The 47,403-nt window shown below is 71.9% G+C and carries 42 protein-coding genes; 17 read left to right on the forward strand and 25 right to left on the reverse strand.

Features of this window, described 5'->3' with window-relative positions:
- Positions 1 to 774: DUF6183 family protein (locus ACFXGX_RS27215; protein ID WP_384795871.1), on the reverse strand; the 774-nt coding region annotated here is incomplete at its 3' end.
- 97 nt (positions 775 to 871) lie between these two features.
- Between ACFXGX_RS27215 and ACFXGX_RS27220 the strand changes: the two genes are divergently transcribed.
- The gene (locus ACFXGX_RS27220) at positions 872 to 2,239 is read left to right on the forward strand and encodes an RHS repeat domain-containing protein (RefSeq protein WP_384795873.1); all 1,368 of its coding nucleotides are present in this window, start codon (positions 872 to 874) and stop codon (positions 2,237 to 2,239) included.
- A gap of 52 nt (positions 2,240 to 2,291) precedes the next feature.
- On the opposite strand, the gene ACFXGX_RS27225 is transcribed toward ACFXGX_RS27220, so the two are convergent.
- On the reverse strand, positions 2,292 to 2,717 hold the full coding sequence (locus ACFXGX_RS27225; RefSeq protein ID WP_384795875.1) for a DUF6299 family protein: 426 nt from the start codon (positions 2,715 to 2,717) through the stop codon (positions 2,292 to 2,294).
- Positions 2,718 to 2,968: 251 nt separating this feature from the next.
- Here ACFXGX_RS27225 and ACFXGX_RS27230 point away from each other — a divergent pair, with 251 nt between their 5' ends.
- Entirely contained in the window at positions 2,969 to 3,163 is a 195-nt protein-coding gene (locus ACFXGX_RS27230) for a DUF5999 family protein (protein WP_384795877.1), read from the forward strand.
- A gap of 29 nt (positions 3,164 to 3,192) precedes the next feature.
- Here the strand turns inward: ACFXGX_RS27230 and ACFXGX_RS27235 are convergent, their stop codons facing one another.
- On the reverse strand, positions 3,193 to 3,591 hold the full coding sequence (locus ACFXGX_RS27235) for a RidA family protein (protein WP_384795879.1): 399 nt from the start codon (positions 3,589 to 3,591) through the stop codon (positions 3,193 to 3,195).
- Positions 3,588 to 4,703 (reverse strand): acyl-CoA dehydrogenase family protein, encoded by a 1,116-nt coding sequence (locus tag ACFXGX_RS27240; protein WP_384795881.1) that lies wholly within the window; start codon positions 4,701 to 4,703, stop codon positions 3,588 to 3,590. The genes ACFXGX_RS27235 and ACFXGX_RS27240 overlap by 4 nt, the downstream gene beginning before the upstream one ends.
- Before the next feature lie 139 nt (positions 4,704 to 4,842).
- On the opposite strand from ACFXGX_RS27240, the gene ACFXGX_RS27245 reads away from it, so the two are divergent.
- Both ACFXGX_RS27245 and ACFXGX_RS27250 read left to right on the forward strand, forming a co-directional pair.
- Entirely contained in the window at positions 4,843 to 6,579 is a 1,737-nt protein-coding gene (locus ACFXGX_RS27245; RefSeq protein ID WP_384795883.1) for an AMP-binding protein, read from the forward strand.
- A gap of 15 nt (positions 6,580 to 6,594) precedes the next feature.
- A complete protein-coding gene (locus tag ACFXGX_RS27250) occupies positions 6,595 to 7,449 on the forward strand; it encodes a PaaX family transcriptional regulator C-terminal domain-containing protein (RefSeq protein ID WP_384795885.1) in 855 nt (284 codons plus the stop codon).
- On the opposite strand, the gene ACFXGX_RS27255 is transcribed toward ACFXGX_RS27250, so the two are convergent.
- Positions 7,433 to 9,721 carry a bifunctional salicylyl-CoA 5-hydroxylase/oxidoreductase gene (locus ACFXGX_RS27255; protein WP_384795887.1) on the reverse strand — a complete coding sequence of 763 codons (2,289 nt, stop codon included), beginning with the start codon at positions 9,719 to 9,721 and terminating at the stop codon, positions 7,433 to 7,435. The two genes, ACFXGX_RS27250 and ACFXGX_RS27255, sit on opposite strands and share 17 nt — an antisense overlap.
- Before the next feature lie 7 nt (positions 9,722 to 9,728).
- A complete protein-coding gene (locus ACFXGX_RS27260) occupies positions 9,729 to 10,556 on the reverse strand; it encodes an enoyl-CoA hydratase family protein (RefSeq protein ID WP_384795889.1) in 828 nt (275 codons plus the stop codon).
- 485 nt (positions 10,557 to 11,041) lie between these two features.
- Between ACFXGX_RS27260 and ACFXGX_RS27265 the strand changes: the two genes are divergently transcribed.
- The gene (locus ACFXGX_RS27265) at positions 11,042 to 11,497 is read left to right on the forward strand and encodes an ATP-binding protein (RefSeq protein WP_355762972.1); all 456 of its coding nucleotides are present in this window, start codon (positions 11,042 to 11,044) and stop codon (positions 11,495 to 11,497) included.
- A gap of 46 nt (positions 11,498 to 11,543) precedes the next feature.
- On the opposite strand, the gene argF is transcribed toward ACFXGX_RS27265, so the two are convergent.
- Both argF and ACFXGX_RS27275 read right to left on the reverse strand, forming a co-directional pair.
- Positions 11,544 to 12,551: an ornithine carbamoyltransferase gene (argF, locus tag ACFXGX_RS27270; protein ID WP_384795891.1), complete on the reverse strand. Its 1,008-nt coding sequence runs from the start codon at positions 12,549 to 12,551 to the stop codon at positions 11,544 to 11,546.
- 153 nt (positions 12,552 to 12,704) lie between these two features.
- The gene (locus tag ACFXGX_RS27275; protein ID WP_384795893.1) at positions 12,705 to 13,928 is read right to left on the reverse strand and encodes an arginine deiminase; all 1,224 of its coding nucleotides are present in this window, start codon (positions 13,926 to 13,928) and stop codon (positions 12,705 to 12,707) included.
- A 162-nt stretch (positions 13,929 to 14,090) separates the two neighbouring features.
- On the opposite strand from ACFXGX_RS27275, the gene ACFXGX_RS27280 reads away from it, so the two are divergent.
- Positions 14,091 to 15,170 (forward strand): SPFH domain-containing protein, encoded by a 1,080-nt coding sequence (locus ACFXGX_RS27280; RefSeq protein WP_384795895.1) that lies wholly within the window; start codon positions 14,091 to 14,093, stop codon positions 15,168 to 15,170.
- Positions 15,167 to 16,060 (forward strand): hypothetical protein, encoded by an 894-nt coding sequence (locus ACFXGX_RS27285; RefSeq protein WP_384795897.1) that lies wholly within the window; start codon positions 15,167 to 15,169, stop codon positions 16,058 to 16,060. The genes ACFXGX_RS27280 and ACFXGX_RS27285 overlap by 4 nt, the downstream gene beginning before the upstream one ends.
- A 329-nt stretch (positions 16,061 to 16,389) precedes the next feature.
- On the opposite strand, the gene ACFXGX_RS27290 is transcribed toward ACFXGX_RS27285, so the two are convergent.
- The 3 genes from ACFXGX_RS27290 to ACFXGX_RS27300 form a co-directional block, all read right to left on the reverse strand.
- Positions 16,390 to 18,933, reverse strand: a complete 2,544-nt coding sequence (locus ACFXGX_RS27290; protein WP_384795899.1) for a polynucleotide kinase-phosphatase — start codon at positions 18,931 to 18,933, stop codon at positions 16,390 to 16,392.
- Positions 18,930 to 20,423 (reverse strand): 3' terminal RNA ribose 2'-O-methyltransferase Hen1, encoded by a 1,494-nt coding sequence (locus ACFXGX_RS27295; protein WP_384795947.1) that lies wholly within the window; start codon positions 20,421 to 20,423, stop codon positions 18,930 to 18,932. The genes ACFXGX_RS27290 and ACFXGX_RS27295 overlap by 4 nt, the downstream gene beginning before the upstream one ends.
- Before the next feature lie 541 nt (positions 20,424 to 20,964).
- Positions 20,965 to 21,597: a TetR/AcrR family transcriptional regulator gene (locus tag ACFXGX_RS27300; RefSeq protein ID WP_384795901.1), complete on the reverse strand. Its 633-nt coding sequence runs from the start codon at positions 21,595 to 21,597 to the stop codon at positions 20,965 to 20,967.
- A 193-nt stretch (positions 21,598 to 21,790) separates the two neighbouring features.
- On the opposite strand from ACFXGX_RS27300, the gene ACFXGX_RS27305 reads away from it, so the two are divergent.
- Positions 21,791 to 22,507, forward strand: a complete 717-nt coding sequence (locus ACFXGX_RS27305) for an SDR family oxidoreductase (protein ID WP_384795903.1) — start codon at positions 21,791 to 21,793, stop codon at positions 22,505 to 22,507.
- A 74-nt stretch (positions 22,508 to 22,581) separates the two neighbouring features.
- Positions 22,582 to 23,505: an LLM class F420-dependent oxidoreductase gene (locus ACFXGX_RS27310; RefSeq protein WP_384795905.1), complete on the forward strand. Its 924-nt coding sequence runs from the start codon at positions 22,582 to 22,584 to the stop codon at positions 23,503 to 23,505.
- Positions 23,506 to 23,703: 198 nt separating this feature from the next.
- Here the strand turns inward: ACFXGX_RS27310 and ACFXGX_RS27315 are convergent, their stop codons facing one another.
- From ACFXGX_RS27315 to ACFXGX_RS27330, 4 genes are all read right to left on the reverse strand, one after another.
- Entirely contained in the window at positions 23,704 to 24,183 is a 480-nt protein-coding gene (locus ACFXGX_RS27315; protein WP_384795907.1) for a DUF6099 family protein, read from the reverse strand.
- Positions 24,184 to 24,376: 193 nt separating this feature from the next.
- Positions 24,377 to 24,709, reverse strand: coding sequence for a nucleotide pyrophosphohydrolase (locus ACFXGX_RS27320; RefSeq protein WP_384795909.1), 333 nt, complete (start codon positions 24,707 to 24,709; stop codon positions 24,377 to 24,379).
- On the reverse strand, positions 24,706 to 25,863 hold the full coding sequence (locus tag ACFXGX_RS27325; protein ID WP_384795911.1) for an AAA family ATPase: 1,158 nt from the start codon (positions 25,861 to 25,863) through the stop codon (positions 24,706 to 24,708). The genes ACFXGX_RS27320 and ACFXGX_RS27325 overlap by 4 nt, the downstream gene beginning before the upstream one ends.
- A gap of 151 nt (positions 25,864 to 26,014) precedes the next feature.
- A complete protein-coding gene (locus tag ACFXGX_RS27330) occupies positions 26,015 to 26,404 on the reverse strand; it encodes a cell division protein SepF (RefSeq protein ID WP_384795913.1) in 390 nt (129 codons plus the stop codon).
- Between the two features lie 175 nt (positions 26,405 to 26,579).
- Between ACFXGX_RS27330 and ACFXGX_RS27335 the strand changes: the two genes are divergently transcribed.
- From ACFXGX_RS27335 to ACFXGX_RS27345, 3 genes are all read left to right on the forward strand, one after another.
- The gene (locus ACFXGX_RS27335) at positions 26,580 to 26,999 is read left to right on the forward strand and encodes a molybdopterin-binding protein (RefSeq protein ID WP_384795915.1); all 420 of its coding nucleotides are present in this window, start codon (positions 26,580 to 26,582) and stop codon (positions 26,997 to 26,999) included.
- Positions 27,000 to 27,152: 153 nt separating this feature from the next.
- Positions 27,153 to 28,841, forward strand: a complete 1,689-nt coding sequence (locus ACFXGX_RS27340; RefSeq protein WP_384795949.1) for a hypothetical protein — start codon at positions 27,153 to 27,155, stop codon at positions 28,839 to 28,841.
- 124 nt (positions 28,842 to 28,965) lie between these two features.
- Positions 28,966 to 29,775 (forward strand): SDR family NAD(P)-dependent oxidoreductase, encoded by an 810-nt coding sequence (locus ACFXGX_RS27345; protein ID WP_384795917.1) that lies wholly within the window; start codon positions 28,966 to 28,968, stop codon positions 29,773 to 29,775.
- Positions 29,776 to 29,852: 77 nt separating this feature from the next.
- On the opposite strand, the gene ACFXGX_RS27350 is transcribed toward ACFXGX_RS27345, so the two are convergent.
- From ACFXGX_RS27350 to ACFXGX_RS27385, 8 genes are all read right to left on the reverse strand, one after another.
- Positions 29,853 to 31,094 (reverse strand): VWA-like domain-containing protein, encoded by a 1,242-nt coding sequence (locus ACFXGX_RS27350; protein WP_384795919.1) that lies wholly within the window; start codon positions 31,092 to 31,094, stop codon positions 29,853 to 29,855.
- A complete protein-coding gene (locus tag ACFXGX_RS27355; protein WP_384795921.1) occupies positions 31,091 to 32,512 on the reverse strand; it encodes an AAA family ATPase in 1,422 nt (473 codons plus the stop codon). The genes ACFXGX_RS27350 and ACFXGX_RS27355 overlap by 4 nt, the downstream gene beginning before the upstream one ends.
- A gap of 95 nt (positions 32,513 to 32,607) precedes the next feature.
- Positions 32,608 to 34,263 carry a hypothetical protein gene (locus ACFXGX_RS27360; protein WP_384795923.1) on the reverse strand — a complete coding sequence of 552 codons (1,656 nt, stop codon included), beginning with the start codon at positions 34,261 to 34,263 and terminating at the stop codon, positions 32,608 to 32,610.
- A 113-nt stretch (positions 34,264 to 34,376) separates the two neighbouring features.
- A complete protein-coding gene (locus ACFXGX_RS27365; RefSeq protein WP_384795925.1) occupies positions 34,377 to 35,747 on the reverse strand; it encodes a hypothetical protein in 1,371 nt (456 codons plus the stop codon).
- Positions 35,748 to 35,861: 114 nt separating this feature from the next.
- A complete protein-coding gene (locus ACFXGX_RS27370; RefSeq protein WP_384795927.1) occupies positions 35,862 to 36,395 on the reverse strand; it encodes a hypothetical protein in 534 nt (177 codons plus the stop codon).
- A gap of 283 nt (positions 36,396 to 36,678) precedes the next feature.
- Complete coding sequence (locus ACFXGX_RS27375; RefSeq protein WP_384795929.1) at positions 36,679 to 37,812, reverse strand: LLM class flavin-dependent oxidoreductase; 1,134 nt, start codon at positions 37,810 to 37,812, stop codon at positions 36,679 to 36,681.
- Positions 37,812 to 38,336: an SRPBCC family protein gene (locus tag ACFXGX_RS27380; protein WP_384795931.1), complete on the reverse strand. Its 525-nt coding sequence runs from the start codon at positions 38,334 to 38,336 to the stop codon at positions 37,812 to 37,814. The genes ACFXGX_RS27375 and ACFXGX_RS27380 overlap by 1 nt, the downstream gene beginning before the upstream one ends.
- A 176-nt stretch (positions 38,337 to 38,512) precedes the next feature.
- Entirely contained in the window at positions 38,513 to 38,962 is a 450-nt protein-coding gene (locus ACFXGX_RS27385; RefSeq protein WP_384795933.1) for a winged helix-turn-helix transcriptional regulator, read from the reverse strand.
- Positions 38,963 to 39,101: 139 nt separating this feature from the next.
- Here ACFXGX_RS27385 and ACFXGX_RS27390 point away from each other — a divergent pair, with 139 nt between their 5' ends.
- The 3 genes from ACFXGX_RS27390 (at position 39,102) to ACFXGX_RS27400 (ending at position 41,767) form a co-directional block, all read left to right on the forward strand.
- A complete protein-coding gene (locus ACFXGX_RS27390; RefSeq protein ID WP_384795935.1) occupies positions 39,102 to 39,845 on the forward strand; it encodes a hypothetical protein in 744 nt (247 codons plus the stop codon).
- Between the two features lie 195 nt (positions 39,846 to 40,040).
- The gene (locus tag ACFXGX_RS27395) at positions 40,041 to 40,691 is read left to right on the forward strand and encodes a hypothetical protein (RefSeq protein WP_384795937.1); all 651 of its coding nucleotides are present in this window, start codon (positions 40,041 to 40,043) and stop codon (positions 40,689 to 40,691) included.
- On the forward strand, positions 40,691 to 41,767 hold the full coding sequence (locus tag ACFXGX_RS27400; RefSeq protein WP_384795939.1) for a hypothetical protein: 1,077 nt from the start codon (positions 40,691 to 40,693) through the stop codon (positions 41,765 to 41,767). The genes ACFXGX_RS27395 and ACFXGX_RS27400 overlap by 1 nt, the downstream gene beginning before the upstream one ends.
- A gap of 215 nt (positions 41,768 to 41,982) precedes the next feature.
- On the opposite strand, the gene ACFXGX_RS27405 is transcribed toward ACFXGX_RS27400, so the two are convergent.
- Together ACFXGX_RS27405 and ACFXGX_RS27410 are read right to left on the reverse strand one after the other, a co-directional pair.
- A complete protein-coding gene (locus ACFXGX_RS27405) occupies positions 41,983 to 43,311 on the reverse strand; it encodes a class I SAM-dependent RNA methyltransferase (protein ID WP_384795941.1) in 1,329 nt (442 codons plus the stop codon).
- Positions 43,312 to 43,503: 192 nt separating this feature from the next.
- On the reverse strand, positions 43,504 to 45,552 hold the full coding sequence (locus tag ACFXGX_RS27410; RefSeq protein WP_384795943.1) for an APC family permease: 2,049 nt from the start codon (positions 45,550 to 45,552) through the stop codon (positions 43,504 to 43,506).
- Positions 45,553 to 45,985: 433 nt separating this feature from the next.
- Here ACFXGX_RS27410 and ACFXGX_RS27415 point away from each other — a divergent pair, with 433 nt between their 5' ends.
- Both ACFXGX_RS27415 and ACFXGX_RS27420 read left to right on the forward strand, forming a co-directional pair.
- Positions 45,986 to 46,657, forward strand: coding sequence for a TrkA family potassium uptake protein (locus ACFXGX_RS27415; protein WP_326785032.1), 672 nt, complete (start codon positions 45,986 to 45,988; stop codon positions 46,655 to 46,657).
- The gene (locus ACFXGX_RS27420; RefSeq protein WP_384795945.1) at positions 46,657 to 47,337 is read left to right on the forward strand and encodes a potassium channel family protein; all 681 of its coding nucleotides are present in this window, start codon (positions 46,657 to 46,659) and stop codon (positions 47,335 to 47,337) included. The genes ACFXGX_RS27415 and ACFXGX_RS27420 overlap by 1 nt, the downstream gene beginning before the upstream one ends.
- Positions 47,338 to 47,403: the final 66 nt, after the last annotated feature.

Below are 47,403 nucleotides of genomic sequence, written 5' to 3' on the forward strand. Positions count from 1 at the left end.
GGGGGGGGGGGGCGCCGCGCACACCCCCCCCCCCGCCGGACCCGGCCCCCCCCGGCGGGGGCCCCGGGGCCCCCGGGCCGCCCGCCCGGGGGGCCCCCCGCAGGCCCGCCCTGCCGTGCGTCCCGCCGCCGCGCCCCCGTCGGTCGGGGGAATCTCCGCGAATCGCGACCGGAGCTGGTCGGGGGTCTTGACGGACCCGAGGCCCCGGACGCGGACGGTGAAACGGTGCTCGACGTCGAGGCGCGTCCTGGGCAGTACGGCCAGCGGGTGCCCCAGTTCTCGCAATCGCTCCGCGTAGGCGTCGAGGACAGGCCGGCCGCGTCCCGTGCCGATCAGGGCCAATTCCCCGAGAAGGCAGGCGCGCACGTCCGTCGAAGGATCCTGGGCGTCGTCCGGCAGCTCCTCGAACAGAGGTACCAGGTCGCGCAGTTGCTGGGCCTTGGCCAGCTTCGCGGCCACGGATCGCCGCAGCCGGTCGCCTTCCTCCCGCTCCACGGGGCCGACCGGCAGCAGACGGCCCACCAGGTCCACGGCGAACCTCGCGCAGTCCCGGGACCGCGTCTCGGCGAGAACGTCGGCGACGCGTCCGATGGCCGGCACGGCCGCGGCGGATGCGGAGCCCCCATCGGCCGCCTCACGGCCCAGCCGCTGCGCGGCCTCGTACAGCTCCTCGGGGCGCGACTCGGCCAGAAGCTTGAGCTCCGCCGCGCCGGACAGGTTCCCGAGGGGGCGATGGGAAGCGTCGTCGCCGGGCGTTGCTTGGTTGTCGTTCACGCCCGAAGTCTATGAGCGGGCATCACGCAACTTTGCTGAGGCGTAAGTGCGTTGAGTGCGGCGCTGTGACGGGGGACGGCGGCTCGGTGACACGGCGGTGCTGACCCAGGAGTGGGACGCGGGCCACCGCCTGACCAGCCAGACGGTCACCAGGAACGCCGTCCTCGGTGCCGGACCGTCCGACGCGCCGCTGCTGCGCCGCTCGTACCTGTACGGGCAGGACGGTGACCTCACCGCCGTCGACGATCAGACCTTCGGAACACGCCGGTTCACCCATGACCGCCTCGGCCGGGTGGCGACGGTCTCCGCCGCGGGATGGTCGGAACGCTACGCGTACGACGCGGCGGGCAATGTCAGCCGGGCCGAGGTCTCCGGAAGCCCGCAGGGGGACCGGGTCCACGACGGCACGCTCGTGCGCCGGGCCGGTCATGTGACGTACGTCCACGACGCGCAGGGGCGCCTCGTCCGGCAGACGCGCAAGCTGCTGTCCGGCGGCGCGCGGGTGTGGACGTACACCTGGGACGGCGAGGACCGGCTCACCCAGGTCACCACCCCGGACGGGCGGCACTGGACGTACGTGTACGACGGTCTCGGCCGCCGCACCGCCAAACGTCTGCTCGGCGACGACGGCCACACGATCGAGGAGACGCTCTTCACCTGGGACGGCTCGCACCTCGCCGAACAGAGCGGTTCCGGCGACGGCCCGACCAGAAGCTGGGAGTGGGCTCCCGGCACCGACCGCGCACTGCTCCAGATCGACCAGGACGAGGTCGACCGCCGCTTCTACGCCATCGTCACCGATCTGGTCGGCACCCCCACCGAACTGGTCGACGAGGAGGACAGGGTCGCGTGGCGGGCCCGAACCACGTTGTGGGGCAGCCCCGCCGGAGGCGCTGAGGACCTGGCCGACTGTCCTCTGCGCTTCCCGGGCCAGTACCACGACGACGAGACCGGCCTCCGCTGCAACTTCCGGCGCTACTACGACCCCGAGACCGCCCGCTACATCAGCGCCGACCCCCTGGGCCTCGCCCCCGCGCCGAACCACCACGCGTACGTCGCGAACCCGCTGCGCTTCACCGACCCTCTGGGGCTCGTGAGCTGCGAGGGCAGCAACCACGGGATCAGCACCGACCGCGAGACCCACATCGAGGGCCAGCACGGCCCCGGCGCCCAGGACCGGGTCCGGGAAGCGGCGGACCCCACCGGGCCGGAGCCCTCGCTGCCCGGCGAGTTCTACGACGACTTCCTCTGGGACGGCGACGACTTCGTCCTGGGGCGGCGGCTCATGGAGGGCGTCGACCGAACACCGGCCATACCCAACCCGCGCGCCCGTGCGGGCCAGAACACCCACCTGCACCGCTTCGACTACGGCGATCCCGTCGGAATCAACGGCAGCGGACGGGAGACGAGCGTGGTCGAGGTCGTCATCCGCGACGGCAACATCCACACGGCCTATCCCTTGTGAGCCGCCCGGGGGGCCGCCAACCCGCCCCGTCGGCGGCCCTCCGCGTGCTCGCTCAGCCCTGTACGACAGTGATGTCCTGGTCCCGGACCGCGTGGAACGCGGGGAGCGGGAGGCCGGTGGCGCTCAGTTCCATGATGGTGGCCTGGACGTGGGCCGGGCCCGCCTTGAGGGTGCCGGGGGCGGGCTTCTCCGAGTTGGTCCAGGTGTGCTCGGCGCCGTCGCAGAGCGCCGTGGAGCCGCCGATGCCCTGGCTGATCCAGGGGTCGCTCTGCGATACCTGGGAGGAGACGAAGACGGGACCCGAGGCGCCCGTGCAGCGGTAGGTGCCGGAGAGGGTGACGGTGCCGTCGGCGGCGACCGTGCCGGTCGGGGCGACGGTCAGCTCGCCGGAGGGGTCGGACAGGGCGACGGCGGACGGGGCGAGGAAGAGGAGCAGCGCGGCACCGGCGGCAGCGCCGACGGCCTGGCGGAACAACATGGGATACCTCCTGGAGCGGGGACCTGCACGGGTGCTCAACAGGTACCGGTCCAAGGCCCCGAAGCCGGTGATCATCACCCCTTTGGTGGCGAGTTGGCGCCGTCCGTCTTGGGGACGTCCGAGAGTTGTCCTCGTGTTGTCACGCTTCACGGCCGGGTGTTCCGATCAGTTCGCCCCGCGCGCATGGTCTATTCATGCGAGGGCGACGACAGCGCCGCCGACACTCTTCGCATCCCACGTGGAGGTGCACCATGTGTTCTCACCGGTCTTCGTGCCTGTCCGCGGACGCCATCGCCCCGCACATCGTCTCGGCCCATCCCGAGCAGGGCTGGAACCTCCTGTGCAACGGCGCGATCGTCTTCGACGACAGCGGTGAACTGCTCCCCGACGGCAGCGTGGTCGCTCCGCACCGGCTGTTCGCCGACCGGCTGGCCGTCGCGGCCTGATCCCCGTATCTCCGCCGCGCCCCGCGGTCCTACGCCAGCACGGCGAAGCCGTCGAGTTCGACCAGCGCCTGTTCGTCCCACAGGCGCACGGCGCCGACGACGGCCATCGCGGGGTAGACGCGGCCCGCCAGCCGACGCCAGATGCCGCCCAGTTCGGCGGCATGGGCACGGTAGTCGGCGACGTCCGTGGCGAAGACCGTCACCCGGGCCAGGTCCGCGGGAGTGCCGCCCGCCGCCCGGAGTGCGGTCAGCAGATTGGCCAGCGCCCGCTCGAACTGCGCGGGCAGGGTGTCCCCCACCACCTTTCCGTCCACGTCCAGGGCGGTCTGTCCGGCCAGGAAGACGACGCGGGAGCCGGTGGCGACGACGGCGTGCGAGAACCCGGCCGGCGGGGAGAGCTCGGGCGGATTGACGCGCTCGACGGTCATACGCGGTACAACTCCTTCGCGATGATGGTCCGTTGGACTTCGCTGGCCCCCTCGTAGATGCGCGGCGCGCGCACCTCGCGGTAGAGGTGTTCGAGCAGGTGGCCACGGCGCAGGGCGCGGGCCCCGTGCAACTGGACGGCCGCGTCCACGACGTACTGGGCGGTCTCGGTCGCGAGCAGTTTCGCCATCGCCGCCCGCCGGGGCACGTCCGGCGCCCCCGCGTCGTACGCCGCCGCCGCCGCGTACACCATCAGCCGGGCCGCCTCGGTGCGCAGCGCCATCTCGGCGACCTGGTGGGCCACGGTCTGCAGGTCCTTCAGCGGGCCGCCGAACGCCTCGCGCCGCGCCGTGTGCGCGAGGGCCGCGTCCAGCGCGGCCTGCGCCATGCCGACGGCGAAGGCGCCCACGCTCGGCCGGAAGAGGTTGAGGGTGTTCATGGCGACCCGGAACCCGTGGCCGGGTTCGCCGAGCACGTCGTCCGCCGTGACGGGTACGGCGTCGAAGGCGAGGGTGCCGATGGGGTGCGGGGAGAGCATGTCGAGCGGGGTTCCGGTGAGCCCGGGGCGGTCGGCGGGGACGAGGAAGGCGGTGACACCGCGGGCTCCGGCGTCGGGCGTGGTGCGCGCGAAGACGGTGTAGAGGTCGGCCTCGGGTGCGTTGGAGATCCAGCATTTCTCGCCGGTGAGCCGCCAGCCGCCGGTGCCGTCCTCGTCCGCCCGGAGCGCCAGCGCGGCGGCGTCCGAACCGGCGCCGGGCTCGCTCAGCGCGAAGGCCGCCACGGCGGTGCCGTCCGCGACCCGGGGCAGCCAGTGTCCGCGCTGGGCGTCGGTGCCGTGGGCGTGGACGGGATGGGCGCCGAGCCCCTGGAGGGCGAGTGCCGTCTCGGCCTCGGTGCAGACCTGGGCCAGGGACTCACGCATGAGGCAGAGGTCGAGGGCGCCTGAGGTGAACAGGCGGGAGAGCAGTCCGAGCCGGCCGAGTTCGGCGACGAGCGGCCGGTTGACGTGGCCCGGCTCGCCCTTGTCGGCCAGGGGGCGCAGCTGGTCCGCGGCCAGCGCGCGCAGCTCGGCACACCAGGCGATCTGCCCCGGTTCGAGCGAGAATGCGGTCATTGCCCGTCCTCTCTCCCCATCGGACGCCACCCACGTTATCGCGAACCGTTGACTGTCGTCACCAACACGATACGCTCCTTGTGCGAGCCCACCACGACGCCCACCGGGGCAGCCCACCAAGGCAAGGGGGCGAGACGCCATGGACCTTGTGGATCCCCTGGATCCCGCAGACATTCCGGGGCCGGCACGCTCGGCCCACGTCGACACCTTCGCGCGCGACCATCTCCCGCCCCCCGAGCAGTGGCCCGAGCTCCGCTTCGACCTGCCCGAGCTGCGCTACCCCGTCCGGCTCAACTGCGCCGCCGAGCTCCTCGCGGACACCGACCCCGAACGCCCGGTGTTCCGTACGCCGTCCGGCGCCCCGTGGACGTACGGACAGCTCCGCGCCCGGGTCGACCGGATCGCCCATGTGCTGACCGGCGAGCTGGGTGTCGTGCCGGGCAACCGGGTGCTGCTGCGCGGCCCGACCACGCCGTGGCTCGCGGCCTGCTGGCTGGCGGTGCTGAAGGCGGGCGCGGTCGCCGTCACGGTGCTCGCGCAGCAGCGGCCGCACGAACTGGGCACGATCTGCTCGATCGCACGGGTGACGCACGCCCTGTGCGATGTCCGCTCGGTCGACGACCTGGTCAAGGCGGAGGTTCCCGGGCTGCGGGTCACCGCGTACGGCGGTGACGCCCCCGGCGATCTGCTGCTGCGGATCACCGGCGCCCCGGACGAGCCCTTCGACGCGGTGGACACGGCCGCCGACGACGTGGCGCTGATCGCGTTCACCTCGGGCACCACCGGCCGGCCCAAGGGCTGTATGCACTTCCACCGCGACGTGCTGGCGATAGCGGACACGTTCTCGAAGCATGTGCTGCGGCCGCGCGAGGACGACGTCTTCGCGGGCAGTCCGCCCCTGGGCTTCACGTTCGGGCTCGGCGGTCTCGTGGTCTTCCCGCTGCGCGCCGGCGCCTGCTCCCTGCTGCTCGAACAGGCGGGCCCCAGGCAGTTGCTGCCCGCGATCGCCGAGCACCGCGTCTCCGTGCTGTTCACCGCCCCGACCGCCTACCGGGCGATGCTGGCGGAGATGGCGGAGGCGGACGGGCACGACGTCGGGTCGCTGCGCCGCTGTGTGTCCGCCGGCGAGAACCTTCCCGCCGCGACCTGGCGGGACTGGGAAGGCCGCACCGGGCTCGGCATCATCAACGGCATCGGCGCCACCGAGCTGCTGCACATCTTCATCTCCGCCGCCGACGGGCACATCCGCCCCGGCACGACGGGCCTGCCCGTGCCGGGCTGGCAGGCGCGCGTGGTCGACGCCGGCGGAACGCCGGTGACGGACGGCGAACCCGGCCTGCTGGCCGTGCGCGGCCCGGTCGGCTGCCGGTATCTCGCCGACCCCCGGCAGCGGGAGTACGTACGCGACGGCTGGAACATCACCGGTGACACCTATGTCCGCGACCCCGACGGCTACTTCCGCTATGTGGCCCGCGCCGACGACATGATCATCTCGGCCGGGTACAACATCGCGGGCCCCGAGGTCGAGGACGCGCTGCTGCGGCACCCGGACGTCCTGGAGACGGCCGTCGTCGGACGGACCGACGAGGCGCGCGGGCAGATCGTGGTGGCGTACACCGTGGTCAAGGAGGGCGCCCGCAAGGACGGCGAGGCGCTGCGGGCCTTCCTCAAGTCCGAGCTGGCGCCGTACAAATGTCCCCGCGAGATCGTCTTCCTGGACGCGCTGCCACGGACCGCCACGGGCAAGCTCCAGCGGTTCAGACTGCGGGAGGAGGCCCGTAACGACGGCGGTACGGGCACCCCGTCGCCGCCCGTTCCGCGGGAGCCGGCGTCCGCGCCCGAGGGCGGCCTGCCCGCGGACGGCGATCTCAAGTGATCTTCGCGCACTAGAGTGATCAACGTGTCAGAGCACCACGCCCCCCGGTCCCTCATCGTCACCTTCTACGGCGCCTACGGCCGCTTCGCGCCCGGTCCGGTACCGGTGGCCGAGTTGATCCGGCTCCTCGCCGCGGTCGGCGTGGACGCGCCCTCGGTGCGCTCGTCGGTGTCCCGGCTCAAGCGCCGCGGGCTGCTGGAGCCGGCGCGCACCGCGGCGGGCGCGGCCGGATACGCGTTGTCGCCGGACGCACGGCAGTTGCTCGACGACGGCGACCGCCGGGTGTACGCGACGACGCCTCCCGAGGACGGCGGCTGGGTGCTCGCCGTGTTCTCCGTGCCCGAGTCGGAGCGGCAGAAGCGGCACGTCCTGCGCTCGCGGCTGGCCGGTCTCGGCTTCGGCACGGCCGCTCCCGGAGTGTGGATCGCCCCTGCCCGGCTGTACGAGGAGACCCGGCACACCCTGGAACGGCTGCGGCTCGACGGGTACGTGGAGCTGTTCCGGGGCGAGCATCTGGGGTTCGCGGCGACGGCCGACGCGGTGGCCCGCTGGTGGGACCTGACCGCGATCGCCAAGGAGCACGAGGCGTTCCTCGGCCGGCACGCGCGGGTGCTGCACACCTGGGAGGACCGGACGGACACCCCGCCCGACGAGGCCTACCGCGACTATCTGCTCGCCCTCGACTCCTGGCGCCATCTTCCTTACACCGACCCGGGGTTGCCCGCGGCGCTGCTCCCCGGGGACTGGCCCGGCGCCCGTTCGGCGACCGTCTTCCGGGCGCTGCACGAGCGACTGCGGGACGCGGGCGCGGAGTTCGCCGGGGTGCCCCCGTGGTCGGGGCACCCGGAAGCGCTCACGTACCCAGGGTGAGACGCGGTTTGGGGGCGTCGGTGCGGCCGGTCTGCGGGCGGCGGCTGCCGGCGCGGTAGGGCATCGGCCAGTCGGCGCCCGGCCCTTCGTAGCCCTGTTCGGCGGCGGCGTGCAGCGTCCAGTTCGGGTCGTACAGATGCGGCCTGGCGAGCGCGCACAGGTCCGTCCGGCCGGCCAGGATCAGGGAGTTGACGTCGTCCCAGGAGGAGATCGCGCCGACGGCGATCACCGGGATCCCGGTCTCGTGCCGGATCCGGTCCGCGTACGGCGTCTGGTAGGAGCGGCCGTACTCGGGGCGCTCGTCCGCCACGACCTGGCCGGTCGACACGTCCACCGCGTCGGCGCCGTGCGCGGCGAAGGCCCGGGCGATCGCGACCGCGTCGTCGCCCGTGGTGCCGCCCTCGGCCCAGTCGGTGGCGGAGATGCGGACGGTCATCGGGCGCTCGGCGGGCCACACCGCCCGCATCGCGTCGAACACTTCGAGGGGGAAGCGCAGCCGCCTCTCCAGCGAGCCGCCGTACGCGTCGGTCCGCCGGTTGGTCAGCGGGGAGAGGAAGCCGGAGAGCAAGTAGCCGTGGGCGCAGTGCAGTTCGAGGAGGTCGAAGCCGCAGCGGGCCCCGCGGCAGGCGGCCGCGGTGAACTGCTCGCGCAGATCGGTGAGCTGGGCACGCGAAAGCTCACGGGGTGTCTGGCTGTTCCGCCTGTACGGGAGCGGCGAGGCGGCCACGAGGGGCCAGTTGCCGTCCGGCAGCGGTTCGTCGATGCCCTCCCACATGAGCCGTGTCGAGCCCTTGCGGCCGGCGTGGCCGAGCTGGAGCCCGATCGCGGCGCCCGGGGCCTGACGGTGCGTGAAGTCCACGATCCGCCGCCAGGATTCGGCCTGCCGGGCGGTGTAGAGGCCGGCGCAGCCGGGCGTGATGCGCCCCTCCGCGCTGACGCACACCATCTCGGTCATGACCAGTCCCGCGCCGCCCAGGGCCCGGGCGCCCAGGTGGACGAGATGGAAGTCGCCGGGGACGCCGTCCACGGCCGAGTACATGTCCATCGGCGAGACGACGACACGGTTGCGCAGGGTCAGTCCGCGCAGCCGGAACGGGGTGAACATCGGCGGGGTGCCGGGCGGGCAGCGGAACTCGCGCTCGACCGCGGCCACGAAGCGCGGATCGCGCAGCCGCAGGTTGTCGTGCGTGACACGGCGGCTGCGGGTGAGGAGGTTGAACGCGAACTGCCTGCTCGGCTGGCCGAGATGGCGGCCGACGTTCTCGAACCAGTCGAGGCTGGCGCGGGCGGCCCGCTGGGTGGAGGCGACGACCGGGCGCCGTTCCTCCTCGTAGGCCGCCAACGCCTCTTCCAGTGAGGTCTGTTCCTCCAGACAGGCCGCCAGTGCGAGCGCGTCCTCGACGGCGAGCTTCGTCCCGGAGCCGATGGAGAAGTGCGCGGTGTGCGCCGCGTCGCCGAGCAGGACCAGATTTCCGTGCGACCAGCGGTCGTTGACGATCGTGCGGAAGGTCGTCCACGTCGAGTTGTTGGCGCGCAGCGGGCGTCCGCCGAGCGCGTCCGCGAAGATCTTGCCGCACCGCTCGACGGACTCCGTTCCGTCGAGGTCCGCGAACCCCGCGGCGCGCCAGACCTCTTCGCGCATCTCGACGATGACGGTGGAGGCGTCGGCCGAGTACGGGTAGCCGTGGAGCTGCATCACGCCGAGTTCGGTCTCGGCGATCTCGAAGCGGAAGGCGTCGAAGGCGAAGTCCGCGGCGAGCCAGATGTAGCGGCAGCGGTGCTCCTCGACGGACGGCCGGAACACCTCCGCGTGGGCCGCGCGGGTGAGGCTGTGCAGGCCGTCGGCGGCGACCACGAGGTCGTACTCCGCCATGAGTTCGTCCACGGGCGGGGCCTCGGCGGTGAAGCGCAGGTCGATGCCGAGCGAGCGGCAGCGTTCGTGCAGGATCTCCAGGAGCCGGCGCCGTCCGAGCGCGGCGAAGCCGTGGCCGCCGGAGGTGTGCCGTACCCCGCGGTGCACGATGTCGATGTCGTCCCAGCGGACGAACTCGGCCTGGAGCGCGGCGTACACGACCGGGTCGGCGTGCTCGATGCCGCCCAGGGTCTCGTCCGAGAGGACGACGCCGAAGCCGAAGGTGTCGTCGGGCGCGTTGCGCTCCCAGACGGTGATCTCGCGGTCCGGGTCCAGGCGTTTGAGGAGGGCGGCGGCGTAGAGTCCGCCGGGGCCACCGCCGATCACCGCGACACGCCGAGCGTCGGCCTTCACCCGCATCCCGGGCTCACCTCCCCCGCCACTTCGGGGCCCGCTTCTCCGTGAAGGCGGCGTGGAACTCGGTGTAGTCCTCGCCGTTCATCAGCAGGGCCTGGGTCGCGGCGTCCAGTTCGACGGCCGCCGCGAGCGGCATGTCCAGTTCGGCGGTGAGCAGCGCCTTGGTCTGGGCGTACGCCAGGGCCGGGCCGTCGGCGAGACGGCGGGCCAGCGCCTGGGCGCCCTCGTCGGCGTGGCCTTCGTCGGTGAGCTCGCTGATCAGCCCGATGCGTTCGGCCTCGGGCGCCCGCACCGGTTCGCCGAGCATCAGCAGCCGGGTCGCGTGGCCGAGTCCGACCACGCGGGGCAACAGATAGGCCGCGCCCATGTCGCCGCCGGACAGCCCGACCCGGGTGAAGAGGAACGCGAAGCGGGCGCTCGGGTCGGCCACCCGGAAGTCCGCGGCCAGGGCCAGCACCGCTCCGGCGCCCGCCGCCACCCCGTGCACCGCCGCGATCACCGGGAACGGGCATTCCCGTACCGCCCTGACCACCTGCCCGGTCATCCGGTTGAAGTCGAGGAGCTGGGCGGTGTCCATGGAGAGGGTCGCGCCGATGATCTCGTCGACGTCGCCGCCGGAGCAGAATCCGCGGCCCTCGCCGGCGAGCACCAGGGCCCGCACGGACCGCTCGCGGGACAGCTCGGCGAGCAGATCGCGCAGGTCGGCGTAGGCGCCGAAGGTGAGCGCGTTGAGTTTCTCGGGGCGGGCCAGGGTGACCGTGGCGACGCCGTCGGTGAGCTCGTACCTCAGATGCTGCCAGTCGGCGGTGCGGGCGGCGGAGCCGGTGAAGGGACTCATGGCGGGCGGCCTCCTAGGGCGGGGGCGACGCGATACGGCTGCCCCACCAAGTTATCACTCGTTCGTGACTGTCGTCACGAGTGCGCGATAGGGCGATGGAGGGACAGGGCGAAGGGGCGACGCCGCGAGAGCGTGACGACTACGAGCCGTGCGCCGTGACGACTACGAGCCACGCGCGACGACTACGAGCCATGAAAGAACAGTCGCGCGCGGTGAGCGAGCGGACACAAGTCGTGAACACGGGGGCGGGAGGGGACCGTGGTCCGTCACCCCGTCACGGACCTTCGACAGACGTGTAACGGCGGGAGCGGACAGGGGAGGGGGACCGTTCGTCCGGGTAGACAGCCCGTATCGGACCGAACGTCCCGAAAGGTGGCCACACCCCCTCCCGAACACATCGGCCGATGTCCCGAGAAAGCCCACCGCGCGCGTTCGGCCGGTGGAGCCGTACCATTCCTTAGGTTGCAAGCAGGACAGCCTGCTCCATGAACGGACTCGCCTTGCCCGACACCCCAGCACCCGCCTCCTGGCGCATCGCGCTGCCGCACACCGTCGCGGCCGTGCCGGTGGCCCGCGCCCTGGTCCGCACGGCACTCGCGGAACGGGAGCACGCGGCCGACAGCGACACCGCCGAGCTGCTCACGGCGGAGCTGGTCGCCAACGCCGTCGAGCACACCGCGGGCGACGGCCCCATAGAGCTGGTCGTCGAGCTGATGCCGACCGGCTGCCGGGTCGAGGTGCACGACCCGGACCCGGTTCCGCCCCTCGATCTCACGCTGCCGCACCCGCCCGGCGAGCCGGACCCCTGGCAGGAGCACGGGCGCGGTCTGCTGCTGCTCCGCGCCCTCAGCTCGGCCTGCGGACACCGCCCCACCGACTCCGGCAAGGCGGTCTGGTTCAGGCTGCCCGTGATCCCCGCCCAGCGCCGGCCGGCGCTGTAGCCGTCCGCACGGGACACGACGTACGACCCGCGGGCCCGCGGGGAGATCAGGCGAGCGTGGCGACCATGATCGCCTTGATGGTGTGAAGCCGGTTCTCGGCCTGGTCGAACACCACGGAGTGCGCCGACTCGAAGACCTCGTCGGTCACCTCGAGCGAGTCGAGTCCGTACACGTCGTACAGCTCGCGACCGACGCGGGTGCCTAGGTCGTGGAAGGCCGGCAGGCAGTGCAGGAACCCGACGTCCGGGTTCCCGGTGGCACGCAGCACGTCCATGGTCACGGCGTACGGGACGAGGGCGGCGATGCGCTCGGCCCACACCTCCTTGGGCTCCCCCATGGAGACCCAGACGTCGGTGGCGACGAAGTCGGCGCCCAGGACACCCTCGGCCACGTCCTCGGTGAGGGTGACGGCGCCGCCGCTCTTCGCGGCGAGTTCGCGGGCCCGCGCGACGATCTCGTCGGCCGGCCAGTAGGCCCGCGGGGCCACTATCCGCACGTCCATGCCGAGCAGCGCGCCGGTGATCACGTACGAGTTGCCCATGTTGAAACGGGCGTCACCCAGATAGGCGAAGGTGATCTCGCCGGCCGGCTTGGCGCAGTGCTCGGTCATCGTGAGGACGTCGGCCAGCATCTGGGTGGGGTGCCACGCGTCGGTCAGGCCGTTGTAGACCGGCACTCCGGCGTGGGCGGCCAGCTCCTCCACCGCGTCCTGGCTGTCGCCGCGGTACTCGATCGCGTCGAACATGCGGCCGAGCACACGGGCGGTGTCCTTCACGGACTCCTTGTGGCCGATCTGGGACCCGGCCGGGTCCAGATACGTCGTCGAGGCGCCCTGGTCGGCGGCCGCGACCTCGAAGGCGCAGCGGGTGCGCGTCGAGGTCTTCTCGAAGATCAGCGCGATGTTCACGCCGGTGAGATACCGGGTCTCCGCCCCGAGCTTCTTGTCGGCCTTGAGTCCGGCCGCCAGCTCGACCAGGCCGAGGAACTCCTCCTCCGTGAAGTCCAGCTCCTTGAGGAAGTGACGGCCGGCGAGGGCGGTCGGGACTGTCGCCATGGGGGCGCTCCAGGGATGACGGGGACGAGGACGGGACCGGACGTCTGAAATTCTATACGACGCTCAGCATTTATATGCAGTCTGTCGTTCGACCGCGCAGGACGATCCCGCCCCTCGGCCCGCACGGGCCCCTTCGAACCGGACGCCGTACGACTAGACCGGGTCCCGTACGACGGGGCAGCTCATACAGCGGGGGCCACCCCTGCCCCTGCCCAGCTCGCTGCCCGGGATCTCGATCACCTCGATGCCCTGCTTGCGCAGGTGGGTGTTGGTGGTGGAGTTGCGCTCGTAGGCGATGACGACGCCCGGCTCGACGGCGAGGACGTTGCAGCCGTCGTCCCACTGCTCCCGCTCGGCCGCGTGCACGTCCTGCGTGGCGGTCAGGACCCGGATCTCGTTGAGGCCGAGCGCCGCGGCGATGGCGCGGTGCATGTGCTCCGGGGGATGGTCGGTGACCTTCAGTTCCTTGTCCCCCACGCCCGGCTCGATGGTGTACGAGCGGAGCATGCCGAGCCCGGCGTACTGCGTGAAGATGTCGCCGTCGACCATCGTCATCACCGTGTCGAGGTGCATGAGCGCGCGCCGCTTGGGCATGTCGAGCGCCACGATGGTGCGGGCCGAGCCGGCCGCGAACAGCTTGTGGGCGAGCATCTCCACGGCCTGGGGCGTCGTCCGCTCGCTCATGCCGATGAGCACCGCGCCGTTGCCGATCACGAGGACGTCGCCGCCCTCGATGGTGGACGGGTAGTCGGCCTGCCCCTCCGACCAGAGGTTGAAGCCCTCCTCGCGGAACAGCGGGTGGTACCGGTAGATCGCCTCGAAGTGCACGGTCTCGCGCTGCCGGGCCGGCCAGCGCATGGCGTTGATGGAGACCCCGTCGTAGATCCAGGCGGAGGTGTCACGGGTGAAGAGGTGATTGGGCAGCGGCCGCAGGAGGAAGTCGTCGAGGTCCATGACGTGGAAGCGCACGGAGGTGGGCTCCGCGTGCGCGTCCAGGAACTCGCGCTTGGTCATGCCGCCGACCAGCACGGAGGCCAGCTCCTCGGCGGGCATCGCCTCGAAGGCGGCCCGGAGGTGGTCGGTGGCGAGCGGCCCGTACTCCTTCTCGTCGAAGACCCGGTCCAGGACGAGAGACCTGGCCTCCCCGGTCGCCAGGGTCTCGGTGAGCAGGTCGCCGAAGAGGTGGACGGTGACCCCACGGTCGCGCAGGACGTCGGCGAACCCGTCGTGTTCCGCGCGCGCCCGGCGTACCCACAGCACGTCGTCGAAGAGCAGTGCGTCCTTGTTGCTGGGGGTGAGCCTTTTGAGCTCGAGATCGGGCCGGTGAAGGATGACGCGGCGCAGCCGCCCGGCCTCGGAGTCGACGTGGAATCCCATGTCTCCATCCTGACCATCCGGACGCGTGTTCACCCGTGGATCGCTCCAGCCGCCCCGCATTCATTTCGTCCCCTTGACGATAAGCGGTCGATTCATTATCGTCTCAATGACGACAACGAAGAAGCGGAGCCGCCGGGCCGACCCGGCGTCGAGGGGGTACTCATGGCCGACATCACGCGACGCCTCGGCTGGCGCCATCTGCGGGGGGCGCCCACCGCCCACGTCCGGCACCACAAGTCGGGGCAACTGGTCCACGACGGTCCCGGACTCAGCTTCTGGTACCGCTCACTGACCGCGGCGCTCTCCGAAGTCCCCGTCGACGACCGCGAGCTGGCGATGACCTTCCACGCCCGGACGTCCGACTTCCAGGACGTGGCGGTGCAGGCGACCGTCACCTACCGGATCAGCGACCCGTCGATCGCCGCCTCCCGCATCGACTTCTCCATAGACCCCGACTCCGGTGCCTGGCGCGGCACCCCGCTGGAGCAGCTCGGCTCGCTGCTGACCGAGACGGCCCAGCAGCACGCGCTGGACGTGCTGGCCCGTACGTCACTGGCGTCCGCCCTGGTCGACGGCGTCGCGGCGGTACGGGAGCGGATCGCGGACGGCCTCGCCGCCGAACCCCGGCTGCCCGCCACCGGCCTGGAGGTGGTCGCGGTGCGGGTCGTCGCGCTGCGCCCGGAGCCCGAGGTGGAACGGGCGCTGCGCACCCCCGCCCGCGAGCAGATCCAGCAGGACGCGGACAAGGCCACGTACGAACGCCGGGCGGTCGCCGTCGAGCGGGAGCGTGCCATCGCTGAGAACGAACTCCACAGCCAGATCGAACTCGCCCGGCGCGAGGAGCAGTTGGTCGACCAGCGCGGTACGAACGCGCGCCGCGAGGCCGAGGAGCTCGCGGCGGCCGACGCGGTGCGCGCCGGGGCGGAGGCGGCCCGGACGGTCCGGCTGGCCGAGGCGGAGGCCACCCGGTCGCTGCGGCTCGCCGAGGCGGAGGCCACGCGCAAGGTGCGGCTGGCGGGGGCCGAGGCGCAGGCGGAGCGCGAGGTCGGCGCGGCGCGGGCCGAGGCGCAGGCGGCCTGGCTGCGGGTCCACGGCGACGTCGATGTCGCCACGCTGCACGCCCTGACCGGCAGCCGGCTCGCCGAGAACCTGCCGCGGATCGAGAACCTCACGCTCTCGCCCGACGTCCTCACCGGGCTGCTCGCCAAGCTGGGCAACGGCACCGCCGGGGACTCGGCGTGAGTCTCGCGCCCCGGGTCGTCATCGTCCACCGGACCACGGAGTACGAGGAGTTGACGGCCCGGCACGGCACGCACGGGCAGGCGGCGTTCTTCCTGTCCTCGCGCGGCCGGGACATCGCGGAGGTCGCCGAGCGGCACCGGCGGGCCCGCGAGGCGCTCGCCGCGGTCGTGGCGGCCATTCCGCTGACGTGGCGTCAGGCTCGCGTGGAGCGCGCCGATCTGGACCGTTTCCTGTTCGCGCCGGAGGACGTGGTGGTCGTGGTCGGCCAGGACGGGCTGGTCGCGAACGTCGCCAAGTACCTGGCGGGTCAGCCGGTCGTGGGGATCGACGCCGACCCCGGGCGCAATCCGGGCGTGCTCGTGCGGCACCGGCCCGGGGACGCGGGGGCGCTGCTCGCCTCGGCGCACGGGGGCTCCGCCGACGAGCTGACCATGGTCGAGGCGGTCGCGGACGACACCCAGCGGCTGGTCGCGCTCAACGAGATCTATCTGGGAGCCGCGGGCCATCAGACGGCCCGCTATCGCCTGGGGCTCGACGAGTACGGGGGTGCCGTCGAGCCCCAGGCGTCCTCCGGGGTGCTGGTGGGGACCGGGACGGGGGCCACCGGCTGGCTGCGCTCGGTGTGGCAGGAGCGGGGGGAGCGGCTGCCGCTGCCGGGGCCCACGGACGAGCGCCTGCTCTGGTTCGTCCGCGAGGCCTGGCCCTCGCCGGCCACGGGCACCTCGCTCGTGGCCGGCGAGCTCACCGGGTCCGGGCGGCTGTCCCTCACGGTGGAGTCGGACCGGCTGATCGTGTTCGGGGACGGGATGGAGGGGGATGCGGTGGAACTGGTCTGGGGCCAGACCGTGCAGGTGGGGGTGGCCGGGGTTCGGCTCCGCCTGGTCGGTTGAGGTTCGCTTCGCTCCCTCGCCGCCGGGCTGCGCCGAACCCCGCCGGGCCCCGTGGCCCCGGACCGGGCTTCCCCGGGGCGGGGTCCGTTGCGTGTGCCCCGGTGGGGGCGGGTTCGGCCGCGGGTCCGGTGGGGGCCGGCCGCGCAGTTCCCCGCGCCCCTTGCGGGGCTCCCACCGGGCCGGCGAATACCGGTCCCGGTGGGTGCGGGAATCGGCTGCGGCCCCGGTGGGGGCCGAGCACGCCGTTCCCCGCGCCCCTTGCGGGGCTCCCCCACCCGGGACGCGGAGGGACCCTTGCGGGGCCGGCCCGGGTCGGGAGCGTGGACCCGCTACAGGCGGGGGTCCACCGGTTCGGATTCCAGGGAGAGGACTCCGAAGACCGCCTCGTGGACGCGCCACAGGGGTTCCCCCTCGGCCAGGCGGTCCAGGGCTTCGAGGCCGAGTGCGTACTCGCGGACGGCCAGGGACCGCTTGTGGTTGAGGAAGCGGCCCCGCAGCCGGGCGAGGTTCTCCGGACGGGTGTACTCCGGACCGTAGATGATCCGCAGGTACTCGCGGCCCCGGCACTTGATGCCGGGCTGCACCAGGCGCCCGTGCTCGCCGCGCACCACCGCGCCGACCGGCTTCACGACCATGCCCTCGCCGCCGCGGCCGGTCATCTCCAGCCACCAGTCGACACCGGCCCGCACCGACTCCGGGTCACCGGTGTCGACGAAGAGCCGCCGGGTGGTGTGCAGCAGTCCGCTCCCGTCGTTCTCCACGAGCCGGTCGATCAGGGCGAGTTGCTCGTCGTGCGGCAGCGCGGCGAGACTCCGGCCCTGGACGGCCAGGATCTGGAACGGTGCGAGGCGGACGCCGTCGAGGCCGTCCGTGGTCCAGCAGTAGCGGCGGTACGCGTCCGTGAACGCCTGCGCGTCCGTGGCCCGTTCACGCTGACGCGCCAGCAGGTCCGTGACGTCGACGCCCCGGGCCGCCGCCCCCTCCAGCGCGGCCACCACTCCCGGGAACACCGCCCCGGACGCGGCGCCGACAGCGGCGTACTGACTGCGCAGCAGCCCGGACGCCTTCAGCGACCACGGCATCAACTCGGCGTCCAGCAGCACCCAGTCGGTGCCCAGCTCCTCCCACAGCCCGGCCTCGGTCGCCGCCGCGCGCACCCGGCCCAGGATCTCCTCGGTGACGGCGGAGTCGTCGAAGAAGGGGCGGCCGGTACGGGTGTACAGCGACCCGGTGGGGCCGTCGACACCGAACCGCTCGCGCGCCACGTCCGCGTCCCGGCAGACCAGGGCCACCGCCCGCGACCCCATGTGCTTCTCCTCGCACACGACCCGCGCGACCCCGTCCTCCCGGTACTGGGCGAAGGCCTCGGCGGGGTGCTCCAGATAGCCGTCAAGGTGCGAGGTCGCGGTCGGCGCCATGGTCGGCGGGAGGTACGGCAGCAACCGCGGGTCCACGGCGAAACGGCTCATGACCTCCAGCGCCGCGGCCGCGTTCTCCTCGCGGACGGCCACCCGCCCGGCGTGCCGGGTCTCGACGGCCCTGCGGCCGTGCACGTCCGCCAGGTCCAGCGGACGGCCCTCGTGACCGCCGGGCGCCTCGGTGGCCAGCGGCTTGGCCGGCTCGTACCAGACCCGCTCGGCTGGTACGTCGACGAGCTCGCGCTCCGGCCAGCGCAGGGCGCTGAGCTTGCCGCCGAACACGGCGCCGGTGTCCAGGCAGATGGTGTTGTTGAGCCAAGTGGCGTTGGGGACCGGGGTGTGTCCGTAGACGACCGCCGCACTGCCCCGGTAGTCCTCCGCCCACGGATAGCGCACGGGCAGCCCGAACGCGTCGGTCTCCCCCGTCGTGTCGCCGTACAGCGCGTGCGAGCGCACCCGGCCCGAGGTGCGGCCGTGGTACTTCTCGGGCAGACCGGCGTGGCAGACGACGAGACGTCCGCCGTCGAGGACGTAGTGACTGACCAGCCCGTCGACGAACTCCCTCACCGAGGCGCGGAATTCCTCGCTCTCCGCGTCCATCTGCTCAATGGTCTCGGCGAGTCCGTGCGTGTGCTGGACCTGGCGGCCCTTGAGATAGCGGCCGAGCTTGTTCTCGTGGTTGCCGGGCACGCACAGGGCGTCGCCGGAGGCGACCATGGACATCACGCGGCGCAGCACGCCGGGCGAGTCCGGACCGCGGTCGACGAGGTCGCCCACGAACACGGCCGTACGGCTCTCGGGGTGCGCACCGTCGACGTAGCCGAGCTTGCCGAGCAGGGTCTCCAGCTCCGAGGCGCAGCCGTGGATGTCGCCGACGATGTCGAACGGGCCGGTGAGGTGGGTCAGGTCGTTGAACCGCTTCTCGGTCACGACCGACGCGTTCTCGGCGTCCGCGACCCCGCGCAGGACGTGCACCTTGCGGAAGCCCTCCCGCTCCAAGGAGCGCAGCGAGCGCCGCAGTTCGCGGATGTGGCGCTGGATCACGCGGCGCGGCATCTCGGCGCGGTCGGTGCGCGTCGCGTTGCGCTCGGCGCAGACCTCCTCCGGCACGTCGAGCACGATGGCGATGGGCAGCACGTCGTACTTCCTGGCCAGCTCGATCAGCTGGCGGCGGCTGTCCTGCTGCACGCTGGTGGCGTCGACGACGGTCCGGCGGCCGGCCGCGAGCCGTTTGCCGGCGATGTAGTGCAGGACGTCGAAGGCGTCGCCGCTGGCGCTCTGGTCGTTCTCGTCGTCGGCGACCAGCCCCCGGCAGTAGTCGCTGGAGATGATCTCCGTCGGCTTGAAGTGCCGCCGGGCGAAAGTGGACTTGCCGGAGCCCGAGGCGCCGATCAGCACCACGAGGGAGAGGTCGGTGACGGGCAGCACGCGCCCCTGTTCGGTCTGCTCGCTCATGCGGCCTTCTCCTCCTTCGCGTTCGGGGTGCCGGTGGCTCCGGTCGTGCCGGTGGCCAGGGTGAAGACGGCCATCTGGGTGGGCGGGCCGACCTCGGGGTCGTCGAGGCCGACAGGGGTGAACTCCACGTCGTATCCGTGCCGTTCGGCCACCGCGCGGGCCCAGGAGCGGAACTCCTCGCGGGTCCACTCGAACCGGTGGTCGCCGTGCCGGGAGTGGCCGGCCGGCAGGGTCTCCCAGCGGACGTTGTACTCGACGTTCGGGGTCGTCACGAGGACGGTCCGCGGGCGGGCGGAGCCGAATACCGCGTACTCCAGGGCGGGCAGCCGGGGCAGGTCGAGGTGCTCGATGACCTCACTGAGCACGGCGGCGTCGTACCCCTTCAGACGGCGGTCGGTGTAGGCGAGCGAGCCCTGGAAGAGCTGGACGCGGGCGGCCTGCCGCTCGCCCATGCGGTCGAGCTTGAGGCGGCGCGAGGCGATGGTGAGCGCCCGTATCGACACGTCGACCCCGACGATCTCGGTGAACCGCGTGTCCTTGAGCAGCGCCTGCACCAACTGGCCCTGCCCGCACCCGAGATCGAGGACCCGGCTCGCGCCGGACGCGTGCAGCGCGGCCAGGATCGCGTCCCTGCGCTGCACGGCGAGCGGTATCGGCTTCTCCTCGGTGTCGGTCTCCTCGTCGACGGCGTTGTCGATCTCCTCGACCGCGATGTCGTCGGTCTCGGCGAGCCGGGCGAGTTCGAGCCGCTCCATGGCCTCCCGGGTCAGCGACCAGCGCCGGGAGAGATAGCGGCTGGTGATCAGCTTCTGCTCCGGGTGGTGCTGCAGCCAGCCCTCGCCCGCCCGCAGCAGCTTGTCGACCTCGTCGGACGACACCCAGTAGTGCTTGGCGTCGTCGAGGACCGGGAGCAGCACATACAGGTGCCGCAGGGCTTCGGCGAGCGTCAGCTCCTCCGACACCAGGCCCAGGCGTACGTAGCGGGAGTCGCCCCACTCCGGGAAGCGCTCGTCGAGCGGCACGGCCTCGGCCGTCACCGTCCAGCCCAGCGGTTCGAAGAGCCCTCGCACCAGGTCGGCGCCACCGCGCGCGGGCAGCGCGGGCACCTCGACGCGCAGCGGCCTCGTCTCGGCGGGCAGCTCGGGCCGGGCGTTGCACTGGCCCTTCATCGCGCTGGTGAACACGGCGCTGAGCGCCACGGCGAGCAGCGAGGAGGCGGCGTACGGGCGGTCGTTGACGTACTGAGAGAGTGCCGCGTCGGGGGCGCCACCGCGTCCCTTCCCCTTGCCCCGCCTGACCAGCGCGACCGGATCGACCTCCAGGAGCAGGGCGGCCGTGCAGCGCTCGGCGGTCGCCTCGGGGTACAGCACATGCGCCGTCCCGTACGACGTCGAGAACTTCTGGGCGTTGTCCGGATGCTTGTGCAGCAGAAAGCCGAGGTCGGTCGCGGGCCGCTCTGGGGTACCGGTGGTACTGATCGTCAGGAACACGGTGTGTCTGCCTCGATACGTCTTCTGAGCTGTGGACACCCGGCGACTCGTCCGGCCGGTGCGCTGCGCGCATCCGCCGGACGCCGTCGGGTCACAGCGTGGGCGAGCGCGTCTCGGCCGTCGCCGCTCCCGGCTCCTCCGCGGCCCGCGTAGCCCGTGGCCACGCCGCGCCGCGGCCGACCGCAGGGGCGACGCCTGCCCTCGGCGCGCCCCCACAACGTACAGCGGAAACCGCAGGTGGACCCGGGGTTTTTCGCCGCGCGCGAAGGGTGCGACCGAAGAATTCCGGGCCGCCGGCCGAGGCTTCGGGGCAGGCCGGCCGGACGCTTCGGGGCAGGCCGGCCGGAGGCTCCGGGCCGGGCCGGCCGACGGCTCCGGGCCAGGTCAGCCGGAGGTTCCGAGCCGGTCAGCAGGAGCTTCCGGGCAGGTCGTCCGGAACTTCCGAGCCGGGTCGGTCGGCGGCTCCGGGCCGGGTAGGCCGGCGGCTCCCGGCCGGGTAGGCCGGCGGCTCCCGGCCGGGTCGACAGGGGTTCCGGGCAGGTCAGCCGGAGGTCTCCGGTTCGCGGCGGGCGCCGCTGTCGGAGCCGTCGGCGCCGTCCATGCCCGCACCGGTGAGCAGGGCGGCGGCGGTCGCGAGGGCGAGGCCGTCGAGGCCCTGGCCCTGCATGACGGCCCGGACGCCCGATCCGTCGAAGGCGACGGTCAGTTGGCGCGCGAGGAGCTCGGGGTCCCCCGCTCCGCCGCGCTCCGCCTCGCGCCGGAAGAACGCGGTCAGCTCGTCCTTGCCGCGGCGGGCCACCAGGCTGGCGGGGTGGTCCGGCGCCTTCAGCTCGGCGCTCACGGCCACGAAGGGGCAGCCGCGGTAGTCCGGGCGCGCGGCCATCTCCTCCAGACGTTCGAAGACGTACAGGACGCGGTCACGCGGCGCCCGGTCGTCGTCGGGGGGCAGCAGGAACGCCAGGTACGCGGGCGCGCTGCGCTCCAGGCTCGCCGCCAGCACGCCGTCCTTGCTGTCGAAGAGCTGGTACATCGAACGCTTGGACACCCCCGCCACCCGGCACAGCGCCTCGACACCGACGCCGACGCCCTCGCGATAGAAGAGCTCGGCCGCGGCGTCGAGCAGTCGGTCGCGGGTCGGTGAACCGGCGGTCGCGGTCGGGGTCGCCTGTGTCATGAGGCCAGCTTACGTTCTCCGCTTGCTTCTCGGAAACCGATCGGTTTACAGTTGCGAGGCGACATGGAAAACCGATCGGTTTACGATGGGACCGACACGGCGGACGGCGCGGTCGACCGCCCTTCGACCGGCACCGTCTCCCCCGATCACCCGGCATCCCCCGATTCCCGGCGGCTCTCAGAAGGAGAAGATCATGACCAGCATCGACGGTTCGGTAGCACTTGTGACGGGCGGCAGCCGAGGTATCGGCAAGGCCTTCGTGGACGCCCTCTACGAACGCGGCGCCAAGAAGGTCTACGCGACGGCCCGCGATCCGCGGACCGTGGAACACCCCGACGCGATACCGCTGGCCCTGGAGGTCACCGACCCCGCGTCCGTCGCGGCCGCCGCCGCGCGGGCCCAGGACGTCACCATCCTGATCAACAACGCGGGCGCGACGGCCCCCACGTCGTTCCTGGACTCCCCCGTCGAGGACATTCGGCGCGAGTTCGACATCAACTTCTTCGGCCCGCTCCTCGCCACCCGGGCCTTCGTCCCGGTCCTGGAGCACAACGGCGGCGGGCACATCCTCACCGTCCACTCGGTGCTGTCCTGGGTCACGGTGCCCGGCGCCGACGGCTACAGCGCCGCCAAGGCCGCCCTGTGGTCCCAGAGCAACGCCCTGCGGCTGGAGCTCCAGCCGCGCGGGATCAAGGTCACCGGGCTGCACGTCGGTTACGTCGACACGGACCTGACCGCGAGCCTCGACGTGCCCAAGGTCTCCGCGGACAGTGTCGCCGGGCAGGCCCTCGACGGGATCGAGACGGACGCCCACGAGGTCCTCGCGGACGCGCTCACCCGCCAGGTCAAGGCCGGTCTCTCCGGCGATCTGAGCGACCTGTACCCGCAGCTCGCCGTGCAGAGGTGGTAGCCCCGCGCGGACGGGGGAAGATGCGCCAGCGGTTCGGCACGGGACGGTTGTTGTGACCGGTGCATGATGGATACATGGATCTTCGAGTCTTCACAGAACCGCAGCAAGGCGCGACCTACGAGACGCTGCTCCGCGTCGCCAAGGCCGCCGAAGACCTTCATTACGGAGCCTTCTTCCGCTCTGATCACTATGTGCACATGGGATCCGTCGACGGGCTCCCCGGTCCTACCGACGCGTGGATCACCCTGGCCGGCATCGCGCGCGAGACGAGCCGCATCCGCCTGGGTACGTTGATGACCGCCGGAACCTTTCGCCTCCCCGGTGTCCTCGCCATCCAGGTCGCCCAGGTCGACCAGATGTCGGGCGGCCGTGTCGAACTCGGCCTGGGCGCGGGCTGGTACGAGGCCGAGCACACGGCGTACGGCATTCCGTTCCCGAAGGAGAAGTTCGGCCGGCTGGAGGAGCAACTCGCCGTCGTCACCGGGCTGTGGGGCACGCCGGTCGGCGAACGCTTCACCTTCGCAGGAACGTATTACCAGCTCAGGGACTCGCCCGCGCTGCCCAAGCCCACGCAGGCGAAGGTGCCCGTCCTGATCGGCGGGCACGGCGCCAGGCGGACCCCCGCGCTCGCGGCACGCTACGCCGACGAGTTCAACATCCCCTTCGCCTCGGTCGCGGACACGGAGCAGCAGTTCGGCCGGGTCCGCGCGGCGTTGCTGCAGGCCGGGCGCAAGGCGGACGAACTCGTCTACTCCAACGCCCTGGTGGTGTGTGTCGGCCGCACCGACAGCGAGGTGAGGCGGCGGGCGGACGCCATCGGCCGCGATGTCGACGAGCTGAAGGCGAACGGGCTCGCGGGCTCGCCGGCGGAGGTCGCCGAACGGATCGCCCGGTATCAGGAGGTCGGTTCGCAGCGGATGTACCTCCAGATGCTGGACCTCGCCGACCTGGACCACCTGGATCTGATCGCTTCCGCGGTGGCACCACAGCTCGCCTGACCGCGGGACCCCACAAGCGGTTCCGGTCGGGCGACCCGCCATGACCGGGGCCGGTTCCCCGGAGGCACGGGCCTTACGGCGGGCGACGGTACGGGCCGCACGCGGCGGACGGCTGCCGGCGGCGGACGGCGGCACGAGCCGCACCTGCCCGGGCGCCGGGCAGCGGCAGGCGACCGACGGCACGGGCCTCGCCGGTTTCTACCCCGCGGCCGGGTCCCGCTCCACCACGCGTTTCTCGTCCCGTACCGCGAGGCGTCTCAGCATTTCCAGGACGCGGTCCCGGGACTCGTCCGCCGCGTCGATCGCCTCCATGCACTGCCAGTACGTTCCCTCGTCGTCCGCCGCGCAGGCGATGCCGACCAGGGCCATGCCGACCTCGGCGAGGAGACCGCCGAGACGGAGCAGAACCTCGCGCGCGTCGCCCAGCTCCGTGAGCTGGGCGGCCCGTAAGGCGCCGACCCCGAGCGCGTGGTCGCCGAGCACTCCGCAGCCGCGGCCCGCCAGCTCGGTCAACCCCAGGGCCTCGCCCCGGAGTTCAGGGGGTCCGGACACGGCGAGGCGGCTGCCGATCGCCTGGGCCAGGGAATGTGCCTGCCACGCCTCCGCCATCACCTCCGGAGTCTCGCCGCCCTCCGCCAGGGCACGTCTGCTCGCCACGATGAGCCGCACCGCTTCCATGCGCTGCCCCCGTCTGTCCGACGCGCTCTCGCACGTCCACCCGAACTCCCTTGTTCACTACCCAGAGTGAAGTCCCTTGAGACGAAAAGCCAGAGGAAGCCCGAAATCTGCGGACACGGAATCGCATCGGAGCGCCGCGACAACTACAGAGAGTGTCAGATTCCGTTTTGTGTGCCGTAGGACGACCGGTCCGTCAGGGCTCCCCCGGCGCCGGAAAGCGCTCCTCGTTGCGGTCGATCTTCGCGTCGAGGGCCGCGAGCGGGTCGATGCCCAGCACCTCGCAGAACTGGAGGAGATACGCGAGGACGTCCGCGACCTCGTCGGTGACGCGGTGCGCGGTGTCGGGGTCCCGCATCACGCGCTCCGACTCGTCCGGCGTCAACCACTGGAAGATCTCCACGAGTTCGGACGCCTCCACGCTGAGGGCGGCGACCAGGTTCTTGGGGGTGTGGTACGGCTGCCAGTTCCGCGCGGCCGCGAACTCGGCCAGTCTGCGCTGCAGCGTCGCTACGTCCAGTTCACTCACGGCGTCAGGTCTATCACCGTGACCCCGGCCGTTCCGAGCGCGTGGGCCCGGTCGCTCACCGCGCCCAGCAGACGGATGTGCCCCCGCTCGCACATGCGGCCCGCCAGCCGCACCAGTTCCCCGGCCTGCCGGGCGTCCAGTCCGCGGTCGAGGCCGTCGGCCAGGACCATCAGCGACTGGAGCGCGGCCGGCACCTCGCCCGCCGGGTCGACCTCCAGGACGCCGGGCCCGGTGAGCAGCACGAGGGCGAGCGCGAGATACCTCAACTCGCCGTCCCCGAGCAGCCCGAGGGGCGTACGGACGCCGTCCCCGCGGTCGAGAAGCGCACGGACCGTGCCGTCGCCGAGCACGTCGGCCAGAACGTCGGTGACCGGGCCCGCGCATCCGGCGCGCACCGCCGCGACCAGGTGGGCGTACCGGTGGCCGCACTCCGACCGGGTGCGCCACAGCACTTCGGCGAGGTTGCCGCAGCCGCGCAGCAGCCGCCCCGGGCCGAGCGGAACGGGGGCCCGCATGGAGTCCGGGTCCGGATCGCAGACGTAGACGGACCGCAGGGCGAGGACCGTCTGCTCGGCCGCGGCCAGGACGTGGCGTTCCCCGGCGGTGCGGCCCGCGACGCGCAGGGGCAGCAGCGCGGTGCCGAGGCGGTCGTCGGGGAGCGGGACCCGCGTCACCGCCGAGGACCCGCCGGTGTACCAGGCCGCCTGGACGGACGGGCGGCCCGGATCGCGCAGCGCCGTCTCCAGCAGGGTCCGCCCGCCCGCCGACAACCGCTCGCCCACGACCCGCAGTTCGGGTTCGGCCTGGACGGCGACGTCGAGCCGGACCGGACCCTCGGGTCCGTCGACCGTGCAGCCGATGCGGAAGCCCCGGCGGAGCTGGGCGTCGGGCCGGGACCGCTCGGGCACACAGGCGACCGGGTCCGGGAACACCTCGGCGAGCCCGGCTCCGGAACCGAGCCTCGCCAGCGCCTCGTAGGCCCGCAGGGCGGCCGTCTTGCCGCTGCCGCTGGGGCCGGTGACCAGGGTGAACGGTCCGAGCGGGAACCGGACACGGCGGTGGGTGGCGAAGGCCGCGAGCCGCAGCTCGGTGACACCCGGACGGACCGGGCGCGCCTGCACCGCCACGGGCACTTCCGGCGAGGACAGAGTCATATGCGGACGGTAGGCCTCCGCGGCGGGGCGAACCGTTACGCCCGGGCGACCTTCCTACGATCGGGGGACGCGGCCCCCGATCGAGGCCGGGCGCTCGATGCCGGGCGCTCGATGCCGGGCGCTCGATGCCGGGCGCTCGATGCCGGCGCCGTCAGTGTCTGGGAACGCCGACCCCCTCCATCAGACCCCGCACCTCGGTCCCCGGGGGCGTCAGCAGGAACACGTTCCGGTCGACCCGGTGCATGCCGCTGGCCAGGCCGAAGACCACGCCCGTACTGAAGTCCAGGACCCTCTTGGCGACTTCGGTCTCCGCGCCGGTCAGGTCGAGGAGCACCGGGACGCCGGACATGAGCGTCTCCGCGACGTCGCGGGCGTCCGCGAAGACGTTCACCCGCAGGACCACGAAGCGCCGCCGCGTCTCGGTCTCGGCTTCGGGGATCGACCGGTGGCGGACCGCCGACGGCCAGGCGTCCCGGCCGCGCAACGGAACGACCTGGGCGAGCCCTTCCCACTGTTCATCTGTGACGTCGTGGCCGGTCATCGATCCACCCCGTCCTGGCTCGCACTCGTTGTCTGCACCGGGCAATTCTTACGCATGGTCACCCGTTCGGCCCAACAGCGACACGGTCCGCGACCCGGACCGGGAGCCGGCGCGTGCGGCAAGCTACGCATATACGCCCGTATCCATCACCCAGCCCGGCAAGCGAGGCCTCCGCATGAGCCTGAGCATCCGCAATCAACTCCCCGGCACCGTCACGTCCGTCACCCCCGGTGAGGTGATGGCGACGGTGAAGGTCCGGCTCGACGCCGGACAGGAGATCACCGCGGCCGTCACCCTGGAGGCCGTACGGGAGCTCGGCCTGACGTCCGGCTCCGCCGTGCGGGCGTTGGTCAAGTCCACGGAGGTCTCCCTCGCGACCGGTCCGGTGGACGGGCTGAGCATCCGCAACCAACTGCCGGGCACGGTCACCGACGTCACCTCCGGCGGCGCCATGGCCCGCGTCAAGGTCCGGATCGCGGGCGGCGAACTGACCTCCGCGATCACCAAGGACGCCGTCGCGGACCTGCGCCTCGGCGAGGGTTCCGAGGTCGTCGCGCTGATCAAGTCCACCGAGGTGTCACTGTCCAACGCCTGACGCGCCCGGTCACCGGCGGACCTGCTCTTACTGGCCTCACACCGGACTCTTCACGTCCCGTCGCACCCCGCTCACCGGCGGGAATTAGCGTATCGGGCCGTGTACTCGGCAGAAATCACGACGCCGCCCGTCCGCCGGCAGGCCCCTTCGAAGGTGTCGCCCGGCGGGCCGGTCGCGCGATGGAACCCGGACGAGGCGCCCGCACAGTGGCACCGCGTCCTGACCCTCCTGGCCGACATCAGCCTGTTCATCGGTACGCGACCGCTGTGGGCGCAGGCCGCGAGCCACCGGCTCCTCGTGGCCGCGGTCGTCTCGCTCTGCTACGCCTCGATCCTGGCGACGGGCGTACTGACCCTCGTCGTGCGCCGGGGCCGCTCGCTGGCGCGGCTCGACCTCGTCGTCCTGGTGACCGCGGTGACGCTCGTCGTGTGCGGGCTGGTCATGAACCACCAGGGCAGCGACGAGTCGGTCCTCACCACCCGGGCCGCCCACGAGTTCGTCGCCGGGCACCAGGTCTACGGGCGTCCGTGGCCGCGGCTCTTCGGCCATGGCGTCGCCCTCACCGCGACGATGAACGGCGGCTACGACTACACGTACGGCTATCCGCCGCTCGCGCTCATGCTCACCGCGCCACTGCTGTGGGTCGGCCACGGTTCGGCCGCCGCCACGATGGTCGGCACCGGGGCCCTGATCGCGGGGACGGCCGTCATGTGGCGGATGCTGCCGGTGCCGTGGCGGTCCGCCGCGACGCTGGTCTGTCTCGGTTTCGGTCTGCTGCCGACGTACGCGCGGCTCGGCTATGCGGCGGTCCTCGCCTGCGCCCTGCTCGTCCCGGTGGTGATCGGATGGCCGCGGACGGGTCGCGGAGGACGGGCCGACATCGTGCGGGCGGCCTGCCTCGGGGCGGCCTGCGCGGCACAGCAACTCCCCTGGTTCCTCGCGCCGTTCCTGCTGGCCGGGGTGTACGCGCTGCGCCGCGGTGACCTGGGCGCGCGGCCGGCGGCGCTGGCGGTGGGCCGGATCGCGGGCGTCGCCGCCACCACCTGGCTGCTGATCAACGCGTACTTCGTCGTGAGCGAGCCGCGCTCCTGGCTCTCCGGGATCGCCCTGCCCCTCACCCAGGACGCGGACATCCACGGACAGGGCCTGGTCGGCATCTCGCTGTATCTGACCGACGGCAGCGACCGCCTCGCCTGGTACGCGCACGCGAGCCTGCTCCTCGCGGCGGGTCTGCTGGCGCTGTTCGTGCTGTTCGTACGGCGGCTGGGGCCGGCGGCGACGGTGCTGCCCTGGTGCGCGTTCTACGCGGCGACCCGTTCGCAGGACGGCTACTACCTGCTCATGACGCCGCTGTGGGTGGCCGCCGTGATCACCGCGCCCTGGCAGTCGTTCCGCACCGCGTGGCAGCCCCGCCCCGCCTTTCTGCGCGGTCCGCACCGGCGTGGGGCCCGGGTGGCCGCGGTCGCCCTGCTGCTGGCCCCGTCGGCGGCCGCGGTGGGGCTGGCGGCCACCGGGTCACCGCCGCTGCGGATGCGGGTCACCGAGGCCCGCCGCGCCGCCCATTCGCTGACCGGACTCACGGTCGGCGTCACCAACCTCGGTGCCGCGGCGCTGAGTCCGCACTTCACGCTGACCACGGGCCAAGGCATGAGCCGCTACTGGTCGGTGACCTCCGGCCCCGCCACCCTGGCAGGCCACACCTTCGGCCGCTACGAACTCCGGCCCCCCGACGGCAGGTTCACGCTCCCACGAGCCAGCGTCCGCATCCGCCTGCGAGCCGTCTCGGCGACGCCGATGACCCTGTCGAGCACGGACCTCCACCTGCCGGCGGCCCGGCCCTGAGGGTCACGCCCCGTTTCTCTCCCCGGCCCCGTCCGCCTTCTGGTGCCGGGGAGGCGGACGTGCTGGAATGGCCCGTCTCCTGACTCCCGACTCCCGACTCGCGCCCCCTGGGACGGTGAAGCCCATGCCGGAACCGCCGGATCTCGCGCATCGCTCGGACTTCGCGCACCGCGAAGGGGTCGCGTTCGTCAGCGGCGGCACCGGCGGCATCGGCGCGGCGGTCGTGCGGATACTCGCCGAGCGGGGCAGCGACGTCGTGTTCACGTATCGCTCCAGCCGGGCGGCCGCCGACGCGCTCGCCGCGGAGACGGCGGAGGAGTTCGCTGAGCAGGGGCGCCATGTACGCGCCCTGCGGCTCGACTTGGGCGAGGAGCAGGCCGTCGCCACTGCCGTGTCCGAGACGGCCGCCGCGTTCGGCGGACTGCACACCCTCGTCCACGCGGCGGGCCCGCACGTGCCGATGGTGCACCTGAGCAGGGTCACGCCGAGCGAGTTCCGCGCCCAACTCGACGTGGACGCGGGCGCGTTCTTCAACCTGGTGCATCCCGCGCTGCCGCTGCTCAGGGAGAGCCGGGGCAGCGTCGTCGCCGTCACCACCGTGGCCACCCGCCGGTATCCGGTGCGCGACGGGCTCTCCTCGGGACCCAAGGGAGCGGTCGAGGCGGTCGCCCGCGCCCTGGCCGCCGAGGAAGGGCGCTACGGCGTCCGGGTGAACTGCGTCGGACCCGGCATGCTGACCGACGGCATCGCCGCCCGGCTGATCGGTTCCGGCGAACTCGACGACGCGGCACTGGAGATCACCCGCCGCAACACCCCACTGCGCCGCTTCGGCACCGCGAGGGACGTCGCCGAGGCCGTCGCGTTCCTGGCCTCGGACAGCGCGGGCTTCATCACCGGGCAGGCGCTGGGGGTGGACGGCGGGTACAGCGTGTGAGTGGCTTCGGGTCACGCCCGGACAGGTCCTGGGGCGTGTCCGCGAAATCTCGCCTGCCCGGCGACGCCCGGCACGCCCTAGCCGATCTCGACCACGCGGGCCCAGGCGGGCGGCGCGTCGGGTACGTAGTCGGGATCGTCCTCGTCCCAGGAGCCGTCCCCGCGCGGGAAGAGGCCGACGACCGTCCGGCACGGGGGCCGCGCATCCGGCCACGGGGTCTGTCCGTCGGTCAGGACCACGACGACATCGGGGCATGGCCGGGCCCGTAGCGCCGCGGTGAAACCCGAGCGCAGATCCGTACCGCCGCCGCCCAGGAGCGGAATCCCCTCGGCCCGGCACAGGGAGTGCGCGACCCCCGCCGCCGCGTCGCACGAGACCACGGTGACCAGGTCGCGGCGGCCGCCCACGGCACGGGAGATCGCGGAGACCTCCAGCAGGGCGCTGCCCAGCTCCGCGTCGCTGACCGACCCGGAGGTGTCGATGACGACCGACACCCTCGGCGGTCTGCGGCGCAGACTCGGCAGGACGACACCAGGCACGGAGGCCGAGCGGCGCGACGGCCGGCCGTAGGTGTAGTCCTCCCCCGCACCGGGCCCCGAGGCCGCGGAGCGCACGGCGGCCCCCAGCAACTCCCGCCACGGCTGCGGCTGGTGGAAGGCCTCCTCCGCCCACCGTTCCCATCCCGCCGGACTCCGCCCGGGCCGCGCCTTGATGCCCTGCGCGACCCGGAAGCGGACCGCGTCGCGTTCCTGCGCGCTGAGGCCGTGCGCGCCGTCCGGCCCGAGGTCCCACTCCCGTTCGCGTCCGTCGGCGCCACTGCCGCAGTCCAGCCAGGCGAGGCTCTGCGTACGCGGCCCGAGCCGGAACTGGCGCAGATAGTCCTCCATCAGCTCACCCGTGGGCAGGTTCAGGAACTGCGGGGTGACGGCGCCCTCGGGCCGGACGAGCCCGTCCCCGAACGCGTCGTCGTTGATCTCGCAGTCGGCGGCGATGTTCATCCGAAGCCGCTCCGCCGGGCCGGTGAGCCCGTGTTCGCGGGCGAACCGCTCGCTGCGCCCGTGGTGGTCGCGCAGCAGGTGCGACACCTCGTGCACCCAGACACCGGCCAGGTCCTCGACGGGTGTGCGGTCCACGAAGCCGGGCGAGACGTAGCAGCGCCAGTGCCGGTCGACGGCCATCGTCGGCACCCACCTGGACTCGACGGTGTGGAGGGCGAACAGCGCCGTCGCCAGATACGGCCGGGCCCGCGCCGCGTGCAGCCGGGCGGCGTAGAGCTTGTCCAGGTCCAGAGCCCCGGACGCGGTCGCGGTCGCGGTCATCGGCGCGCCTCGGCGGCGACCGCGACACGGGCCGCCGCGTCGTCCGCGCGCCGGGAGAGGGCCACCGCCCCGGCCAGGCGCTCGATGGACGCCGGGACGTCCCAGTCCTCCTGGCGCAGCGTCGCGAGGGTCGTCGCGGGAACGACCACCAGGTCCGGGGCACCGGTGTCCAGGGCCCGTACGAGGAGCGCCCAGGCGGCGTCCCAGCGAGCCCGGTCGGGCCGCTTGCGGACCGCGGCCACCACACCGTCGAGGACGGCCTGGCGCAGGTCCCCCCGCTCGGGCAGGACGGCGGCCGCCGGGTCGGCGAGCAGGGTCTCGGGGTCGGGCAGGTCCATGCGGTCCACGCTCGCCAGCAGTTCCAGTCCCGGGCCGTCGCCCACGGCGCCCCTGACCAGCAGGGAGAGCACTTCCCGGGCGGAACCGGCGGCGTGCGCGAAGGCGACGAGCCGCACGGTCGTCTCCCAGCTCCGGGGTGAGGGCCAGGCACCGCCGCGCCGGGTCTCGCTGCTGGGCAGCCGGTGGACGAGTGCGGGGCGGGCGGCGAGGAGCCCGCACACCGCGCGCCGGGCGAAGTCCACGGCCTCCGCGAGCCGTTGGGGGTCGAGCCGTGGCAGGGTCGCCCGCGGCCAGGTGCCACCGAGCCCCCGTACGACGACCTCGTGGTCGTGGGCCCACTGGAGATGGACGAACCGGTTGGCCAGTGGCGGGCTCAGTTCCCAGCCGTCGGCCGCCGAGGAGCGTGGGTTCGCCGCTGCCACGATCCTTACTCCGGACGGCAGTTGAAGGGCTCCGATGCGCCGTTCCAGGACGAGGCGGAGCAGCGCGGCCTGAACGGCCGGGGGCGCGGTGGACAGTTCGTCCAGGAACAGCAGTCCGCGGCCGGCCCGTACGAGCCGCACCGCCCAGTCCGGCGGGGCCATGGGCACGCCCTGCTCGGCGGGGTCGTCGCCGAGGACGGGCAGTCCCGAGAAGTCGGAGGGTTCGTGGACACTGGCGATCACGGTGGTCAGGGGCAGGTCCAGGCTCTCGGCGAGCTGGGTCAGGGCGGCGGTCTTGCCGATCCCCGGTTCACCCCACAGGAGTACGGGCAGATCGGCGGCGACGGCGAGGGTCAGCGCTTCGAGCTGACTGTCGGGGCGCGGCTCGGTACCGGTGGCGCGGAGCAGGGCCGAGAGGGCGTCGGCCACGTCGAGTTGGGTGGGGCCGGCCGGGTCCACGAGGGTATCGGCGGCGTCGAGTCGGACGGCGGAGGCCGGATCGGAGAAGGCGTCGGCTTCGCCGAGAGCGTGATCCTCGGCTTGGGCTAGGGCTTGGGCTTGGGCTTGGGCTTGGGCTTGGGCTAGCGCTCCGGCTTGGGCCAGGGCTCCGGCTTCGGCTTCGGCTTCGGGTTCGGCGAGCGGGGTGCTTGTGGGCATGTTTGATCACCTTTGGGTTCGTGAACGAGCGGCCCGGGCACGGGGCTTGGCCCCGGGGGCGGTCAACTGGCTTTCAGTGAGCGGCGGACGAGCGGTCAGCGGCCGGTCGTGTCACGCGGGTGGGAGCGATGGCCGAGGGGCCGGACGGGCCCGGGAGCGAGTCGGTCGGGTCCTGGCCCGGTCAGCCCGGCCCTGAACAGTCCGTAGGTGAGACGTCGCCGCGCGGCTGCCCGGAGTTCGTCCCGCAGGGCGCCGCCGCGCAGCACCGCGTCGGGACCGAGCAGCCCCTCGACGACGGCCAGCGCACCGGCGGTGTCGCCGTGGCGCAGCCGTTCACGGACGCCGGAGAGACACTGCGGCTGCCGGTGCGCCTCGTCGATGGCCCGGAGGCAGGGAAGCGGTGTGCCGGTGAGGGCGACCAGCAGCTCTTCCCTGCGGATCTCGGCCGGATCGTGGTCGAGCGGCGCCAGCACGCCGTCGACCAGGCCGATCCGGTGCCGGGCTCCCCGGCATTCCACGAAGCGCGCCGCTCCCGGCGCCAGGTGCCCGCCGGGTCCCGGAGGGGCCGCGCGCCCACCGGCTCCGGAGGAAATCGCGTGCCCGCCGGAGCCCACGGCGACCACGTTCCTGTCGACTCCGGAAGGTGCCGCGTTCCTGTCGACTCCGGAAGGTGCCGCGTTCCCGTCAGCTCCGGAAGGTGCCGCGTTCCCGTCAGCTCCGGAAGGTGCCGCGTTCCCGCCGACTCCGGACGACGCCACGGTCCCGCCGGCTCCGGACGCACTGTGTCCCGGTACCAGCGCCGAGGCGACCAGCGGATGCAGTCGCTCGGGTTCGATGACGCCGGCGCGGATCAGTGCCAGGTCGGGCAGCACCCAGGTCGCGGCGTCGGGCAGGGCCAGCAGCGCGAGATCACCGCCGCTCCAGCCAGCGGGCGCGTCGGTGATCCGCAGGGCGGGCGGCCCGACGCCTGGCGGGTCCGCGGCCGACTCCAGGAGCAGCCACCGGCCGGTCCCGAGCCGCACGGAGACGGTGCCGGTCGTACGCCCCTCGTCGCGCAGCACGATCGCCGCCTCCTCCGCCCACCGGCCGACGGCGCAGCCGAGGTCCCGGGGCACCGGCCCCGGCGGTTCCCATCCCCCCGAACGGTCGACGCCCGTCGGCAGGTCGGCCCCGGAACGGACCCGGAGCTCGTCGGTCCTGCGGGTGTCCCACAGGTGCCGGTGCAGATCCAGGCGGTACCGGCGGCTCGGACGGGGGTGCGGATGGCGGCGGGCGCCGGTGTCGAAGGAGAACCGCTCGCGGGACGCGCCGGGAGCCCCGTCCCAGAGCGCGAGGCTGATCCGCTGGCCGCCGTCCGCCCAGGCCGGCGGCGTACGGACCACGAGGTGCACGGGCCGTACGGGATCGACGTCATCCCGCCCGGCGGAGCGGTCGTACCGGGCCAGGGTCATGGTGAGGCCGGGACGCAGCAGCCCGTCGGGGGCGACTCTCGGCAGGTGCCAGCGCAGCAGGTCGGGAGCCAGATGGCGTAGATCGTGGCGGATTCGGGAGGCCAGTTCGCGGCCGTGCGTACGTGCCAGCGAACGCAGATCGAAGTCGAGGTCGACACCGGCGGCGGCACACGCCCCCGCCCAGTCCCCCTGACGGCGGCGAACGGTGGCGGTCTCGATCATGGTGGGCGGCACGGCGAAGTCACGCACGCGCGGCCAGAAGGAGCGGAGGGAATCCTCGTACGCGGTCGAAGTGAGCATCAGCACTCACCTTGCGCGGACGGGTCCCCCCATCTGATCGGGGAGGAAGTCATCATCGGGGGGAGCGTAGCCCGGCGCCGACGATCTGTCAGGTGCATTCGGACGCCGAAGGATCAGGCCGGGCTCTTGGCTTCAGGTGGTCCGGCGACAGGGCCGCCGCCGGAGCCGAGCAAATGCGGGGTGCCGTCGTCGTCGAGGAACTCGACGATCGCCAGGGCCAGCAGGGCCAGTACGGCGATCCAGATGGTGACGGCGGCCGTGGGGTAGTTCCAGACGAGCAGGATGGCGGCGGCGACCGCGACGACGGTCCAGACGAGCCAGGTCTTGGCCCGGTGCACCCACGCGCCGACCGCGCCCAGTTCGGCCCCGGTCGCCGTACGCACGGCACCGATGCCGCCCCTCCAGGCCGCGAGGACCCGCGAGGCCGCCCGGCCGCTGCCGGTCAGCCAGGCCGCCAGCGCCACGATGATGCCGAGGGTGATCACGAGGCGTACCGACGTCCGCAGATAGCGCACCAGGGTGTCGAAGACCGACTCGGCGGCGGGCTGGGAGACGCCCGACGGCAGACCGTCCAGATAGATCTCCCGGAAGATCCACAGTGCGATGCCGAGGACCGCGGCCCCTGCCGCCACCAGGAGCGCCGCCGTGACGAGGGCGCGGCGTCTGCGGACGGCGAGCAGCACACCGCCCGCCGCCAGCAGCAGGGCCAGGACCGGCAGCCAGAACCCGACCAGTTGGAGCAGCCGGTAGATCTTCTTGGCCTTGCCGATGGAGTCGGAGGTCAGCACCGTGAAGTTGGTGTGCACCTGGGGGATCTTCGCGGCGATGCTGAGCCCCTGGTCGACGAGGGCCTGCTTGACCTGGTCGATGACGGGGGCGAGGTCGATGACGACGGCGTCGTTGGTGAGCTTCACCGCTCCGCCGCCCTTTCCGGTCAACGCCTTGTCGACGGCGGCATGGGCTCTTCGGTTCAGCTGGGTCCACAGGGTGGCGAACGCGTCGCTGCTGACGAACTTCAAGGCCACGGTGTGCACGAAGTCCGTGAGGCCGCTGGTGATCGGACCGCTCAGCGGGCCGATCGCCTTGGTCAGTTCGGGCCGGTCGGCCGGGGCGACGGATTCGAGCAGCGTCTTGACGTCGACGTGCTGCATCACCGCGTCGGTCACCCGGTTGGCGACGGCGTCCTGGACGTCCTTGTCGGAGGCGAGCGGCTCCATGGTGGCCACGTACCGGTCGGTGTTGCCGATCAGATCGCTCGACCAGGCCGCGACGGCGCTCAGCGGGGTGAGCAGGGCCGCGAGGAGGATCAGTACGACCGCGAAGGTCGACCGGACGCGGTGATGCTCGGCTCTCGGCGGACGCTTCTCCAGTTCGGCGACGCGGGCCCGCAGTTCGGCCAGCTCGCGCGCGTCCGCGCCGCCACCGGCGCCGGCGCTGTTCGCCCCGGCACCGTTGGCGCCGCCGCTCACGTCTCCGGTGCTCACGTCGTCGCCGGATCGTCGTCGGTGCCCGCGGCGCCGCGGGCGGTCAGACCCGCTCGCGTCCGGTCGGTCACGTCTTCCATGGCGTGTCTCGCTCCACTCGGCGGAGGGGCCGCGTCAGCGCGGCTGTCGGCGGTCGGGCCGGTACGTGGCCAGTGCCCAGATGACGAAGACGTCGATGGCCAGCAGGATGACCGACCAGATCGGCGCGTACGGCAGGAACATGAACTGGAAGAGCATGCTCAGCGAGGCCAGCACGATGCCGGTGACCCGGGCCCACGCGGCGTCCTGGAGGATCCCCCAGCCGGTGACGACCGCGATCGCGCCGAGGATCAGCAGGATCCAGCCCCAGCCGGTGAGGTTGATCCGGTAGACGTAGTCGTTCACGCGCGTGTAGACGTCGTCCTTGGCGAGCGCGGAGATGCCCTGGAGGATGTTGAGGCCGCCGTTCACCAGCAGGAGGACACCCGCGAAGGTGGCTCCGCCCGCCGCCCAGCCACTGCTGCCGGAGGGCGGCGGTCCCATTCCTCCCGAGGCGGGAGCGGCTCCGGACCACTGGTCTCCCCACAGCGGCATGTCTCCGCCGCTGGGCTGGGATCCCGTGCCGCCACCGGGCGGGGGGCCCGGAGGCACCGAAGAATCCTGGCTCATGCTCGACCACCTCGCTGCGCTGTCGGCCGCCGGCCGTCCCCCGTGCCGGAAGCACCGGGGAGTTCGAGCGTCCGCCCGCCAGGCCTCCCCCGCCACGGGGGTTCCTCTGATCGGGTGACGGTCTCGACGGCGGTCGGGGGGGCTGAAGGTGGTCGAGCGGGGCGGGTCCGGAAGGGGGCCGCACGGTGTCGACCCGGCCCCGCACCACACCGCACGCACCGCACCGCACCGCACCGCACCGCACCGCACCGCACCGCAACGCAACGAGGCAGGGACGGCCGAGCTACTCGGCGACGGCCGACGCCTCTTCCGCCTTCCCCTCCACCGTGCGTTCCGCCTCCGCTTCGGCCTCCGCTTCGGCCTTCTGTTCCGCCTTCTGCTCCGCTACGAGATCCAGCGCGCGGCCCAGCGTGGTGAGCCGTTCGTCGAGGGTCGCTCCGGCGGGGTAGAAGCGGACGGTGTCGACTCCCGCGGCGCGCCAGACACGGAGCCGCTCGCGGACCATGCCCTCGGTGCCGATCAGGGTGGTGCCGAGGACCATCTCGTCGGTCACCAGCCCGGCGGCGCCGTCCCGGTCCCCGGCCTGCCAGCGCGCGTGGATCTCGGCGGCGATCTCCGCCCAGCCCTGCCTGCTGTAGGCGGCGTTGTAGAAGTTGGTGGTGGCGGAGCCCATTCCGCCGAGGCTGAAGGCGAGTTCCTTCTTCCGGCCCGCGACCATGGCGCGCAGCGCGTCCTCGTCCTCCGCGAAGGCCACTTCGGCGCCCTGGCAGATGTCGAGGTCCCCACGGCCGCGGCCGGACGCGGCGAGGCCCGCGTCCAGGTGGTCGAAGTACGCCTCCTTGGCGCCCTCGGGCACGAAGCTGGTACCCAGCCAGCCGTCGGCGATCTCGCCCGTCAGGTGCAGCATCTTCGGCGAGAGCGTGGCGAGATAGACGGGCAGGTCGTGCTCGGCCCGTATGGACATCCGCATGGGCCGTGCATCGCCGCCCGGCAGCGGGATCGTGAACTCCCGTCCCTCGTACGCGAGTTTCTCGCCGGCGACCGCCTGCCGGACGATCTCCACGGTTTCCCGCATCCGGGACAGCGGACGGGCGAACGGCACTCCGTGCAGTCCCTCGATCACCTGGGGCCCGGACGGTCCGAGGCCGAGGAGAAAGCGCCCTTCGGAGAGGTTGGAGAGCGTGATCGCGGCACGGGCGATGGCCGCCGGGGTGCGGGTCCCGAGCTGGATGATCCCGGAGCCGAGCAGCAGCCGTTCGGTCCTCGCCGCCAAGTAGCCCAGTGGAGAAGGGGCTTCGGAACCCCAGGCCTCCGCGACCCAGCAGATGTCCATCCCGAGCTTCTCGGCCTCGACCACGAAGTCGACGGTCTCCCGCCAGTCGCCCGTCGACGCCTCGATCGTCGTGGAGGTACGCATCACGCACCCGCCCCTTCCGCGCTCTCGGCCAGCTTCCTGATCGCCGCGACGGTGTCCGTCATGCTCCGTTCGAACTCCCGCAGCCGTACGAACACGATCTTCTGCTCCTTCTCCGGCATCCGGTCGATCGCGAAGGACAGCCCCGAACGGCCCGGCCCCATCCGCATCCACTGAGTCAGCTCCGTGCCGTCGTCCACCTCTTTCAGGGCGAACCGCCATACGGCGCTGGGGTGTTCGGGGTCCGACACGGCCCAGGCGAAGGTCCGGAAGGGCTCGCACTCCACGACGTACGAGGTGGTCTCCCACTCCCCCAGCGACTCGTGCCTGCTGCGCCCCACGAAGCGGGCGCCGACGCACGGCGCCGTCACGCCGTCGAGCCACTCGACCGACTGGAGCTCCGCGCTCAGGTCCGGCATCAGCCGGATGTCCGAGACGAGGTCCCACACCCGTCGCGGTGGAGCGTCGATCCGTGTCCGCACATCGACGGTCGGCTGGTCCGCGTAGCGGGCGCCCGTCCACTCCATGAGTCTCCGGCCTTCCTCTCGTCCCCCAGGACCTCACTCAGCCCAGGGCTCTGACCTTGAGAGTTGCTTAGATAGACTTACCTGTCAAGGAAAACCGCTCCCGGCACGGGACCGGAAGCGGGAAGCGGAACGAGCGGGGAAGAGGCAGGAGGACGAACGCGGAAGCCGCGGCGCGGTCAGTCGGTGAAACGCTTCTGGATGTCCGGCCGTTCGGCGAGGTGCGGAGGATAGCCGGGGCCGAGCCGCGGACGGGTGTTCTCGGCCGTCATCGGCTCACCGCAGTCGGCGCACACGACGGCGGCCTCGGCCTGGTGCCCGCAACGGTCGTGGTGGAAGACGACCGGCGGACCCTGCTCACCGCTGAGCCAGCGGTTGCCCCAACTGTTCATGGCGGCCAGCACCCCGAAGAAGTCCCGGCCCATCTCGGTGAGTACGTAGTCGTAGCGCACCGGGTCCGTCTGATAGGCCCGCTTCTCCATGAGCCCCTCGTCGACCAGCCGACGGAGCCGGTCGGTCAGCGTGTTGCGCGCGATGCCGAGCTCCTGCTGGAACGCGTCGAACCGCTTGATCCCGTAGAACGCCTCACGCAACACCAGGGGCGTCCACCAGTCGCCGAGAAGATCCATCGTGCGCGCGATGGAACAGGGCCAGTCAGCAAAAGAAGTCCGCCTCACAGGCCCAGCATACGAGGGTCTCGGAAATGAACTCGGCAGCTCGGAACGGAGTGGATTCCGTGGATTGACCGTCGCCAGTAGCGTGGTGCCCATGAGCACCGGGGGGAGCTTGCCAGGACGGCCGTCCGACGATGCGACCGTTGTGCGGTACGGGCAGAAGGAGGTCACGCCCGGCCTGATCGTCGCCGCGGTCGCTCTGTCGGTCGCCGCTGTCGGCTTGTCGGGAGCCGCGCTGGTCGGCAACGAAGTGGCTCGATGGCTTCTCGCCTCGGCGGGCGGCCTGTGTGCGCTTTTCGGCCTGCTCATGTTGATGGGGACGGCCGCCGGGTCCAAGGAGAGATTCGTCTTCGACGCCACCGGGTGGTGGTGGTTCAACCTGGACGGCGACGCGCTGCTGCCCTGGGATTCGCTGGCCGGCGTGTGTATCCACTCCACCGGTGACGCGACCGCCGACGGTGGCACCGCGACTCTCGAGCTCTTCCCCCACGGGGACTTCGACCGCGATCACCCCGTTCTGTGGCGCCACGTACGGGACGCCGATCCACCCGCCGAGGGTCTCCCGAGGCTGCGCTACCGCGTCGAGCTCACCAACATGATCAACGTGACCACGGACGTCGAACAGGCCTGCTCCCGCTGGGTTCCACCACACCTCTGGCACGGCAACACATGGCAACCCAAGGGCTACAAGGGCCGCCCCGACCGTACCGGCCACCGCCGCAGACTGCGGGCACGGGCACAGAACCCCCTCCAGACCGAGAACCAGACACCCCCGCCCCCACCGCAGGACGCCGCACCGCCCGTCCCTCCGCAGGAACAGTGCACTCCTGGCACGTAGCGTCCGCAACTCCTGGCGAACCTCGACATGCCTCCCGGCCGCGGCCGGTGACGACATGCCACTCCGGCAGATCGGCTAAACCGCCCTGAGTGAGCCCCAGTTGTCCCGACTTGACGGAACCCCAACTGGTACCACCACACGCCCCAGGGATAGCGTGGTTCGCTTGAGCAACCCCTACCTCAACAGGAGTCCCAAGTGAACCGCCCCGCCCGACTCGTCGTAGCCGCGCTCACCGCATCCACGGCCCTGCTGCTGACCGCCTGCGGCTCAGGAGGGGGCGACGACTCGTCCTCGGACAAGATCAAGGGAGCGGGCGCCGGTAGCAAGAAGACCTCAGCCAGACCCTCCGCTCCAACATCGCAGGACGCAGCCGGGCGACCGAAGATCACGCTCTCCAAGGACTTCCAGGCGAACTTCGAAGGCTGGACCAACAGCGACCCGAAGCTCCAGGCGATCCTGGACGACGGCAGGGAAGAACTGCGGTCGGAGTACGCCGCAGTCATCGAGGCGGATCTGAATTCCGACGCGGTGGCGTTCTACAACTCGGATGCCACCTTGACCACCGCCCACAAGTGGATCAAGCAGTTCGTCGACGACGACGAGAGTCTGATCGGCAGCGTCACAGCCTTCGACCCCCAGGTCCACATCAACGACACCGGCTCGGGCGTGCTCTTCTACTGCGTCGACGAACGCAAGGCGTCCACGAAGAACCGCAGGACCGCGAAGATCACCACCACCGCTGACAAGCCCGAGAACGTACTCCAGTACCGCAACAAACTGGACAAGAACCCCCAAGGCGTTTGGAAGACCACGTCCTCGACGGTGGTTCCGGGAGCCTGCGGCTGATGAGCTTCGCAGCGAAAACGTGCACGCTGTTGGTCACGTCGGTCTACGCGGTGGTCCTGTCCTCCACAGCGGCTTACGGTGCTATCGGAGATCAGGACAACAAGCCCCCTTCCTCGACACCCTCCGGCGGCGTATCCGGCAACACGCTGAGAGCCAATGCCACGGCCACCCAGATTAAGGTCACGCAGTCGAACGGCAGCACCTCGGGCACCTCGCTCAAAGCCCTAGCCCCCGCGGACCCCAACTGGAAGCCCCCGGCGTGCTGGTACGAACCGGTGGCCACGCCGCAGGCGCTCAAGGAGGCGGTGGACCGCCTCAAGAAGAACCCCAACTCGGACCTCGTACCCGTCACCCCCACGCTCAACTGGGGCGAGGACCTGATGGTGGACCACTACGAGAAGGGCAAGGCGGAGTCCGGCAGCGGGGACGGCTACGAGAACTACAACCTCGGCAAGGACGGCATGTTCTGGCGCGGGGTCATCAATCAGGACAGGGCGAACGATCCCGAATCCTACGACTGCGAGGACACCCTGTTCTGGCAGAACGCCAGGACGCTCCCGGCGAACAAGCACGCCCCCACCCCTGACGTCCTCGCCGCCTACGCCTACAACAAGATCAAGGTTCCCGAGACCGAGATCGAGGTGAAGCCGGCCGCCAAGTCCACGGTCAACGTTCCGACCTGGGTGTGGCTGGACAAGGGCACCTTCAAGGAGGTCAAGGTCCGCGCCGAACTGACGGCCGCGGGAGTGTGGGCGGAGACGACGGCGAAGCCCGTCGCCCTCCACCTGAACCCTGGCACGGGCGACGCCGAGACCTACCCCGCCTCCGGCGACTGTGCGATCAACGACGACGGCTCCATCGGCACCCCGTACGCCAAGGGCGACGCCGGCCGGACCCCGCCGTGCGGCATCCGCTACCTGCGTGCCACGGACGGGAAGCCGTACCGGCTGAGCGCGTCCATCACCTGGCAGATCTCCTGGCAGGGCAGCGGCGGCACGAAGGGGGACCTGCCGGACGGCACCTTCGAGACCACCCAGGACATGAACGTCCAGGAGATCCAGTCCGTCAACCGCTGATCACGGCTCATTCCGCGGCGGCAGGCGGGGACACACAACGGAGCGGAAACGGGGCCACGATGAGCGACCTATCGGTCGACCACGCGCTGCTGAAGCGCGTAGACCGTGATCGAGGAAGTCCCGCACGACTGAACCCGGCAGCGGAAGCAGAACCACCTCCCCTGGACTCGCCGCCGGTGTGGCCCTCCCCAGCCGCAGCCCCGGAGCCCGCGGCCTCAGTCGGACTTCTTCACCGGCTCCAGAATCGCCACGCACTCCACGTGATGCGTCATCGGGAACAGATCGAACGCCCGCAGTGTCCGCACCTTGTAGCCGCCGTCGCGGAAGTACGCCAGGTCGCGGGCGAGGGCCGCCGGGTCGCAGGCGACGTAGGCGATCTTCCGTGCCCCCAGCGACGACAGGTGTTCGACCGTCTTCTTGCCGGCGCCCGCCCGGGGCGGGTCGAGCACGATGATGTCGACCTCGGTGATGCCGGTGCGCGGCAGGATCGCCTCGACCTTGCCCTGTTCGATGCGGACGCGGTCGAAGGCGGCGAGGTTGTGCCGGGCGTCCTCCACCGCGCGCTTGCCCGACTCGATGCCGAGGACCGCGCCCTGGTCGCCCAGGCGGTCCGCGAGGGCGCCCGCGAAGAGGCCGACGCCGCAGTAGAGGTCCAGGGCCATGTCGCCCTTGCGGGGCAGCAGGCCCTGCATGACGGCCTTGACGAGGGTGTCGGCGGCCATCGGGTGGACCTGCCAGAAACCGCCGCTGCCGACGCGGTGGGTGCGGCCGTCGGCGCGCTCGCGCACGAAGGCGCGGCCGTGGACGCGGTGGATGCCGCCGTCCTGTTCGGCGACCCGCATCACGGAGACCGGCTTGTCGAGTTCGACCAGGGGAAGACGGGCACCGGGGCGCGGTTCCAGGATCACCATGCGGTCCTGGGAGCCGGTCGCGGCGATCGCCTCGACGGCCTCCATGCCGGACCAGTCGCGCTCCTCGATGCCGAGTTCGGTGACCCCCGGGGCGGCGATCATGCAGCGCTCGATGGGCTCGACCTCGTGCGAGCGGTGGCGGCGCAGTCCGGCGTTGCCGTCCGGGTCGACGGCGTACTGGACGCGGGTGCGCCACTGCGGCACCTCGCCCGCGGGCAGCTTGTCGCCCTCGGCGGGCATCACCGTGCCGTCCCAGCCGGCCTCCTCGGGCGTGAGGCCCGCGAGGCGCTGCAACTGCTCGGCGATGACCTCGCCCTTGAGACGGCGCTGCGCGCCGGGCTTGGCGTGCTGCCAGTCGCAGCCGCCGCAGCGCCCGGGTCCCGCGTACGGGCAGGGCGCCTCGACGCGGTCCTTGGAGGCGTCGATGATCCGCACGGCGTCGGCACGCAGGAACCGCGCGCCCTCCTCGCCCTCGGTCACCCGGGCGACGACCCGCTCACCGGGCAGCGCGTGCCGGACGAAGAGGACCTGGCCCTCGTCCGTCCGGGCGATGCAGTGCCCGCCATGGGCCACGGGGCCGATCTCGACCTCGTACTCGTCCCCCACCAGCGACTTCTTCGGTTCTGCCTGCATGGTGGGGTGACTCCAGATGAGAGGGGGGAAACGGCCGGACAACACGGCCGGACAACAGCCGTCCAGTCTACGTGCTCACGGCACCGCTTCCCGCATCGTCCATGAGCGCACGGCACCGCTTCCCGCCCCGTCCATGAGCGCACGGCCGCTTCCCGCCCCGTCCGTGAGCTCGCGACGCGCTTCCCGCCTCCGTCAGCTCTTCTGAGTGGGCTCCTTGGGCCGCACCTGGGCCGGGCCCCGGCGCACCGCGCCCGGAGCGTTCCAGTCCTGGCGCTTGCGGGCGCGCAGCTTGGCCGCCTCGGACGACTCGAGCTGGTAGGGCACGGAGGTGACCATGACGCCCGGGGTGAAGAGCAGGCGGCCCTTGAGACGCAGGGCGCTCTGGTTGTGCAGCAGGTGCTCGTACCAGTGGCCGACCACGTACTCGGGGATGATCACGGAGACCGCGTCGCGCGGCGACTCCTTGCGCAGGCCCTTCACGTACTCGATGACCGGACGGGTGATCTCGCGGTAGGGCGAGTCGAGGACCTTCAGTGGTACGTCGATGCCGCGCCGCTCCCACTCGTCGCGCAGGGTCTTGGTCTCGGCCGGGTCCACGTTGACGCTGAGCGCTTCGAGGGTGTCGGAGCGCAGCAGCTTGGCGTAGGCGAGGGCGCGCAGCGCCGGCCGGTGGATCTTGGAGACCAGGACGACGGAGTGGACGCGGGAGGGACGGACGCTGTCGTCGCTCGGCCCCTCGGGGGCGGCCAGTTCCTCCGCGACGCGGTCGTAGTGCTTACGGATCGCGGTCATCGTCGCGTAGAAGATCACCATGCCGAGCAGGGCGACCCAGGCGCCGTGCGTGAACTTGGTGACGAGGACGACGACCAGGACCAGCCCGGTGAAGAAGGCGCCGAAGGCGTTGATCGCGCGGGAGCGGATCATGTGGGTGCGCTTGGCCGGGTCGGTCTCACTGGCCAGATGGCGGTTCCAGTGGCGGACCATGCCGGTCTGGCTGAGAGTGAAGGAGACGAACACGCCGACGATGTAGAGCTGGATCAGGCGCGTCGAGTCGGCCCCGTAGATGATGACGAGCATGCTCGCGGCGCCGGCCAGGAGCACGATGCCGTTCGAGAAGGCCAGGCGGTCGCCGCGGGTGTGAAGCTGGCGCGGCAGGTAGCGGTCCTGGGCGAGGATCGAACCGAGGAGCGGGAAGCCGTTGTACGCGGTGTTCGCGGCCAGGAACAGGACGAGGGCGGTGGCGGCGGCCAGCAGGATGAACAGGAAGCTGCCCTTGCCGAACACCGCCTCGGCGACCTGGGAGATCACGGGGTTCTGGACGTAGCCGGCGCCGACCGCCACGCCGTTGTGGATCAGGTCCGTGGCGGGGTTCTCGGCCATGCGCACCTTGGTGGTCATGGCCAGGGCGATGATGCCGCAGAACATGGTGACGGCGAGCAGGCCCATCGCCGCCAGCGTGGTCGCGGCGTTCTTCGACTTCGGCTTGCGGAACGCGGGGACGCCGTTGGAGATCGCCTCGACGCCGGTGAGCGCCGCACAGCCGGACGAGAAGGCGCGCAGCAGCAGGAAGACGAGGGCGAAGCCCGCGAGCCCCTGGTGCTCGGCCTTGATGTGGTAGTCGGCGGTCGGCGCGTGCATGGTGTCGCCGAGCACGAGCCCGCGGAAGGCACCCCAGGCGATCATGATGAAGACGCCGGCGACGAAGACGTACGTCGGGATGGCGAAGAGCTTTCCGGACTCCTTGACCCCGCGCAGGTTCATCAGCGTGAGCAGCACGATGACGGCGACCGCGCAGAAGACCTTGTGCTCCACCACGAACGGCACCGCAGAGCCGAGGTTCTCGATGCCGGAGGCGATGGAGACGGCGACGGTCAGGACGTAGTCGACGAGCAGCGCACTGGCGACGGTGAGACCGGCCCGCGGACCGAGATTGGTGGTGGCGACCTCGTAGTCGCCGCCGCCGCTCGGGTAGGCGTGCACGTTCTGGCGGTAGGAGGCGACCACCGTGAACATCAGCACGACGACCGCGACCGCGATCCAGGGGCTGAAGTGGTAGGCCGACACGCCCGCGATGGAAAGGACCAGCAGGACTTCTCCGGGCGCGTACGCGACGGAGGAGAGCGGGTCGGATGCGAAGACGGGGAGGGCGATGCGCTTCGGCAGAAGCGTTTCCCCCAGCCGGTCGCTGCGCAGTGCACGCCCGATGAGGATCCGCTTGGGCACGTCGGTCAGTTTGGACACAACAGGGAATCGTAAGGGTTCGAACTGGCTGTCGCCCACCCGCCGTCCCACTTCGGCACGTCATCTGCTCTCCGGGTGAAAACAGGGTGGCTCCGGCTGCGGATTCCGCAGCACCGGAGATCCACGTGTCTATATGACAAAACCCCGTTCCCGACCGCCCTGGAGGACCCATGCATGTGACCGCTGAGCTCATCGGCGCGACCGTGGCGCTGGTCGGCCTCGGAATCCTCACCCTCGCGAGTGTTCGGAGCATCACACGACGCTGAACCGCCCGTGTCGGCCGCCGTTCACGTCCGTCCCCCGAACGCTCCGCGAAAAAGGCACAGGCGAACCTGCGCAACGAAGCCCCTGGTCGACCGTGCGTGTGTAGCTTGGGCGGCGGTCTGAGACCCTGTTTAGCCTGAGCCGTAACCATTCATGCGGAAGGACGGTCGTGCACATCGTCATCATGGGCTGCGGAAGAGTAGGTTCCGCTCTTGCCCAGAACCTGGAGCAACAGGGGCACACGGTCGCCGTGATCGACCAGGACCCCACCGCCTTCCGGCGGCTGGGCTCCGGGTTCGGCGGCCGTCGTGTCACCGGAGTCGGCTTCGACCAGGACACCCTTCGCGAGGCGGGCATCGAGGAGGCCGGCGCCTTCGCGGCGGTCTCCAGCGGTGACAACTCGAACATCATCGCCGCCCGGGTGGCCCGCGAGATGTTCGGCATCGAGAATGTCGCCGCCCGGATCTACGACCCGCGTCGTGCCGAGGTCTACCAGCGCCTCGGCATCCCGACCGTCGCCACCGTCCGCTGGACGGCCGACCAGATGCTCCGCCGGCTGCTGCCCTCGGGTGCCGAGCCGCTGTGGCGCGACCCCACGGGCGGTGTGCAGCTCGCCGAGGTGCACACCTCCGTCGCCTGGGTGGGCCACAAGATCAGCCGCCTCCAGGACGAGACGGGCGTACGCGTCGCCTTCCTCACCCGGCTGGGCGAGGCTGTCCTGCCCAGCTCGCAGACGGTGCTGCAGGAGGGCGACCTGGTACACGTGATGATGCGCACCGACGAGGTGGACAAGGTCGAGGCGGCGTTCGCCAAGGGCCCTGAGGAAGAGGCGGGGCACTGATGAGAGTCGCCATTGCCGGTGCCGGTGCCGTGGGCCGCTCGATCGCGGGCGAACTGCTGGAGAACGGCCACGAGATCCTGCTGATCGACAAGGCGCCGACCGCCATCTCGGTCGAGCGCGTCCCGCAGGCGGAGTGGCTGCTCGCCGACGCCTGCGAGATCACCTCCCTGGACGAAGCGGCGCTCCAGCGCTGCAACGTGGTCATCGCGGCCACCGGGGACGACAAGGTCAACCTCGTCGTCTCGCTGCTCGCGAAGACCGAGTACGGGGTCCCGCGCGTCGTCGCCCGCGTGAACAACCCCAAGAACGAGTGGCTGTTCAACGAGTCCTGGGGCGTGGACGTCGCCGTCTCCACCCCGCGTCTCATGTCGGCGCTCGTGGAGGAGGCGGTGAGCGTCGGCGACCTCGTGCGGCTGCTCCGCTTCAGCCACGGCGACGCCAACCTCGTCGAGCTGACCCTGCCGCCGGAGTCCGCCCTCGCCGGCACGACCGTCGGCGACGTCGCGTGGCCGGAGGACACCTCGCTGGTGACCATCATCCGCGGCACCCGCGTCCTGACCCCCTCGCGGGAGGACTCCCTGGAAGCGGGCGACGAACTCCTCTTCGTGGCCGCCCAGGCCCGTGAGGAACAGCTCGAGGACCTGCTGTCGGTGCGCCGCGACACGAACGCGACGAAGTAGCCGTTCCTTCCCGTCGGCGGTACGACATCCGCCGGCGGGAAGGGGTCTCGCGCCGCGATACGACGG

Source organism: Streptomyces sp. NPDC059371, from assembly GCF_042751995.1.
In the GTDB taxonomy this organism is placed as follows: Bacteria; Actinomycetota; Actinomycetes; order Streptomycetales; family Streptomycetaceae; genus Streptomyces.

Bases quoted from the DNA above. Each gene is read 5' to 3' on its own strand.
- ACFXGX_RS27225 (WP_384795875.1), bottom strand. From the start codon at position 2,717: ATGTTGTTCCGCCAGGCCGTCGGCGCTGCCGCCGGTGCCGCGCTGCTC.
- ACFXGX_RS27230 (WP_384795877.1), top strand. From the start codon at position 2,969: ATGTGTTCTCACCGGTCTTCGTGCCTGTCCGCGGACGCCATCGCCCCG.
- ACFXGX_RS27235 (WP_384795879.1), bottom strand. From the start codon at position 3,591: ATGACCGTCGAGCGCGTCAATCCGCCCGAGCTCTCCCCGCCGGCCGGG.
- ACFXGX_RS27240 (WP_384795881.1), bottom strand. From the start codon at position 4,703: ATGACCGCATTCTCGCTCGAACCGGGGCAGATCGCCTGGTGTGCCGAG.
- ACFXGX_RS27245 (WP_384795883.1), top strand. From the start codon at position 4,843: ATGGACCTTGTGGATCCCCTGGATCCCGCAGACATTCCGGGGCCGGCA.
- ACFXGX_RS27255 (WP_384795887.1), bottom strand. From the start codon at position 9,721: ATGCGGGTGAAGGCCGACGCTCGGCGTGTCGCGGTGATCGGCGGTGGC.
- ACFXGX_RS27260 (WP_384795889.1), bottom strand. From the start codon at position 10,556: ATGAGTCCCTTCACCGGCTCCGCCGCCCGCACCGCCGACTGGCAGCAT.
- ACFXGX_RS27265 (WP_355762972.1), top strand. From the start codon at position 11,042: ATGAACGGACTCGCCTTGCCCGACACCCCAGCACCCGCCTCCTGGCGC.
- argF (WP_384795891.1), bottom strand. From the start codon at position 12,551: ATGGCGACAGTCCCGACCGCCCTCGCCGGCCGTCACTTCCTCAAGGAG.
- ACFXGX_RS27275 (WP_384795893.1), bottom strand. From the start codon at position 13,928: ATGGGATTCCACGTCGACTCCGAGGCCGGGCGGCTGCGCCGCGTCATC.
- ACFXGX_RS27280 (WP_384795895.1), top strand. From the start codon at position 14,091: ATGGCCGACATCACGCGACGCCTCGGCTGGCGCCATCTGCGGGGGGCG.
- ACFXGX_RS27290 (WP_384795899.1), bottom strand. From the start codon at position 18,933: ATGAGCGAGCAGACCGAACAGGGGCGCGTGCTGCCCGTCACCGACCTC.
- ACFXGX_RS27300 (WP_384795901.1), bottom strand. From the start codon at position 21,597: ATGACACAGGCGACCCCGACCGCGACCGCCGGTTCACCGACCCGCGAC.
- ACFXGX_RS27305 (WP_384795903.1), top strand. From the start codon at position 21,791: ATGACCAGCATCGACGGTTCGGTAGCACTTGTGACGGGCGGCAGCCGA.
- ACFXGX_RS27310 (WP_384795905.1), top strand. From the start codon at position 22,582: ATGGATCTTCGAGTCTTCACAGAACCGCAGCAAGGCGCGACCTACGAG.
- ACFXGX_RS27315 (WP_384795907.1), bottom strand. From the start codon at position 24,183: ATGGAAGCGGTGCGGCTCATCGTGGCGAGCAGACGTGCCCTGGCGGAG.
- ACFXGX_RS27325 (WP_384795911.1), bottom strand. From the start codon at position 25,863: ATGACTCTGTCCTCGCCGGAAGTGCCCGTGGCGGTGCAGGCGCGCCCG.
- ACFXGX_RS27330 (WP_384795913.1), bottom strand. From the start codon at position 26,404: ATGACCGGCCACGACGTCACAGATGAACAGTGGGAAGGGCTCGCCCAG.
- ACFXGX_RS27335 (WP_384795915.1), top strand. From the start codon at position 26,580: ATGAGCCTGAGCATCCGCAATCAACTCCCCGGCACCGTCACGTCCGTC.
- ACFXGX_RS27345 (WP_384795917.1), top strand. From the start codon at position 28,966: ATGCCGGAACCGCCGGATCTCGCGCATCGCTCGGACTTCGCGCACCGC.
- ACFXGX_RS27350 (WP_384795919.1), bottom strand. From the start codon at position 31,094: ATGACCGCGACCGCGACCGCGTCCGGGGCTCTGGACCTGGACAAGCTC.
- ACFXGX_RS27355 (WP_384795921.1), bottom strand. From the start codon at position 32,512: ATGCCCACAAGCACCCCGCTCGCCGAACCCGAAGCCGAAGCCGAAGCC.
- ACFXGX_RS27360 (WP_384795923.1), bottom strand. From the start codon at position 34,263: ATGCTCACTTCGACCGCGTACGAGGATTCCCTCCGCTCCTTCTGGCCG.
- ACFXGX_RS27370 (WP_384795927.1), bottom strand. From the start codon at position 36,395: ATGAGCCAGGATTCTTCGGTGCCTCCGGGCCCCCCGCCCGGTGGCGGC.
- ACFXGX_RS27375 (WP_384795929.1), bottom strand. From the start codon at position 37,812: ATGCGTACCTCCACGACGATCGAGGCGTCGACGGGCGACTGGCGGGAG.
- ACFXGX_RS27380 (WP_384795931.1), bottom strand. From the start codon at position 38,336: ATGGAGTGGACGGGCGCCCGCTACGCGGACCAGCCGACCGTCGATGTG.
- ACFXGX_RS27385 (WP_384795933.1), bottom strand. From the start codon at position 38,962: ATGGATCTTCTCGGCGACTGGTGGACGCCCCTGGTGTTGCGTGAGGCG.
- ACFXGX_RS27390 (WP_384795935.1), top strand. From the start codon at position 39,102: ATGAGCACCGGGGGGAGCTTGCCAGGACGGCCGTCCGACGATGCGACC.
- ACFXGX_RS27400 (WP_384795939.1), top strand. From the start codon at position 40,691: ATGAGCTTCGCAGCGAAAACGTGCACGCTGTTGGTCACGTCGGTCTAC.
- ACFXGX_RS27405 (WP_384795941.1), bottom strand. From the start codon at position 43,311: ATGCAGGCAGAACCGAAGAAGTCGCTGGTGGGGGACGAGTACGAGGTC.
- ACFXGX_RS27420 (WP_384795945.1), top strand. From the start codon at position 46,657: ATGAGAGTCGCCATTGCCGGTGCCGGTGCCGTGGGCCGCTCGATCGCG.